The 56257-nt window shown below is 66.6% G+C and carries 56 protein-coding genes and 4 tRNA genes (1 of these 60 cut by a window edge); 44 read left to right on the top strand and 16 right to left on the bottom strand.

Going from position 1 to position 56257, the window contains the following annotated elements:
- The 3 genes in view from ACFWVD_RS16260 to ACFWVD_RS16250 are tightly spaced (each overlapping or abutting the next) and all read left to right on the top strand, a layout consistent with a single transcriptional unit that may run on beyond the window.
- Positions 1-788 carry the 3' portion of a glutamyl-tRNA reductase gene (locus ACFWVD_RS16260; protein ID WP_379243425.1) on the top strand. 685 nt of this gene lie to the left of the window's left edge, so only the last 788 of its 1473 coding nucleotides appear in the window; its start codon lies beyond the left edge, outside the window; it ends in the stop codon at positions 786-788.
- Positions 785-1816, top strand: coding sequence for a hydroxymethylbilane synthase (gene hemC / locus ACFWVD_RS16255; RefSeq protein ID WP_379243423.1), 1032 nt, complete (start codon positions 785-787; stop codon positions 1814-1816). The genes ACFWVD_RS16260 and hemC overlap by 4 nt, the downstream gene beginning before the upstream one ends.
- A complete protein-coding gene (locus ACFWVD_RS16250; RefSeq protein ID WP_379243421.1) occupies positions 1813-3387 on the top strand; it encodes a uroporphyrinogen-III synthase in 1575 nt (524 codons plus the stop codon). Before hemC ends, ACFWVD_RS16250 begins: the two co-directional genes overlap by 4 nt.
- Before the next feature lie 56 nt (positions 3388-3443).
- On the opposite strand, the gene ACFWVD_RS16245 is transcribed toward ACFWVD_RS16250, so the two are convergent.
- Positions 3444-3722 carry a hypothetical protein gene (locus tag ACFWVD_RS16245; protein ID WP_379243419.1) on the bottom strand — a complete coding sequence of 93 codons (279 nt, stop codon included), beginning with the start codon at positions 3720-3722 and terminating at the stop codon, positions 3444-3446.
- Between the two features lie 142 nt (positions 3723-3864).
- Between ACFWVD_RS16245 and hemB the strand changes: the two genes are divergently transcribed.
- From hemB to ACFWVD_RS16180, 13 genes are all read left to right on the top strand, one after another.
- Positions 3865-4842 (top strand): porphobilinogen synthase, encoded by a 978-nt coding sequence (gene hemB, locus ACFWVD_RS16240; protein WP_379243418.1) that lies wholly within the window; start codon positions 3865-3867, stop codon positions 4840-4842.
- Complete coding sequence (locus ACFWVD_RS16235) at positions 4839-5351, top strand: hypothetical protein (RefSeq protein ID WP_379243416.1); 513 nt, start codon at positions 4839-4841, stop codon at positions 5349-5351. The genes hemB and ACFWVD_RS16235 overlap by 4 nt, the downstream gene beginning before the upstream one ends.
- A gap of 200 nt (positions 5352-5551) precedes the next feature.
- Positions 5552-5827 (top strand): hypothetical protein, encoded by a 276-nt coding sequence (locus ACFWVD_RS16230; RefSeq protein WP_379243414.1) that lies wholly within the window; start codon positions 5552-5554, stop codon positions 5825-5827.
- Positions 5828-5961: 134 nt separating this feature from the next.
- A complete protein-coding gene (gene hemL / locus ACFWVD_RS16225; protein ID WP_379243929.1) occupies positions 5962-7290 on the top strand; it encodes a glutamate-1-semialdehyde 2,1-aminomutase in 1329 nt (442 codons plus the stop codon).
- A gap of 116 nt (positions 7291-7406) precedes the next feature.
- The gene (locus ACFWVD_RS16220; RefSeq protein ID WP_378943160.1) at positions 7407-8024 is read left to right on the top strand and encodes a histidine phosphatase family protein; all 618 of its coding nucleotides are present in this window, start codon (positions 7407-7409) and stop codon (positions 8022-8024) included.
- Positions 8021-8662 carry a TlpA disulfide reductase family protein gene (locus ACFWVD_RS16215; protein ID WP_379243412.1) on the top strand — a complete coding sequence of 214 codons (642 nt, stop codon included), beginning with the start codon at positions 8021-8023 and terminating at the stop codon, positions 8660-8662. Before ACFWVD_RS16220 ends, ACFWVD_RS16215 begins: the two co-directional genes overlap by 4 nt.
- The gene (locus ACFWVD_RS16210) at positions 8659-8889 is read left to right on the top strand and encodes a hypothetical protein (RefSeq protein WP_379243410.1); all 231 of its coding nucleotides are present in this window, start codon (positions 8659-8661) and stop codon (positions 8887-8889) included. The genes ACFWVD_RS16215 and ACFWVD_RS16210 overlap by 4 nt, the downstream gene beginning before the upstream one ends.
- Positions 8889-9698 carry a cytochrome c biogenesis CcdA family protein gene (locus ACFWVD_RS16205; protein ID WP_379243408.1) on the top strand — a complete coding sequence of 270 codons (810 nt, stop codon included), beginning with the start codon at positions 8889-8891 and terminating at the stop codon, positions 9696-9698. Before ACFWVD_RS16210 ends, ACFWVD_RS16205 begins: the two co-directional genes overlap by 1 nt.
- A complete protein-coding gene (locus ACFWVD_RS16200) occupies positions 9698-11326 on the top strand; it encodes a cytochrome c biogenesis protein ResB (protein ID WP_379243406.1) in 1629 nt (542 codons plus the stop codon). Before ACFWVD_RS16205 ends, ACFWVD_RS16200 begins: the two co-directional genes overlap by 1 nt.
- 31 nt (positions 11327-11357) lie before the next feature.
- Positions 11358-12311 carry a c-type cytochrome biogenesis protein CcsB gene (gene ccsB, locus ACFWVD_RS16195; protein ID WP_379243404.1) on the top strand — a complete coding sequence of 318 codons (954 nt, stop codon included), beginning with the start codon at positions 11358-11360 and terminating at the stop codon, positions 12309-12311.
- 105 nt (positions 12312-12416) lie between these two features.
- Complete coding sequence (locus ACFWVD_RS16190; RefSeq protein ID WP_379243402.1) at positions 12417-12689, top strand: hypothetical protein; 273 nt, start codon at positions 12417-12419, stop codon at positions 12687-12689.
- A gap of 41 nt (positions 12690-12730) precedes the next feature.
- Entirely contained in the window at positions 12731-13504 is a 774-nt protein-coding gene (locus ACFWVD_RS16185; protein WP_379243401.1) for an ATP-grasp domain-containing protein, read from the top strand.
- A 137-nt stretch (positions 13505-13641) separates the two neighbouring features.
- On the top strand, positions 13642-14055 hold the full coding sequence (locus tag ACFWVD_RS16180) for a DUF4189 domain-containing protein (protein WP_379243399.1): 414 nt from the start codon (positions 13642-13644) through the stop codon (positions 14053-14055).
- 47 nt (positions 14056-14102) lie between these two features.
- On the opposite strand, the gene ACFWVD_RS16175 is transcribed toward ACFWVD_RS16180, so the two are convergent.
- The 3 genes from ACFWVD_RS16175 to ACFWVD_RS16165 all read right to left on the bottom strand — a co-directional run bounded on the left by ACFWVD_RS16175 (position 14103) and on the right by ACFWVD_RS16165 (position 15348).
- Complete coding sequence (locus ACFWVD_RS16175) at positions 14103-14753, bottom strand: hypothetical protein (RefSeq protein WP_379243398.1); 651 nt, start codon at positions 14751-14753, stop codon at positions 14103-14105.
- 79 nt (positions 14754-14832) lie between these two features.
- Positions 14833-15024 (bottom strand): hypothetical protein, encoded by a 192-nt coding sequence (locus ACFWVD_RS16170; RefSeq protein WP_379243397.1) that lies wholly within the window; start codon positions 15022-15024, stop codon positions 14833-14835.
- A gap of 114 nt (positions 15025-15138) precedes the next feature.
- A complete protein-coding gene (locus ACFWVD_RS16165; protein ID WP_056814442.1) occupies positions 15139-15348 on the bottom strand; it encodes a BldC family transcriptional regulator in 210 nt (69 codons plus the stop codon).
- A gap of 175 nt (positions 15349-15523) precedes the next feature.
- Here ACFWVD_RS16165 and ACFWVD_RS16160 point away from each other — a divergent pair, with 175 nt between their 5' ends.
- From ACFWVD_RS16160 to ACFWVD_RS16140, 5 genes are all read left to right on the top strand, one after another.
- Positions 15524-15850 (top strand): DUF4229 domain-containing protein, encoded by a 327-nt coding sequence (locus ACFWVD_RS16160; protein WP_379243395.1) that lies wholly within the window; start codon positions 15524-15526, stop codon positions 15848-15850.
- Positions 15847-16932 (top strand): PLP-dependent cysteine synthase family protein, encoded by a 1086-nt coding sequence (locus ACFWVD_RS16155; RefSeq protein WP_379243393.1) that lies wholly within the window; start codon positions 15847-15849, stop codon positions 16930-16932. Before ACFWVD_RS16160 ends, ACFWVD_RS16155 begins: the two co-directional genes overlap by 4 nt.
- An 81-nt stretch (positions 16933-17013) precedes the next feature.
- Entirely contained in the window at positions 17014-17235 is a 222-nt protein-coding gene (locus tag ACFWVD_RS16150; protein ID WP_379243391.1) for a helix-turn-helix domain-containing protein, read from the top strand.
- A complete protein-coding gene (locus ACFWVD_RS16145; protein ID WP_379243389.1) occupies positions 17235-17810 on the top strand; it encodes a Clp protease N-terminal domain-containing protein in 576 nt (191 codons plus the stop codon). Before ACFWVD_RS16150 ends, ACFWVD_RS16145 begins: the two co-directional genes overlap by 1 nt.
- Positions 17811-17864: 54 nt before the next feature.
- Positions 17865-18260, top strand: a complete 396-nt coding sequence (locus ACFWVD_RS16140) for a phage holin family protein (RefSeq protein ID WP_379243387.1) — start codon at positions 17865-17867, stop codon at positions 18258-18260.
- Here ACFWVD_RS16140 and ACFWVD_RS16135 read toward each other — a convergent pair.
- The 4 genes from ACFWVD_RS16135 to ACFWVD_RS16120 all read right to left on the bottom strand — a co-directional run bounded on the left by ACFWVD_RS16135 (position 18257) and on the right by ACFWVD_RS16120 (position 22054).
- Entirely contained in the window at positions 18257-19126 is an 870-nt protein-coding gene (locus ACFWVD_RS16135; RefSeq protein ID WP_379243386.1) for a 1,4-dihydroxy-2-naphthoate polyprenyltransferase, read from the bottom strand. The genes ACFWVD_RS16140 and ACFWVD_RS16135 overlap by 4 nt on opposite strands.
- 46 nt (positions 19127-19172) lie before the next feature.
- On the bottom strand, positions 19173-19637 hold the full coding sequence (locus ACFWVD_RS16130) for an SRPBCC family protein (RefSeq protein WP_379243384.1): 465 nt from the start codon (positions 19635-19637) through the stop codon (positions 19173-19175).
- A gap of 40 nt (positions 19638-19677) precedes the next feature.
- Positions 19678-20799 carry an o-succinylbenzoate--CoA ligase gene (menE, locus tag ACFWVD_RS16125; protein ID WP_379243927.1) on the bottom strand — a complete coding sequence of 374 codons (1122 nt, stop codon included), beginning with the start codon at positions 20797-20799 and terminating at the stop codon, positions 19678-19680.
- A gap of 331 nt (positions 20800-21130) precedes the next feature.
- Positions 21131-22054: a 1,4-dihydroxy-2-naphthoyl-CoA synthase gene (locus ACFWVD_RS16120; RefSeq protein ID WP_379243382.1), complete on the bottom strand. Its 924-nt coding sequence runs from the start codon at positions 22052-22054 to the stop codon at positions 21131-21133.
- Positions 22055-22165: 111 nt separating this feature from the next.
- Here ACFWVD_RS16120 and ACFWVD_RS16115 point away from each other — a divergent pair, with 111 nt between their 5' ends.
- The 3 genes from ACFWVD_RS16115 to menD all read left to right on the top strand — a co-directional run bounded on the left by ACFWVD_RS16115 (position 22166) and on the right by menD (position 25354).
- Positions 22166-22612 carry a DUF6918 family protein gene (locus tag ACFWVD_RS16115; RefSeq protein ID WP_379243380.1) on the top strand — a complete coding sequence of 149 codons (447 nt, stop codon included), beginning with the start codon at positions 22166-22168 and terminating at the stop codon, positions 22610-22612.
- Positions 22613-23097: 485 nt separating this feature from the next.
- The gene (locus ACFWVD_RS16110) at positions 23098-23469 is read left to right on the top strand and encodes a hypothetical protein (protein ID WP_379243378.1); all 372 of its coding nucleotides are present in this window, start codon (positions 23098-23100) and stop codon (positions 23467-23469) included.
- A gap of 253 nt (positions 23470-23722) precedes the next feature.
- On the top strand, positions 23723-25354 hold the full coding sequence (gene menD / locus ACFWVD_RS16105) for a 2-succinyl-5-enolpyruvyl-6-hydroxy-3-cyclohexene-1-carboxylic-acid synthase (RefSeq protein WP_379243376.1): 1632 nt from the start codon (positions 23723-23725) through the stop codon (positions 25352-25354).
- A gap of 98 nt (positions 25355-25452) precedes the next feature.
- Here the strand turns inward: menD and ACFWVD_RS16100 are convergent, their stop codons facing one another.
- Complete coding sequence (locus tag ACFWVD_RS16100) at positions 25453-25704, bottom strand: hypothetical protein (protein ID WP_379243374.1); 252 nt, start codon at positions 25702-25704, stop codon at positions 25453-25455.
- Positions 25705-25970: 266 nt separating this feature from the next.
- Here ACFWVD_RS16100 and ACFWVD_RS16095 point away from each other — a divergent pair, with 266 nt between their 5' ends.
- Positions 25971-26561, top strand: coding sequence for a TIGR03086 family metal-binding protein (locus tag ACFWVD_RS16095; RefSeq protein WP_379243372.1), 591 nt, complete (start codon positions 25971-25973; stop codon positions 26559-26561).
- 82 nt (positions 26562-26643) lie between these two features.
- On the opposite strand, the gene ACFWVD_RS16090 is transcribed toward ACFWVD_RS16095, so the two are convergent.
- The gene (locus tag ACFWVD_RS16090; RefSeq protein WP_379243370.1) at positions 26644-27261 is read right to left on the bottom strand and encodes a TetR/AcrR family transcriptional regulator; all 618 of its coding nucleotides are present in this window, start codon (positions 27259-27261) and stop codon (positions 26644-26646) included.
- A gap of 82 nt (positions 27262-27343) precedes the next feature.
- Between ACFWVD_RS16090 and ACFWVD_RS16085 the strand changes: the two genes are divergently transcribed.
- Entirely contained in the window at positions 27344-28387 is a 1044-nt protein-coding gene (locus ACFWVD_RS16085) for an aldo/keto reductase (protein ID WP_379243368.1), read from the top strand.
- Positions 28388-28392: 5 nt separating this feature from the next.
- On the opposite strand, the gene ACFWVD_RS16080 is transcribed toward ACFWVD_RS16085, so the two are convergent.
- The 4 genes from ACFWVD_RS16080 to ACFWVD_RS16065 all read right to left on the bottom strand — a co-directional run bounded on the left by ACFWVD_RS16080 (position 28393) and on the right by ACFWVD_RS16065 (position 35367).
- Entirely contained in the window at positions 28393-32706 is a 4314-nt protein-coding gene (locus ACFWVD_RS16080) for a molybdopterin-dependent oxidoreductase (protein ID WP_379243366.1), read from the bottom strand.
- A gap of 207 nt (positions 32707-32913) precedes the next feature.
- Positions 32914-33627, bottom strand: a complete 714-nt coding sequence (locus ACFWVD_RS16075; protein ID WP_379243364.1) for a demethylmenaquinone methyltransferase — start codon at positions 33625-33627, stop codon at positions 32914-32916.
- A gap of 177 nt (positions 33628-33804) precedes the next feature.
- The gene (locus ACFWVD_RS16070) at positions 33805-34947 is read right to left on the bottom strand and encodes a glycosyltransferase family 4 protein (RefSeq protein WP_379243362.1); all 1143 of its coding nucleotides are present in this window, start codon (positions 34945-34947) and stop codon (positions 33805-33807) included.
- Between the two features lie 72 nt (positions 34948-35019).
- Positions 35020-35367, bottom strand: a complete 348-nt coding sequence (locus ACFWVD_RS16065; protein WP_379243925.1) for a DUF3592 domain-containing protein — start codon at positions 35365-35367, stop codon at positions 35020-35022.
- Positions 35368-35665: 298 nt separating this feature from the next.
- On the opposite strand from ACFWVD_RS16065, the gene ACFWVD_RS16060 reads away from it, so the two are divergent.
- A complete protein-coding gene (locus ACFWVD_RS16060) occupies positions 35666-36163 on the top strand; it encodes a DUF2505 domain-containing protein (RefSeq protein WP_379243360.1) in 498 nt (165 codons plus the stop codon).
- Positions 36164-36210: 47 nt separating this feature from the next.
- Here the strand turns inward: ACFWVD_RS16060 and ACFWVD_RS16055 are convergent, their stop codons facing one another.
- Positions 36211-37476 carry a geranylgeranyl reductase family protein gene (locus ACFWVD_RS16055; protein WP_379243359.1) on the bottom strand — a complete coding sequence of 422 codons (1266 nt, stop codon included), beginning with the start codon at positions 37474-37476 and terminating at the stop codon, positions 36211-36213.
- Positions 37477-37621: 145 nt separating this feature from the next.
- On the opposite strand from ACFWVD_RS16055, the gene ACFWVD_RS16050 reads away from it, so the two are divergent.
- Complete coding sequence (locus ACFWVD_RS16050) at positions 37622-38644, top strand: polyprenyl synthetase family protein (protein ID WP_379243357.1); 1023 nt, start codon at positions 37622-37624, stop codon at positions 38642-38644.
- Between the two features lie 40 nt (positions 38645-38684).
- On the top strand, positions 38685-39551 hold the full coding sequence (gene htpX / locus ACFWVD_RS16045) for a zinc metalloprotease HtpX (RefSeq protein ID WP_379243355.1): 867 nt from the start codon (positions 38685-38687) through the stop codon (positions 39549-39551).
- 18 nt (positions 39552-39569) lie between these two features.
- Here the strand turns inward: htpX and ACFWVD_RS16040 are convergent, their stop codons facing one another.
- Positions 39570-40061 (bottom strand): YajQ family cyclic di-GMP-binding protein, encoded by a 492-nt coding sequence (locus ACFWVD_RS16040; RefSeq protein ID WP_379243353.1) that lies wholly within the window; start codon positions 40059-40061, stop codon positions 39570-39572.
- Positions 40062-40236: 175 nt separating this feature from the next.
- Here ACFWVD_RS16040 and ACFWVD_RS16035 point away from each other — a divergent pair.
- From ACFWVD_RS16035 to ACFWVD_RS15965, 15 genes are all read left to right on the top strand, one after another.
- Positions 40237-40319 (top strand) — tRNA-Tyr (locus ACFWVD_RS16035).
- A 242-nt stretch (positions 40320-40561) separates the two neighbouring features.
- Positions 40562-40634: transfer RNA gene (locus tag ACFWVD_RS16030), tRNA-Thr, on the top strand.
- 59 nt (positions 40635-40693) lie between these two features.
- Positions 40694-40769: transfer RNA gene (locus ACFWVD_RS16025), tRNA-Met, on the top strand.
- Between the two features lie 36 nt (positions 40770-40805).
- Complete coding sequence (rpmG, locus tag ACFWVD_RS16020) at positions 40806-40976, top strand: 50S ribosomal protein L33 (protein ID WP_056814348.1); 171 nt, start codon at positions 40806-40808, stop codon at positions 40974-40976.
- A 162-nt stretch (positions 40977-41138) separates the two neighbouring features.
- A complete protein-coding gene (locus ACFWVD_RS16015; protein ID WP_379243923.1) occupies positions 41139-42209 on the top strand; it encodes a fused (3R)-hydroxyacyl-ACP dehydratase subunits HadA/HadB in 1071 nt (356 codons plus the stop codon).
- A 199-nt stretch (positions 42210-42408) separates the two neighbouring features.
- A tRNA-Trp gene (locus ACFWVD_RS16010) sits at positions 42409-42481 on the top strand.
- A 32-nt stretch (positions 42482-42513) separates the two neighbouring features.
- The gene (gene secE / locus ACFWVD_RS16005; protein ID WP_379243351.1) at positions 42514-42888 is read left to right on the top strand and encodes a preprotein translocase subunit SecE; all 375 of its coding nucleotides are present in this window, start codon (positions 42514-42516) and stop codon (positions 42886-42888) included.
- 112 nt (positions 42889-43000) lie between these two features.
- Positions 43001-43834 carry a transcription termination/antitermination protein NusG gene (nusG, locus tag ACFWVD_RS16000; protein ID WP_379243921.1) on the top strand — a complete coding sequence of 278 codons (834 nt, stop codon included), beginning with the start codon at positions 43001-43003 and terminating at the stop codon, positions 43832-43834.
- Between the two features lie 216 nt (positions 43835-44050).
- Positions 44051-44485, top strand: coding sequence for a 50S ribosomal protein L11 (rplK, locus tag ACFWVD_RS15995; protein ID WP_019049397.1), 435 nt, complete (start codon positions 44051-44053; stop codon positions 44483-44485).
- 79 nt (positions 44486-44564) lie between these two features.
- Positions 44565-45278 carry a 50S ribosomal protein L1 gene (gene rplA, locus ACFWVD_RS15990; RefSeq protein ID WP_379243349.1) on the top strand — a complete coding sequence of 238 codons (714 nt, stop codon included), beginning with the start codon at positions 44565-44567 and terminating at the stop codon, positions 45276-45278.
- A gap of 404 nt (positions 45279-45682) precedes the next feature.
- The gene (gene rplJ / locus ACFWVD_RS15985) at positions 45683-46246 is read left to right on the top strand and encodes a 50S ribosomal protein L10 (RefSeq protein ID WP_379243347.1); all 564 of its coding nucleotides are present in this window, start codon (positions 45683-45685) and stop codon (positions 46244-46246) included.
- Positions 46247-46308: 62 nt separating this feature from the next.
- Positions 46309-46689 carry a 50S ribosomal protein L7/L12 gene (gene rplL / locus ACFWVD_RS15980; RefSeq protein ID WP_379243345.1) on the top strand — a complete coding sequence of 127 codons (381 nt, stop codon included), beginning with the start codon at positions 46309-46311 and terminating at the stop codon, positions 46687-46689.
- 242 nt (positions 46690-46931) lie between these two features.
- Positions 46932-48014, top strand: coding sequence for an ABC transporter ATP-binding protein (locus ACFWVD_RS15975; RefSeq protein ID WP_379243343.1), 1083 nt, complete (start codon positions 46932-46934; stop codon positions 48012-48014).
- A 559-nt stretch (positions 48015-48573) separates the two neighbouring features.
- A complete protein-coding gene (locus ACFWVD_RS15970; protein ID WP_379243341.1) occupies positions 48574-52074 on the top strand; it encodes a DNA-directed RNA polymerase subunit beta in 3501 nt (1166 codons plus the stop codon).
- A 105-nt stretch (positions 52075-52179) separates the two neighbouring features.
- The gene (locus ACFWVD_RS15965; RefSeq protein ID WP_379243339.1) at positions 52180-56133 is read left to right on the top strand and encodes a DNA-directed RNA polymerase subunit beta'; all 3954 of its coding nucleotides are present in this window, start codon (positions 52180-52182) and stop codon (positions 56131-56133) included.
- Positions 56134-56257: the final 124 nt, after the last annotated feature.

Genomic DNA, 56257 nt, shown 5'->3' with positions numbered 1-56257 from the left:
TGCACGGTGTCGATGCCGAGGCGGTCGAGATGTCGCGGCTGACCGAGGCCATGGCGGGCACGGATGTCGTGATCACCTGTACCGGCGCGGTCGGGTCCGTGGTGACCCTGGCCGACACCCATCGTGCGCTCGCGGGTCGTGCGCGCACCGAGGCCGCCGAACGTCCGCTGGTCTTCTGCGATCTGGGTCTGCCCCGCGATGTGGAGCACGCCGTGGCCGGTCTGCCCGGCGTGGCCGTGATCGACATCGAGTCGCTGCAGCGCGATCCGGCCGCGGGTGCCGCGGCCGACGACACCGCGGCCGCGCGCCTGATCGTCGCCGACGAACTCGCCAAATACCTTGCCGGACAACGCATGGCCGAGGTCACCCCCACGGTGGCCGCGCTGCGTCAGCGGGCCGCCGATGTGGTGGAAGCCGAACTGCTGCGGCTGGATTCGCGCCTGCCCGACCTGGCCGACCCGGCGCGCGACGAGGTGGCACGCACCGTGCGCCGCGTGGTGGACAAGCTGCTGCACGCGCCGACCGTGCGCGTCAAACAGCTGGCGTCCACTCCCGGCGGTGACAGTTACGCCGAGGCGTTGCGTGAGCTGTTCGAACTCAAACCCGGTGCGGTGCAAGCGGTTGCCGCTCCGATGGAGGTCGCCGCGGGGGAGTCGGCGCTGGCCGACGACTTCACCACGGGACACTTCGGCGAGTCGCCCCAACGCTTGACCGAGTCGAGGCCCGATACCGGCAGCTTGCGAAACCACGCAGCGCCGTTCGGGCATGCGCAGGAGGAAACCGCATGACCACGACAGTGCAGGAAGAGGACACCGTGACCGCAGGCAGCACCAGTGCGCCGTGGCGGATCGGCACGCGCGGCAGTCTGCTCGCGCTGACACAGGCGGGCACCATCCGTGATGCGCTGATCGCGACGGGGCAGCCCGCCGAACTGGTGGTCATCAAGACACCCGGCGACCTGTCGTCGGATCCGGTGCAGAAGATCGGTGTCGGCGTGTTCACCTCCGCGCTGCGCGACGAGCTGGCCGCGGGCACCATCGATATCGCGGTGCACTCCTATAAAGACCTCCCCACCGCGCAGGACCCGCGCTTCACCATCGCCGCTGTGCCGCCGCGCGAGGACCCGCGCGACGCGCTGGTGGCTCGCGACGGACTGGTTCTCGGCGAACTGCCCGCCGGTGCCCGCGTGGGCACCTCGGCACCGCGCCGTGCGGCCCAGTTGCGAGCGCTGGGCCTCGGCCTGGAGATCGCACCCCTGCGCGGCAATATCGACACCCGCCTGCGCAAGGTCATCGACGGCGAACTCGATGCCATCGTGATCGCCCGCGCCGGCCTGTGCCGGATCGGGCGCACCGACGCGATCACCGAATCGCTCGAGCCGGTGCAGATGCTGCCCGCCCCCTCACAGGGTGCGCTGGCGGTCGAATGCCGCACTGACGACCCGCAATTGATCGAGGTACTCGCCGGTCTGGACGATGCCGCGACCAGAGCCGCGGTGCTCGCCGAGCGTTCGCTGCTGGGTGAGCTCGAGGCAGGCTGCACCGCACCGATCGGGGCATTGGCCGAGATCGTCGAGTCGATCGACGAGGACGGCCGGATCTTCGACGAACTCTCGCTGCGCGCGTGTGCCGCCGCGATCGACGGCTCCGACGTGTTGCGCGCCTCGATCGTCGGCGCACCGAGCGACGCGGCCGAACTGGGCCGCACGCTGGCGCGCGAACTGCTGGACCTGGGGGCTCGCGCATTGCTGAGCGTCACAGACGAACCGGCGCCCACCGACTTCACTAATTCCAGCCCGATGGAGAACAACCGATGAGCAGCAGCCGAGCGACCAAGAAGCAACCAGGGCGGATCCTTTTCGTCGGATCCGGCCCAGGCGACCCGGCCCTGCTGACAGTGCGCGCCCGTGAGGTGCTCGAGCGGGCGATGCTGGCGTTCACCGACCCCGACGTCGACAAGGGCGTGCTCGCCCTGATCGGTATCGCCCACGAGGTGGACGAGAACGGTGTGAGCCCGGTCGACGTGCGCCCGGCCCTGGGCGAACCGGCCGAGGTCGCCAAGACGCTGATCGCCGAGGCCCGCAACGGTCACGACGTGGTCCGCATCGTCACCGGCGACCCGCTGACCACCGATTCGGTGATCAGCGAGGTCAACGCCGTGACCCGTTCGCACATGGTGTTCGAGGTGCTGCCGGGCCTGCCCAACGGTTCCGCGGTGCCCAGCTACGCCGGCATCGCACTGGGCTCGGGGCACACCGAGGCCGACGTGCGCGGCGAGGTCGACTGGTCGGCGCTGGCCGCCGCCCCCGGCCCGCTGGTGTTGCACGCCACCTCCGGCCACCTGGCCGAGACCGCGAGCGCGCTGGTCGAACACGGCATGGCCCCGCAGACGCCGGTCGCGGTGACCGTGCGCGGCACCACCCGTCAGCAGCGCACCATCGAGGCCACGCTGGCGTCGTTGAACAACGCCGCGTCGGAACTGGTCGGCCCGCTGGTCGTGACCGTGGGCAAGGAAGTCGACAAGCGCGCCAAGATGTCGTGGTGGGAATCGCGTGCGCTGTACGGCTGGACCGTGCTGGTGCCGCGCACCAAGGATCAGGCCGGCGAGATGAGCGAGCGCCTGGTCACCCACGGCGCGATCCCGATCGAGGTGCCCACGATCGCGGTGGAGCCGCCGCGCAGCCCGGCCCAGATGGAACGGGCCGTGAAGGGCCTGGTCGACGGCCGCTACCAGTGGGTGGTGTTCACCTCCACCAACGCGGTGCGCGCGGTGTGGGAGAAGTTCGCCGAGTTCGGTCTGGACGCCCGCGCGTTCTCCGGGGTGAAGATCGCCTGCGTCGGTGAGGCCACCGCGGAGCGGGTGCGCTCGTTCGGCATCAACCCCGAGCTGGTGCCCAGCGGCGAGCAGTCCTCCGAGGGCCTGCTCGCGGACTTCCCGCCCTACGACGACGTGTTCGACCCGGTGAACCGGGTACTGCTGCCGCGCGCGGACATCGCCACCGAAACCCTGGCCGAGGGCCTGCGCGAGCGCGGCTGGGAGATCGACGACGTCACCGCGTACCGCACGGTGCGCGCCTCGCCGCCGCCCGCGGAGACCCGCGAGATGATCAAGACCGGCGGTTTCGACGCGGTGCTGTTCACCTCGTCCTCCACGGTGCGCAACCTGGTGGGTATCGCGGGCAAGCCGCATGCGCGCACCATCGTGGCCTGCATCGGCCCGAAGACCGCCGAGACCGCGATCGAGTTCGGCTTGCGCGTGGACGTGCAGCCCGAGTTCGCGCAGGTGGGTCCGCTGGTGGAGGCACTGGCCGAGCACGCGTCGCGCTTGCGCGCCGAGGGCCTGCTGCCCCCGCCGCGTAAGAAGAGCCGCCGCAGCAGCAGTCGCTAGTCGCCGCAGATACCCCGAAAGCCCGCCCGCAACGGCGGGCTTTCGGCGTATCGGGGTCATCGGCTATAGCGCAGCAAGGTGCGCACGAGTCGACAGGTGGCATCCGAGGGCGGTCGGATGTCGATCTTCTCGGCGGTGCGTCGAATCGTGTCGTTGGTGGCTTGATTGGGTAGGTACACACCGGAATCCAGCAGTGCGATGGTCAACCGCATGGCCTTGAGCCGGCGATTGTGCGCCACGTACCAGCGGCGCGGCCGGCCCGTAGGCAGGCGCTTCTTCTCGAGCGGCACGTATGGCGCGGTGATGAAAGTGGACTTGGTGGTGATGGCATTCATTCGGCGTCCTCCCGTCGCGTGTGGGTTCCGTCCCCCGTTCGGTTTCGACGAACCGAGCGGAACCCTCGAACACGCTTTCGATTATATCGAGGGGTACCGACAGGTTTCGGTGCGCGAGCGGCACAGGCGTATTCTGCGGGCTATGACCGCTTTCGACCGCCCGCGGCGGTTGCGCAGGACACCGGCCTTGCGTCGGCTCGTCGCCGAAACCACGTTGCAGCCGCGTCAGCTGGTGCTGCCGATGTTCGTGGCCGACGGGCTGGACGAGCCGCGCGAGATCAGCTCGATGCCGGGGGTGTACCAGCACTCGTTGGACTCGCTGCGCAAGGCCGCCGTGGAATCGGTGGCCGCGGGCGTCGGCGGGCTGATGCTGTTCGGGGTGCCGCTGCCAGAAGACAAGGATGCCACCGGAAGTCACGCCAGTGACCCGAACGGGATTCTCAATCGCGGCCTGCGCGCGCTGGCCGAAGAGGTCGGCGGCGCGACGGTCATCATGGCCGACACCTGCCTGGACGAGTTCACCGATCACGGCCACTGCGGCGTGCTCGGGCCCGACGGCACGGTCGACAACGACGCCACCCTGCACCGCTACGTCGAAATGGCGCTGTCGCAGGCCGACGCGGGCGCTGACCTGCTGGGCACCAGCGGCATGATGGACGGCCAGGTCGGCGCGATCCGGCGCGGGCTGGACGCGGTGGGCAGCACCGACACCGCCATCCTGGCCTACGCGGCCAAGTACGCCTCGGCCTTCTACGGCCCGTTCCGCGAGGCCGTCGGCTCGTCGCTGGTCGGCGATCGTCGTACCTACCAACAGGATCCGGCGAACCGCCGCGAGTCGATGCGCGAGCTCGAACTGGACCTGGCCGAGGGCGCCGACATCGTGATGGTGAAGCCCGCGATGTCGTACCTGGACATCCTGCGCGACGTCGCCGACCGTTCGACCGTTCCGGTCGCGGCCTATCAGATCTCGGGCGAGTACGCGATGATCACCGCCGCCGCCGACCGTGGCTGGATCGACCGTCGGGCTTCGATTCTGGAGTCGCTGATCGGCATCCGGCGGGCGGGCGCGGACATCGTGCTCACCTACTGGGCGACCGAGGCAGCACACTGGCTGTCGTGATCGTTCCACCGAACAAACCAGAAACCCTGCCCATGCCCGAAGACGTCGGCACCGCCCGCCAATTGTGGTGGGGTGTCGCGGGCCTCGGCGTTGTCTACATGGGCGCCGGAATCGCGACCATGACCGGCGAACGCGACGCGATGGCGAAGCAGTTCCTCGACGAGATCCACAAGTCCGATCCGGCCTTCCCCGCGTCGACCGTCGACCTGATTCTGACCGTGGCTTTCGTGCTGACCGCGCTGGTCGGGCTGGTGATGGCCGGGATCACCGTGCTGATCGCGCAGCAGTTGGGACGGGGCAAATCGTGGGCGCGCACGGTCCTCACGGTGGTCGCGGTCTGGCTGGCGATGGGCGCGTTCGCCACCATGTTCACCTTCTCCGCGGTCGCGGGTCCGGCGACGATCATCGCGGGCGGCACGGCGATCGTGCAGGGTGTGTTGGCCGCGGGCGCGGCGTACCTGTCGTACCGGCCGGATTCGACGAAGTACTTTCTGTCCCACCGAAAGTGACCCCACACAGTGTATGGTGAGGATTATCACACCCGGTGGGCGGAGGCAATGATGCGAGTGGTGATTCAACAACCACACAGCCTGCGACGCGACCTGCTCGGCATCGGGTTGATGGTGGTGCTCACCCTCGTGGTCATCGGGCTGATTCTGCTACCGCGCCTGGTCGGCTGATCCGCACCTGCCCTGGCAGGATCGCACGCATGAAACGCTGGATCGTGCTGTGGGAACTGGGTCTTGCGGTGCTCTTCTCGGTGTGTGCCGTGCTCAGTTGGCGTGCCGCGCGGCGCACGACCGAGTTCCCCGACACCGAAGACCATCCCGGCTTCGCGGCGGTGCGGTACGTCCCGCCGATGCTGTTGCTGGCGTGCGCGCTGGTGATCCTCAGCGGCATCCTGCTGATCGATATCGCCGCCAGGATCTACACCAGATCCGTGACGCGCCGCCCCGCTGCGACCGTCGACAGTTTCGTGGCGTAGTCGCAGGCCAACGGCCCTAGATCGAATTCTTTCGCGCACGGGGGCGGCGTGTCGGGCGTGTCGTCGGTGGGTCGCTGCGGTCTGGGTCACTGTGCTCCACCCTGTCGTCCGGCGAGCCGAGGCGAACTGAGACACTGGAATCCGTGAGTCCTACGCAGGTACCGGTTTCCGCCCAGCTCTTCCAGCGGGCAGCTTCGGTGATTCCGGGTGGTGTCAATTCCCCGGTTCGTGCGTTCAACTCGGTCGGCGGCACGCCCCGGTTCATCAAGTCCGCCAGCGGCTACACGCTCATCGACGCCGACGGCAACGACTACGTCGATCTGGTCTGCTCCTGGGGTCCGATGATCCTGGGTCACGCGCATCCCGCCGTCGTGGAGGCCGTGCAGACCGCCGCCACCAGCGGGCTGTCGTTCGGTGCCCCGACCGAGGCCGAGATCGAGCTCGCCGAGGCCATCGCCGCCCGTGTCGATCCGGTCGAACGGGTCCGTCTGGTGAACTCCGGCACCGAGGCCACCATGAGCGCGGTGCGCCTGGCCCGCGGTTTCACCGGTCGCTCCAAGATCATCAAGTTCTCCGGCTGCTACCACGGCCACGTCGACGCGTTGCTGGCCGACGCGGGCTCCGGCGTCGCGACACTGGGCCTGCCGACCTCGCCCGGCGTCACCGGCGCGCAAGCCGCCGACACCATCGTGCTGCCCTACAACGACCTCCCCGCCGTGGCCGCCGCCTTCGAAGCCCATCCCGGCCAGATCGCGTGCGTGATCACCGAAGCCGCCGCGGGCAATATGGGCGCGGTCGCCCCGCTGCCCGGTTTCAACGCGGGCCTGCGCGACCTCGCCCACGACAACGGCGCGTTGCTGATCATGGACGAGGTGATGACCGGTTTCCGCGTCAGCGCGTCGGGTTGGTACGGACTCGAAGGCGTCGCGGGCGACCTCTACACCTTCGGCAAGGTGATGAGCGGTGGCCTGCCCGCCGCCGCGTTCGGTGGTCGCGCCGAGATCATGAACAACCTCGCTCCGCTGGGCCCGGTCTATCAGGCGGGCACACTGTCCGGTAACCCTGTCGCCGTCGCGGCGGGCCTGGCGACGCTGCGCGCGGCCGACGCCGAGGTGTACGCGGCGCTGGATCGTAACGCCGATCGCCTCGGCTCGCTGTTCGCGAAGGCGCTGACCGAGGCGGGCGTGCAGCACCAAGTCCAGTTCGCAGGCAATATGGTGAGCGTGTTCTTCGCCGAGCAGCCGGTGACCGACTATGCAGGCGCCAAAGCGAGCCAGACCTGGCGCTACCCCGCCTTCTTCCACGCCCTGCTCGACGCGGGCGTGTACGCGCCGCCCAGCGCGTACGAGGCATGGTTCGTCTCCGCGGCACTCGACGAGGACGCGTTCGACCGTATCGCCGCCGCTCTGCCCGCCGCCGCCCTCGCGGCCGCGGCCGCAACCCCCGAAGGATCGCCAGCGTGAGCTCCGACCAGCCCGACGCAGAATTCGCCCCAGTTCCCACTGACAGCGACGAAGCGCCGCATCCCGCGCCTGCCGCCGCGCCGCCTGTTCTCGACGTCGATTCCGATGTCGAAACCATCGTGCATGTGCTGCGCCACGGCGAGGTGCACAACCCCAACGGCATCCTCTACGGCCGTCTGCCCGGCTTCAGCCTGTCGGTGGCCGGTCGCTCGCAGGCCGGTGCGGTCGCGCGTTCGCTGGCCGATCACGACATCGCGATGGTGATCGCCTCGCCGCTGCAGCGTGCCCAGGAGACCGCGGCGCCGATCGCGGCCGCGCACGACCTGATCGTGCGCACCGACGAGAACCTGATCGAAGCCGGCAATACCTTCGAGGGCCTGCGCGTGTCCGTCGGTGACGGTGCCCTGCGCAAGCCGCGGCACTGGTGGAAGCTGCGCGACCCGTTCACCCCGTCGTGGGGCGAGCCGTACTTGCAGATCGCCCACCGGATGCTCGCCGCGGTGAACAAGGCCCGCGTGGAAGCCGCCGGTCACGAGGTTGTTCTGGTCTCGCATCAGCTGCCCGTGTGGACGCTGCGTCGCTTCCTGCAGGGTCAGCGTCTGTGGCACGACCCGCGTAACCGTCAGTGCTCGCTCGCGTCGCTGACCTCGCTGGTCTATCACGGTGACACGCTGGTCGACATCGTCTATTCCGAGCCCGCGGGCGCGTCGGATCCGTCGGTTCACGGCGCATGACACGCTTCACCTCGTCGGGAACCGCCCGTGGCTATCTGCCGCGGGCGCTGACCGCCGTCCTTTCCGCCCTGCTGGTGATCGCTGCCGCGGCGGGGTGTTCGACGGGTACCGATGCGGTGGCGACCGGGGGCGGGACCTTCGAATTCGTCTCACCCGGTGGTAAAACGGAGATCTACTACGATCCGCCCGCCACTCGCGGGACGATCGGCACGCTGTCGGGGCCCGATCTGATGAACGAGGGAAAGACCCTTTCGGTCGACGATTTCCCGAACCAGATCGTGGTCGTGAACCTGTGGGGACAGTGGTGTGGCCCGTGCCGCGCCGAGTCGCCCGCCTTGGAAAAAGTCTTCGCGGCGACCAGAGATCAAGGCGTCGCGTTCCTGGGAATCAACGTGCGCGACTACCAGCGCGACAAAGCCCAGGACTTCGTAGTGGACAACAAGATCGAATACCCGTCCATCTACGACCCGTCGATGCGGACACTGCTCGCTCTCGGCGGAAACTTTCCCACCAGTGTCATCCCGACCACGTTGATCCTGGATCGTCAGCACCGGGTCGCCGCGGTCTTCCTTCGCTCGTTATTGGCCGAAGACCTTCAACCAGTAGTCGAGCGCATCGCCGCCGAGGAGAAACAGTGAGCAGCCGTCGTCGTCCAGGAAATCTGACCGCGTGTCGTCCCCGTCAGGGCGCGCGCCGAATGGGTGCGGGGTGGACGGTCGATGACCGTTGGGCCGGCATCGCGACCGTGCCGCGCAGTGTCGCCGGTGCCGGTCTGTTCGATTTCGGCCCCGCTGAAACAGCCGAAACCGAGCGTAAATTGTCGTTGCCGCGCGACGAGCAGCAGGATACGGACACCGACGAGTGATGCCGCTCGCCGCAGTCGGGGATTCCTTCCAGCAGACGGCGGCATCGGGTCCGCTTTTGCTGGCGCTGGGAGCCTGCCTGTTAGCGGGCCTGGTGTCGTTCGCTTCACCGTGTGTCGTGCCGCTGGTGCCCGGCTATCTGTCGTATCTGGCCGGTCTGGTCGGTGCCGAGGCGCCGCCTGCCACCAGTACTGCGGCCACGCTCACCGCGCAACGTCGTAGCGCGAAGCTGCGGGTCGCCGGTGCCGCCGGGCTGTTCGTGGCCGGGTTCACTGTCGTGTTCGTGCTGGCCACGGCCACTGTTTTCGGTGTCATCCAGACTCTCAATGTGAATCGGGAACTGCTGCAGCGCATCGGCGGTGTGGTGACGATCCTGATGGGTCTGGTGTTCATCGGTCTCGTCCCCGCCCTGCAACGCGACACGCGGATGGAGCCGCGCAGGCTCACCAGCATCGTCGGCGCGCCGCTGCTGGGTGGCGTGTTCGCGCTGGGCTGGACGCCGTGTCTCGGCCCGACGCTGTCGGGTGTGATGGCGGTATCCGCGGGCACCGAGGGCACCACCGCCGCGCGCGGGGTGACGTTGATCGTGGCCTACTGCCTCGGTCTCGGACTGCCTTTCATCGTGCTGGCCTTCGGGTCGGCCGGTGCGCTGCGCGGGGTCGGTTGGCTGCGGCGCAATTCGCGCACCATTCAAGTTGTTGGGGGTGTTCTGCTCGTTGCCGTCGGCATCGCGCTGGTCACGGGGGCATGGGATCAGTTCGTGGGCTGGGTGCGTGACGGGTTCGTCTCCGAGGTGACTCTTCCGATCTGATGACTGACACACTGACCACTGCGACCACCCCCACCCCGCCCGTCCGGCAATCGCTGCCGGGTCGAGCCTGGGCCCTGGTCCGGAATTCCTGGCGCGGGCTCACGAGCATGCGTACCGCTCTGGTGCTGCTGTTCCTGCTCGCGCTCGCCGCGATCCCCGGCGCGCTGCTGCCGCAACGCAGTCTCAACACGCAGAAGGTCGAGCAATACATCGCCGACCGGCCGACGCTGGGCCCGTGGATGGACCGGTTCGAACTGTTCGACGTGTTCGGCAGCTTCTGGTTCACCGCCATCTACGCGCTGCTGTTCATCTCGCTGGTGGGCTGCATCCTGCCGCGCTGCTGGGACCACTACCGCGCCCTGCGCACCCCGCCCGTGCCCGCGCCGCGCAATCTCGGCCGCCTGCCGCACCACGCCAGCGAGACCGACGATCGCACGCCCGACGAGGTGATCTCCGCCGCTCGAACCGCCCTTCGTGGCTGGCGCACCGAGGTTCGCCCCGGTCAGCGCGACGGTGAGCTGACGCTGTCGGCGGAGAAGGGGTACCTGCGCGAGTTCGGCAACCTGGTGTTCCACCTGTCGCTGGTGGGTCTGCTGGTCGCGATCGCACTGGGCAAGCTGCTCGGGTACGAGGGCAATGTCATCGTGATCGCCAACAACGGTCCCGGCTTCTGCACCACCTCGCCCGCGGTGTTCGACTCGTTCCGCGCGGGCAACACCAACGACGGCACCGGCATGACCCCGCTGTGCATCAAGGTCAAGGATTTCAAAGCCGACTACCTGCCCACCGGTCAGGCCGAGATGTTCCACTCCAACATCGAGTACCAGGCAGGCGCGGACCTCGCGACCGACACCTGGCGCAGTACCGAGCTGCGGGTGAACCATCCGTTGCGCGTCGCCGGTGACCGCGTCTACCTGCAGGGACACGGTTTCGCACCGACCTTCACGGTCACCTTCCCCAACGGTCAGACCCGCACCGAGACCATCCAGTGGCGGCCCGACGACGCCCAGACCTTCCTGTCCAGCGGTGTGCTGCGCATCGACCCGCCCGGCGGCATGTACGCCACCGACGAGGAACGCCGCCAGAACCAGATCGCCATCGAGGGCCTGTTCGCGCCGACCGCGATGTTCCACGGCAGCCTGCTCACCTCCTCGTTCCCGAAGATGGACGACCCGGCCGTCGCGGTGGACATCTACCGCGGCAACACCGGTCTGGACACCGGACGTTCGCAGTCGCTGTTCGCGCTGGATCCGGAGATGATCAAGCAGGGTCGGCTGACGAAGGAAGCACGGGTCAACCTGCGTCCGGGCGAGTCGACGTCGCTGCCCAACGGCACGAAGGTCACCTTCGACGGTGCGCAGGAATTCGTCAATCTGCAGGTCTCGCACGACCCCGCCCAGCAGTGGGTGCTGGTCAGCGCGCTGACGATGATGGCCGGGTTGCTGGTGTCGCTGCTGCTGAAACGGCGTCGGATCTGGATCCGGACGTACCCGGCGTCGGACACGGCAGGTACCGTGGATCAACGACGCACCGTAGTAGAAATGGGCGGTCTCGCCCGCAGCGACCAAGCCGGGTGGGGCGCCGAATTCGACCGACTACGGGCACGGCTGCTGGGAGCGGACAAGTGACGCGCGCATTCGACAGGGAGACGGAATCCTGATGCAGATCGACGAAACGCTGGCACGCTACAGCGACTTCGCCTTCATGTCGGCCATCGCCGTCTACACGCTGGCGACGGTCCTGCTGATCGTGCAGTACGCCTCGGCGCGCGCGAAGCAGGTCGTGGGCCGCGAGTCGGCAACCACCGACCCGTCCCTGCCCGGCCGGATCGCCGCGCCCGTCGAGAAGTCGCGCGCGGAACGCTTCGGCGACATGGCCTTCTCGGTGCTGTCGGTCGGCGCGGTCCTGCACATCACCTCGATCGTGCTGCGCGGTTTCGCTACCCACCGCTTCCCGCTGGGCAATATGTACGAGTTCACCACCATGGCCACCGCGGCCGCCGTGGTGATCGGCCTGATCTTCCTGCGCGACCAGCGCTACCGGTCCATGTGGGCGTTCCTGCTGGTCCCCGTGCTGATCCTGATGTTCCTGGCAGGCACCGTCCTCTACGCCGACGCCGCCCCCGTCGTCCCCGCCCTGCGCTCGTTCTGGCTCCCGATCCACGTCACCATCGTCAGCATCGGCAGCGGCGTCTTCCTGGTCTCCGGCGTAGCCAGCCTGCTCTACCTGTTCCGCATGCGCGAACCCGCAGGCGAAGAGTCCTCGAACCTGCTCGGCACCATCGCCCGCCGCCTCCCCGACGCCCGCACCCTCGACCAACTGGCCTACAAAACCACCATCATCGGCTTCCCCCTCTTCGGCGCAGGCGTCATCCTGGGCGCCATCTGGGCCGAAGCCGCCTGGGGCCGCTTCTGGGGCTGGGACCCCAAAGAAACCTGCTCCTTCATCGCCTGGGTCCTCTACGCCGCCTACCTCCACGCCCGAGCCACCTCCGGCTGGCGAGACACCAAGGCAGCCTGGATCAACATCGCCGGCTTCGTCGCGATGCTGTTCAACTTGTTCATCATCAACATGGTGATCAGCGGGTTGCACAGCTACGCCGGTCTGAACTGACCGTGCCCGTCTCGGCTTCGCTCCTGAGCCACGAGTCGAGCGTCGTGCAGCGGTCTGTAGGACAATTCGGTTGTGCCAACATTGCGGGGGACGGCCGTTCGGTGGGTGTGCGATGACAGCAGCGCCGGAGGCGTCATCGAGGTCCAATTCGCCGACGCCGACGGCGACGTACATTCCGTGATCGACAAGCTGCCGACCTTCTTTGGACCGGACGACGATGACATCTGGCCCGAGTCTCCCTACCCGATGCCATGCCGGATCGGCGTGGTCATCGTCGAAAACCTCGATGGCGGACGCACCGTAATCGACCTTCGTTGGTCGGAATCGACCAACGAAGAGGTTCGATTCATCGTGCCTAGCAACAACATTGCGGCGTGACAGGCAATCGAAGTCCTCGCCCGCGCGGGTAGCATCGCGCGGTGCGACCGCGTTGGCTGATTGATCTCCATGAGGACTTCCCTGGGTCTGCCGTTGTCGCGGCCGCACTCGACGATGCGCTGATCGTCGAGCCGCGTGACGTGATGATGGGACGCTGGCCGGTCGTCGAGGACGGCCGTGCGGTGGTCGGATACGGGACGATGCCCACGATGACGAACCTGCGTCGCGTGCCGCGACTCGGGGAAGCGGTGTTCGACGACTACGCCACGCTGCGCTGCTCGTCGTACTACCGATACGTATACGACTTCCTCGGACGCACCGCCGTGCTCGTGCCGTTCGCTGCGGTTCCAGGGCTTCCGCTGCGGCGCATGTTCGGGAGTGATCAGGTCTTCGTTCGCAGCGATACGAACTACAAGCTGTTTCCCGCGGGCGTGCATACCGTCGAGGAGTTGGGTCGGTGGGTCCAGATCTACGACAAGCATCGCGACGAGCTCGTTGTCGTGTCCGAGGTCGTGACCTTCGAACACGAGTACCGCTGCTTCTGCCGTAACGGCCGATTCTTCTGCGGAAGCTCGTATCCGCTCGAGCCATACCTCCCCGTCCCCGACCACGTCCGTACCTACGCAGAGGCCGTGGCGGCGCGCCTGCTCGCTCACGGAGCCTCGGTGATCACCGTCGATGTCGGCATCGGGCACGACGGCGACCTTCGACTTGTGGAAATCGGCGGTGTGAACAGTTGGGGAATCTACGGCTCGAACGTCGGCGACTTCATTGCCGCGATGGAGGCTGAGGTGCTCGCTCGCGCGGACGTGTGACGGAGGGAGACGACCGGTTGGCCGGGGGCTGGGCGCTGAAAATTATTCTGGGGCAACGGGATTGACGTGGCATGGGTCAACCGGCGATGATATTCGGTTCGGCTCGACGTGGGCCGGTTATCAGCTGGAGGATCCCGGTGGGGAAGAAGTTTTCGATGGTTTTGATGGTCGCCGGTGCGGTTTTCGCTGGGGGAGCGGGGCAGGCGGGGGCTGAGGCCGGTGATGATGGGCGGCTTTACGGGGTTTTGGTGATGGGGGCCGCTGATTCTTCGTACGTGGTGACGGCCGCGAATTACCCGAGCTGGGACGCGGCCGAGGAGGCGGCGCGCGAACTGTGTGAACGGCCGACCTGTGTGGTCGTCGCGCGTTTCGTCGACGAGTGTGTGTCGTTGGGGATGACCGAGCTGGACAGGAACGGGCGCAGCGGCGACTATCGCATCCGGATGGCACCGACTGCGCAGGAGGCGGAAGCTGCTGCGGTCGCGGCTGCCGGAAAGCTCGGCCCGGGTCGCGTTCACGCGAAGACTGTGTGCACCGCCAACGCGGGCTGAGATCTACGTCCGGATGCCCGCAAGGGCGCACCCGGACCCGCGGCTGGTCAGCAGTAGTAGCAGATCTTGTTCGCCGGCAGTTCTACGTGGCAGTTCAGGCAGACCGGTTTGCGGACCGGTTCGGGCTTGGGGACCGCGGTGCTGGTGCGGCGGGCGGCGGTGGAGCGTTTGACGGCTGCCTCGGCGGCTTCGGCGGTGGCCAGGTCCGCGGAGGTGGACTGACGGATGGCGGCGACCTTGGGGGGCAGGGTGGGCAGGCCGCCGTCGGCGGGGAGGTCGGTGGCGTAGTGCTGGTAGCACTGCCAGCGGGCGGCGGCGGCGTGCATTTCGAGGTCGTCGGGGATGGGCAGGCCCGCGAGTTCGAGGATGTAGCGGTAGCCGGTGCCCACCGTCTGGTTCTTGCGCACGCACAACGCGCTCAGCGGCGGTTCGTTGTTCTTGTGGCAGTGCTCGGCGACCTTGTCCAGCACGACGGGCAGCCAGTGCTGCCACTTCACCGCGGTCCGGATACCGGACTCTTCCTGGACCAGTTCGGCCAGTTCGGTGTTGACGATGAAGTTGTTGAAGCGGGTGGCGGTATCGGCCAGCACCTCGTGTGCGGCACGGGTCCATTCCGACCGTGCCTCGGTGAACGTCACGGCGCTGCCGTCGGCCGCGCGCCAAGTGGTCGGGACAGAACCCTGCTGCACATCAATCACCGGAATACGTTATCTACCCAGCTGTTTCGCCGCGCAACGGGGGTATGTGGGTCAACTCACGCGAACCGACATCGCGGGGCTATTCGGTGGGCCCGGAGTCGTCGCGGGGTTGTTTACCGAGGCGCCATAGAAATTCCGGGTCGTCGTCGGGACCCAATACCGGTCTGCGCGGCGGTGGCCCGGATTGCGGGCGGGGCTTTTGAGGGCCGAACGCCTTCCAGCACAACACCGCGATGGCCACGATCGCGATCAGTGCCAACAGGTACGTCACGTCGCTCACCTCCTGCTATCGAGGGTAGCCGTGTCCGCGCCGTGTGCACATGCGCAACGGGAGGGAAATTCTCGGCGAACGCGAGCCCGTGCTGGGCTCGCGCCTGCCGGTGAGTCAGCGCGGAGCTGCCTCGGTGGTGAGTGATCTGAGCAACTGCAGAACCTCGGACTCGCGGAATCGGCGATGTCCGCCCGGCGTGCGAAGCGAACCCAGTCGGCCCGCATGGGCCCACCGGGTGACGGTCTTGGGGTCTACGTGGAACATGGCGGCCACTTGGCCTGGTGTCAGCAGAGTGTCCTGAAGGCCGACGGTGATCGCAGTCATAGCTAACCTCTCCGTTCTCGACAGTTCCCTCATCAGTGGCGTCATCGTCGCACTGTGACCCCCATGTAGTCGAACCACCTACTGTTGGTAAAGGGGAAGTAATAGACAAAAGCCGCGAACGGGGCCGTATCAGAGGCGATCGTTGGCGCGCGCCAGCGCCAGTTACGCTGTTGTCGTGAGTGAAGCAACAGGTCAGCAGGGTTCTGGCGCCGGGAAGCGACTGGTACGCAATCTGGCGCTCTACACGCTGGCTCGGATCGGGCTGGTGGTGGTGATCGCCGCGCTGATCGTGGGCATCGCCAAGGTGATCGGCGTGGATGTGCCGATCATCGTCGCGGCGCTGTTCGCGTTGTTGGTGGCGATGCCGCTGTCGCTGACCTTGTTCAAGAAACTGCGCGTGAAGGTGAACGAGGACATCGCCGTGGTCGACGCGCGCCGCCGCCAGGACAAGGCGCAGCTGCGGGCTCGCCTGCGGGGTGACGACGACAGCACGTCGGCGTGAAGTACCTCGACCGCAGCGCCCCCCGTGACTGGGTCGACAATGCCGTGCGGCTGATCGACGCCGACACGCAGCGTTCCGCCGACACCCATCTACTGCGGTACCCACTGCCCGCCGACTGGCCGGTGCAGCTGTACCTCAAGGACGAGTCGACCCACATCACCGGCAGCCTGAAGCACCGGCTGGCGCGTTCGCTGTTCCTGTACGCGATCTGCAACGGCTGGGTCACCGAGGGTACGACGGTGGTCGAGGCGTCGTCGGGCTCCACGGCGGTGAGCGAGGCCTACTTCGCCAAGCTGCTCGGCTTGGATTTCGTGGCGGTGATGCCGGCGAGCACGTCGCCGCAGAAGGTCGCGCTGATCGAAGCGCAGGGTGGCCGTTGCCATTTCGTGGATCGACCGCCGGACATGTACACCGAAGCCAAGCGCCTGGCCGCGGAGTCGGGCGGGCATTTCATGGACCAGTTCACCCACGCCGAGCGGGCCACGGACTGGCGCGGCAACAACAACATCGCCGAGTCGATTTTCGATCAGCTGGCGCTGGAGAACCACCCGATCCCCGAGTGGATCGTGGTCGGCGCCGGAACCGGCGGCACCAGCGCGACGATCGGCCGCTACATCCGCTACCGCCGACACGCGACCCGCTTGGCCGTGGTCGACCCGGAACACTCGGCCTTCTACGGCGGCTACGAAACCGGCGACGCGGGCTACGAAACCGGAATGCCTTCGCGCATCGAAGGAATCGGCCGTCCCCGCGTGGAACCCTCGTTCGTCGGCCAGGTCGTCGACCGCATGATCGTGGTCCCCGACGCCGCCTCGATCGCCACCGCCCGCCACGCCAGCACCGCGCTGGGCCGTCGCGTCGGCGGATCGACCGGCACCAACCTGTGGGGCGCGTTCCACCTTGTCGCCGAACTGATGGCCGCGGGAAGAAGCGGCAGCGTGGTGACCCTGCTGTGCGACGGCGGCGACCGCTACGCGGGCACCTACTTCAACGACGACTGGGTAGCCGCCCAGAACATCGACCTGACCGGCCCGACTGTGATTCTGGACGAGTTCACCACCACCGGCCGCTGGAACGGCTGAACCCTCCCTTTCTGGACTGTTCGCGCTCAGCGATGTCAATTTTCGTTGACAACACGTCGGTCGTCAATCAAAATTGACACCATGACCGATGCGACAACACTCGCCTCAGCGGCAGGCAACCCCGATCCGGCCGTCGGACTTCGCGCGGTGCTCGCACTGCGCAGACTGGCCGACCGCCTCGAAACGATCCAGGTGGCCAACGCCAGAGCCAACGGCTGGTCCTGGCAGGCCATCGCCGAGGCGCTCGAGGTGAGCAAGCAAGCGGTCCATCAGAAACACACTCGGAAAGGTGGGACCCGCTGATGTTCGAGAAATTCAGTCGCGAGGCCAAGCTGGCGGTGGTGAACGCGCAAGCTGACGCCAAGGAACTGGGCGCGAAGCAGATCGGACCCGAACACGTGCTGCTCGGGGCGGTGTCCAACGCCGAACCCGACCTGCGAGCGGTGCTCGACGCACACGGCATCACCGTCGACGGTGTTCGCGCCGCGCTGGCCGCCCGCACGGGCGAACCGCCGCTGGGCGCCGACGACGCGGAAGCCCTGCGCTCGATCGGCATCGACCTTGACGCGGTGCGGGCCGGCGTCGCCGAGAATTTCGGACCGCGAGCCTGGGAGCAGGCGGAACCGGAAGCCGAACGTGGCGTGTTCGCCCGACTGCTCGGCTCCGGGCGCATCCCGTTCACCGGCCCGGCCAAGAAGACTCTGGAACTCGCGCTGCGGGAGGCGATCCACCGCAAGGATCGCGAGATCTGTTCGACCTACTTGGTGCTGGGAGTCCTGCGCGGAGCAGACCCGGCCAGTACCGACCTGCTCGGCGGGCGCGCGGCGGTCGCGGGTCTACGCACCGATCTCTACGCGATGCTCGACCGCGCCGCGTGAATTGCCCGCCGCAGACCCACCGCAATGTCCGTTTTCGGGCCTAGCATTGCCTGTATGCAACTAGCTATACGGTTGGTCATCAACGCCATAGCCATCTGGGCCGCGGTCGCGTGGATCGACAAGATCGATGTCATCGTGCCGGCCGAGTGGCAATCGGAGTGGGGTAACTGGGGTAAGGCCCTGGTCCTGCTCATCGTCGCGGTCGTGTTCACCGCGGTCAACGCTGTGATCAAGCCGATCGTGAAACTGCTGTCCCTGCCGTTCGTGATCCTCACGTTGGGCCTGTTCCTGCTGGTGGTGAACGCGGGGATGCTGTGGCTCACTGCCAAGATCACCGAGTTCACCGACTACGGCCTGCGCGTGGACGGCTTCTGGGCCGCGCTGTGGGGCGGTGTGATCATCATGTTGGTGAACTGGGTGCTCGGTATCCTGGTGCCCGACGGCGACTAGCCGAGTCCGACGGCCAGCGCACTCAGCGCTGACCACGCGAGCAACGCCAAGCCGGAATCGCGAAGGGCGGGAATCAGTTCCAGCCCGCCCTTCCCGGTGCGCACGGGGGCGTTGGCCCGGATCGCCAGCGGCAACGCGAGCAGTCCGGCCAGCGCCCACGGCGTGCGTGCCATCAGCGCGAGGCTGATCACGAACGGCGCCGCGAGCAGCACCATGTGCAGGGTGCGGGTGCGCGCGTCGCCGAGTTTCACCGCGAGGGTGACCTTCCCGGACTCGGTGTCGGTGGGGATGTCACGCAGGTTGTTGGCCACCAGCACCGCGCTGGAGAACGCGCCGACACCGATCGCGAGCAGCAGACCCACCCAGTCGACCCGCAGCGCCTGCACGTACTGGGTACCCAGCACCGCGATCAACCCGAAGAACACGAACACCGCGATCTCACCGAAACCGCTGTAGCCGTAGGGCTTACTGCCGCCGGTGTAGAACCAGGCACCCGCCAGGCACAGTGCCCCGATCAGCACCAACCACCAGGCCGTGGTCGCCGCCAACACCAGGCCCGCGACCGCACCGATCGCCAGGCTCGCGACGGCGGCGGTGCGAACGGCCGTGGGGGAGGCCAACTTCGAACCGACCAGCCGCAGTGGGCCAACGCGCACGTCATCGGTGCCGCGAATACCGTCGGAGTAGTCGTTGGCGTAGTTCACCCCGACGATCAGCGCCAGCGAAACCAGCAGTGCCAGTATCGCTTTCCACCACACGGCCCCGTCGATGGATGCGGCGGCACCGGTGCCCGCCAGTACCGGCGCGATCGCGTTGGGCAACGTCCGCGGTCGGGCGCCCTCGATCCATTCCGCTGCTGTAGCCATGGTTCGAAGCCTAATCCGATACCGCCACCACTGGCTCCTCGGTGCCTCAGGCCGGACTGGATTCGGCGATCGTCTTGAGCCGGGCCAGGCCCTTGTCGAAGTCCTTGCCGATGAAGTTGTCGATCGGAAAAACCTTGCCGAGCACGCCCATCAGACCGGAATGGGTGCCGGTCATCGTCCACGTCACCTCGGTGCCTCCCGCGGCGGGGGACAGGGTGAAGGTGACGAAATTGGTGGCCTTGAACGGCTTTTCGAAGGTGAGCTCCACCCCGATCTCCCGTTCGGCGTCGGCTTTGATCTCCATCACCCCCGCACCGGCTTTCCGGTTGCCACGCCAGGCGTAGCGGGCGCCGACACCGGATTCGGGGCCGGTGTAGGTGCGGGCGAGCTGCGGGTCGGATTCTTCCCAGGGCGACCACAGCCGCCACTGTCGGAAGTTGTCGATCAGTGCGTGGATGCGTGCCGGTTCGGCGGCGATGACGGTGCGCCGCGACACCTCGAAATTGCCCATGCGCGTGAGCCTATGCCGTGGGTACGACAATTCCGGGGAGCTACTGGGCCAGCAGCCTGCGCAGCGCCGCGCGATCGGGCTTCCCTGGTCCGCGCAACGGGATCTCGTCCAGCACGGCGAGTTCGCGCGGTGCCGCGATCGAGTCGAGTTCGGCCACCACGTGTGCGCGGATGTCGTCCAATGTCGGTGTCGCACCCGAGGCGGGCACGATCGCGACCGCGACCCGCTGACCCAGCCGTTCGTCGGGCAGGCCGAGCACGATGCATTCGCGGATGCCGGGATGGTTGGCCAGCACGGCTTCCACCACCTGCGGAATCACCAGCAGCCCACCGGTCATGATCGCCTCGTCGAGGCGACCGGTGATCGACAGCACGCCGTCGTCGAACGACCCCCCGTCCTCGGTGCGGAACCAGCCGGGTTCGGCGAAGGCCGGATGGTCGGGCAGGTTGCGGTAGCCGCGCGCGACCATCGCACCGCCCAGCACCACGCGACCGTCTTCGATCCGCACCCGCGTGCCTTCCAGCGGCACGCCCTCGTACACGCACCCGCCGCAGGTCTCGCTCATCCCGTAGGTCCGCACGACGGTGATGCCGGCGTCGCGCGCCCGGTCCAGGATGGGCGCGGGCGTGGCCGCACCGCCGACGAGCACACCGTCGAGTTCGGCCAGCGCCTTGGACGCGATCGGCGAATCCAGCGACTTGATCAGCTGGGTGGGCACCAGCGCGGTGTAGCGCCGCGGCCCGCGCATCGCGCTGACGGCACCGGCGAGCGCCTCGGGCAGGAACCCGCCCGACACGTCGAGCACCGTCGGGTCGGTCCCGGCCAGGATGCTGCGCAGCAACACCTGGATGCCGGCGATGTGATGGGTGGGCAGTGCCAGCAGCCAACTGCCCGGTCCGCCGAGTCGATCGTGGGTGGCGTTGCCGCTGGCCCGCAGGGCTTCCGCGCCCAGCAGCGCGCCCTTGGGGATGCCGGTGGTGCCCGAGGTCGTCACGACCAGCGAGACGTCGTCATCGATCGGGTCGCCGGGTTTGAGCGCGTCGGACAGTCGGCGTGCCTCGCGACGATCGGTGGTCGGGATCGGCAACCACGCAGGTCCGGTGCCGTCGAGGGCTTGGCGCAGGTGGGGCATCACTTCGCTGACCCCGGCACCGGTGGGCATCTGCAGCGTCCGCAGGGTTTTGCTCACGCCACAGCCTCGCCGGTGTTCGACCGCATCGTGTGCGGGCACAGGATCGCTTCGCTGCGCTGGCTCACGCCCACCACCTCCGGATACAGCTTGCGCGCCCTCACGGCTTCGATCGTGTCATGTGAACGGGAGGACCCGGCCAACGGGTCGGTTTGCCGGGGTGGGATATGCCAGACATAGCGACTGCGATTCAGTAGATGGACACAACTGGCACTGCGGTCCAAACGTCGGCGGTCGGGCGCTAGCTCGTTGTCATCGTGCTCGGCGCGGCCCGCATCGGCAAGTCGGCCGCGCCCCGCACGACTCAGAAATACCAGGGGTACGGCGTCCAGTCCGGCTTGCGCTTCTCCAGGAACGAGTCCCGGCCTTCGACCGCTTCGTCGGTCATGTACGCCATGCGGGTCGCCTCGCCCGCGAACAACTGCTGACCGACCAGACCGTCGTCGAGCAGGTTGAACGCGTACTTCAACATCCGCTGCGCCTGCGGCGATTTGCCGTTGATGTCGGCGGTCCACTCGAGCGCCACGTTCTCCAGTTCGTCGTGATCCACGACCTTGTTCACCGCACCCATCTGGTGCATCTCCTCGGCGGTGTAGGGCCTGCCGAGGAAGAAGATCTCGCGGGCGAACTTCTGACCCACCATCTTCGCCAGATACGCGCTGCCGTAACCACCGTCGAACGAGCCGACATCGGCGTCGGTCTGCTTGAACTTCGCGTGCTCGCGCGAGGCCAGCGTCAGGTCGCAGACCACGTGCAGGCTGTGTCCGCCACCGGCTGCCCAGCCGTTGACCAGCGCGATCACCACCTTGGGCATGAACCGGATCAGCCGCTGAACTTCCAGGATGTGCAACCGGCCCGCGCGGGCGGCGTCGACGGTGTCGGCGGTCTCGCCGTCGGCGTACTGGTAGCCGTTGCGCCCGCGAATGCGTTGGTCGCCACCGGAACAGAACGCCCAGCCGCCGTCCTTCTCACTGGGCCCGTTGCCGGTGAGCAGCACCGCGCCCACGTCGGGGGTCATCCGCGCGTGGTCCAGCGCGCGGTAGAGCTCGTCGACGGTGTGGGGGCGGAACGCGTTGCGCACTTCGGGCCGGTCGAACGCCACCCGCACCGTGCCCTGGTCGATATGCCGGTGATAGGTGATGTCGGTCAGGTCCTCGAACCCCGGAACGGTCTGCCACAGCTTCGGATCGAAAGTCACGACCACGATTATTGCCCTATGGTCCGACATCCCGGTACGAGGACGTAACACCGCAGCTCGAGCAGTCGCCGCGTGCGTGCAAGCCCCGATGCGTATAGTTGCGCCTGCTCGTACATCGAACCGATCCGGAGGAACCTGAAAGTGGTTGCAGCACTGTCTGAATCCCTGCTCGACGACGCCAAGCGTCCGGCTTTCCTTGCTGACGCCGTCGAGGTGCTCGACGCCGAGGTCTCGGACAAAGGTGGGGCGTCCGGCCTTGCGGTGAAGGGTGGCTACGCGGCGGTCAAGAAGATCAGCCCGACCATCGTTCCCGACGGTCTGGCGTCGCTGGCGCCGAAGCTGCTCGATCAGCTCCAGCCGTACTGGGCCGAGTTCACCACCTCCGGCACCGGCACCTTCGCCGATCTGCTGGCCGCGAAGTCCGATCAGGTCGCCGAGTCGCTGCTGGCCGTCACCGACGCCCGCGCCGAGTCGTCCACCCGGCCCGCACTGAAGAAGGTGTACTCGTCGATGCGTGGTTCGGCGAAGAAGCACGTGATCGAGGCGCTGCCGCGCGTGGGCGACCTGGTGCAGAAGCACGCGGGCTGACCGTTTCGCGTCACGGGGGCGAGTCGCAGGTTCGGGCTCGCCTCCGACCGTGAGTGGATGTTCTCCAGGCCGTACACCCGCTGGGTGTGCGGCCTGGAGTGCTTCCGGTCGCGAACCCGCTGTTCGGCGTGGGATCCGACGATGCCGTGCGTCACACGCGGGTAGTTAACATTGGTAACTTTTCGACGGGGGTATCCGGGGACGGTGCCCAGAGTTAGCCAGGGATATCGCCGGGTGATAGCCATGTTTCCTGATCGATTGTGCAGCCCGTCACTATCGCAGAATTAACGTGCAGAAAATATAGGGTTAGCACGATATTCATGGTGATAATCGACACGTGTAACGGATTAGCAACTGGGCTCAGGAATCGATTACCTTTCGGGTTGTCCGCAGATCGCAGCGAAAAGCGGATAGTCGTTCGGATCACCACATTGCATTCCGCCACATTGCAATTCAGCCCTGCGGCGGGCCTGGAAGGAACTCTCATGATTCGCAAGTCTCTCGTCGTCGCCGGTGCCATCGCGATCGCCGTGGCCGGCCCGGCCGCCGCTGCCAACGCGTTCGCCGGTTCTGCCGCTGGTTCGGCTGCCGCCGGTACCGGCTCCGCCGCTCTCGCCGCCGCTGGTGGCGGCACCGGTTCGGCCGCCCTCGGCGCCACCGCCGCCGGTGGCACCGGTTCCGCCGCCCTGGGCGCGGGCTCGGCTGCGCTGGGTGGCCTCGCCACCGGTTCGGCCGCCCTGTCCGACGGCGTCGGCATCCTCGACACCGGCAGCTCGGCTCTGAACAACATGACCGGCACCGGTGTCAATGTCATCGACATCCTGCTCGGCCTGAAGGACCTCAACGCTGCCGGCTGAATAAGCTAGGGCAGTAAGAGAATTCACAGCGGCGGCGAACTTCGGTTCGTCGCCGCTTTCTTTTGTTTTCGATCAAGATCAATTGCCAATTCAATTGCGGTGCAATTGCTGCTTCTTTGCGATCGAGTGAGTGAATCGATTCGATTGTGCCGCAGCGGATTATCGGTTCCGGCCCGGTTCGGTGCCGTGGGGTGTTCGGGCTAACAGGGGGCAGCAGCAGCGCGAGACCGCCAGGTCTGTCACGCTGGTAGTTGTGAATCCCTCAACAGCCCAGGCGCGAGTGGTCGTCGACGAGCTCGTGCGCGGCGGCGTCCGCGAGGTGGTGCTGTGCCCCGGATCGCGCAACGCCCCACTGGCCTTCGCGCTGCAGGCCGCCGATGTGGCCGGGGAACTACGTCTGCACATGCGCGTGGACGAGCGCACCGCGGGATTTCTCGCGATCGGCCTCGCGGTATCGTCGGGGCGGCCGGTGCCGGTCGTGATGACCTCGGGCACGGCGGTGGCGAACCTGGGTCCGGCTGTGCTGGAGGCCAATTACGCGCGGGTGCCGCTGATCGTCATCAGCGCGAACCGCCCGTACGAGATGCTGGGCACCGGCGCCAACCAGACCGTGGAACAGCTGGGACTTTTCGGCTCGCAGGTGCGCGCCACCATCAGCCTCGGGCTGGCCGAAGCCGAAGCGGGAGAAGCCGCCTACCCGCGTCAGAACAGCGTCTGGCGTTCGACCGTGTGCCGGGTGCTGGCCGCCGCGCGCGGCACCCGATCCGGCAACGCGGGACCGGTCCAGTTCGACATTCCCTTGCGTGAACCGCTGGTCCCCGAGCTGTCCGACGACCCGCTGCCCGCCGGTCGCGACGGCGAGCGGCCGTGGACGGCAACCCAATACGCCACCCTCGACGTGCCCCTCGACATCGATCTGACCCCCGACACCGTCGTCATCTCCGGTCACGGCGCACGCTTGCTGCCCGAACTGGCCGACCTGCCGACCGTGGCCGAGCCGACCGCGCCGATGCACGGTCCCGCCCTGCACCCGCTGGCGCTGGCCCTGCTGAAACCGACCCAGGCGATCATCACCGGCCGCCCGACCCTGCACCGGCAGGTCTCGCGGGTACTGGCCGACCCGAACGTCACGGTGTTCGCGCTCACCACCGGCCCGCGGTGGCCCGATGTCTCCGGCAATGTCGTGGGGACCGGCACCCGCGCGGTGACCAGCGGTTCTCCCGATCCGGCCTGGCTGGCGCGCTGCCGCGAACTGAACGAGCAGGCCGAATCGGTGGTGCGGGCGGAGCTGGCCACGCATCCGAAGGCGACCGGTCTGCACGTGGCGGACGTGGTCATGGCGGCGTTGCGTGACGGCGATCTGCTGCTGCTGGGCGCGTCGAATCCGGTGCGTGACGCCGCGCTGGTGTCGCATCCGCGTGCTGGAATCCGGGTGCTGTCCAACCGTGGTGTGGCCGGAATCGATGGCACGGTCTCCGGCGCGGTCGGCGCGGCGCTGGCGCATCCCGGTCGCACGGTGGCACTGATGGGCGACCTGACCTTCCTGCACGACGCGTCCGGCCTGCTGATCGGCCGCGGCGAACCACGGCCGGACAACCTCACGATCGTGGTCGCCAACGACGACGGCGGCGGCATCTTCGAACTGCTCGAACAGGGCGACCCGCAGTACGCGGGCGTGTTCGAGCGCGTGTTCGGCACCCCGCACGGCATGGACCTGGCCGCCCTGTGCGCCGCCTACCGCATCCCGCACCGCCAGGTCGACCCCGCGGAACTCGCGGTGGAACTGGCCGCTGACGCGCACGGGTTGCGGGTGCTCGAGGTCGCGACCGAACGATCCAGCCTGCGTGAACTGCACGCGAGCCTGCGGGCCAAGATCGCCGACTAGACCCGGCGAGGCGCACCCGCGGCGAGATCGCGCGTAACCCTTCGCGCTGGCTGGGCGCGCGAAATGGTGCAACGTGGGCGGGCTCCCCGCAGGGGGAGTCAGTCGGCGCTGCTCGCGACGATGAACCCGTCGCCGTCCTCGTCCATCGGGACCGGGATGGTCTGCTCGATCACGTCCGCCGGGTTGGCGGTGTCGGCGTCGCGGGCGATGTTGGCCGCCATCTCGTCGGTGTAGTCGGCGGCGTCGAAGTAGGCCGGATCATCGGGGTCGAGGAACGCGGACTGTTGCTGTTCGATGCGATCGGCCTCGGGGACCTCGTCCAGCGGGCGAGCGGTTTCGTACTCGATCATCGGTGCTCCTGTTCGTCGTCGTTACCTCGGACGGCGGTTGCCTCGGACGTACGTGACGCTGACGTGCTGTGTGTCGTTGACGTGCGGTGTGACGCTGACGTGCGGTGACGCTGACATGCTGTGTCGCTGACGTGCGGTGACGTTGATCGGCCCTGCGCTGTCCAGGGTGCGCCGATCTCGGGCGGTCGGCAACCCGCACCGATGATTTTCCGGCGGTGCCGTCGTCATCATGAGTGCAGCCGCCTGCCATCCGACGAGGAGTGCCCATGGAACCGCAATTCGACTTCGAACCCGCCGCCCGATCGCTGGCCGCGATCGTCGACGGCATATCCGACGACCAGCTCGCCGACTCGACCCCGTGTGGCGCGTCCACCGTGCGCGACGTGCTCGCCCACGTCGTCGGCCTGACCGAGGCGTTCCGGCAGGCCGCGACGAAGGAAGCAGTGGGCAACTCCGCGCCCCCGCCCGCTGGTGCCGACACCGCGCTGCCGAACGATTGGCGCACGCTGATTCCCGCGCAACTGGAAGCGCTGACGGCCGCATGGCGGGTGGGCGATGCGTGGGACGGTGACACCGAAGCGGGTGGCGTGCGGATGCCAGCTGCGGTGATGGCGATGGTCGCGCTCGACGAGATCGTCATCCACGGCTGGGATCTCGCCGTCGCCACCGGCCAGGACTTGCGCGTGGACCCCGCGGATTCGGCGATCCTGCTCGAGTTCCTGAGCGAGACCGATCCCGAGGGCACGCCCGGCTTGTTCGGCCCGATCGTCGACATCCCGTCCGACGCCCCGGTTTTCGAGCGTGTGCTCGGGCTGACGGGCCGCGACCCCGCCTGGCGTTCGTCAGCAGTGGCGTAGCCGTGCGGCGGCATAGCTGAGCGGTGACATGGCCGAGCAGCGGCGTGGCCGAGCAGCGGGGCATGGTCGAGCAGCGGGTTAGCTAGGCGCTGGTGACGAAGGCTCCGGCGATGGTTGCGATGGCGGCGGCTCTGGCCGAGCGGTCGGCGATGTCGCGATCGATCGGATCGCCGCTGGCCAGTAATCGGTAGTACATCGGCGCGGAGACCGCCGACAGCACCGCGCGCGGGTCGGTGCCCACCGGTGCCTCGCCGCGGACGATGGCGGCGTCGACGCAGGGTTCCCATTCGGCCAGGCGGGTGTTGTAGAAGCTGTGCAGGGCGGTGGCGGTGACATCGTCGCAGGTGGCGGCGGCGATGACGGCCCGGAACAGGTTGCTCTGGCGACCGTCGGCCAGTGTCTTCGCGACCAGTCGGGCATTGGCGGTGAGGTCGTCGAGCAGTGAGCCGGTGTCCGCGCGCGGCAGCGACTGGTCGGCCATGTCCACGAGCAGGTCGGCGACCAGGCCCGCGGGTGTGCGCCAGCGACGGTAGACGGTGGTCTTGCCGACCCCGGCCGCGGTGGCGACCTCGGTGAGGTCCAGATGCGCGAATCCACGGTCGGCCAGCAGATCGCCGGCCACTTCCAGCACCGATTCGCGCACGCGGGCGGTGCGTCCACCTGGGCGAATGGAGCCGGGCCAGGCGATGTCGTAGTCCATAACGGAACTCCTGTTTCATTTAGCGCGAATCGGGTGTACTGTCGGCCGTGTTAACGAAACTATAGACCCCTTAGGAGCTCTCATGGAATACCGGCGGCTCGGCGCATCAGGTCTTCTCGTTCCGGCACTCGGTTTCGGCGCAGGCACTTTCGGTGGCCGTGGGGCCCTGTTCAGCGCGTGGGGTGATACCGATGCCGCGCAGGCCAGGCGGTTGATCGACATCAGTCTGGAGGCCGGCGTCACCCTGTTCGACTCCGCGGATGTGTATTCCGACGGTGCGTCGGAGGAAGTACTGGGCGCGGCGATCAAAGGTAGGCGCGACCAGGTCCTGCTGTCCACGAAATCGGCCCTGCCCACCGGCCCCGGCCCGCACGAAGCGGGTTCGAGCCGGTCCAGGCTGATCCGTGCCGTCGACGCGTCGCTGCGACGTCTGGGCACCGACTATCTCGACCTGTTCCAACTACACGCCTTCGACGCGGGCACCCCGCTGGCGGAAACCCTCACGGCCCTGGACGATCTCGTGCGCGCGGGCAAGATCCGCTACCTCGGCGTCTCCAACTTCGCCGGGTGGGAACTGATGAAAACCCTGGCCACCGCCGAGTCGCTCGGACTGGAGAAGCCGGTGGCGCACCAGGTCTACTACTCGCTGGTCGGTCGCGACTACGAATGGGAACTGATGCCGTTGGGCGCAGATCAGGGCGTCGGGTCCATCATCTGGAGCCCGCTGGGCTGGGGCAGGCTCACCGGCAAAATCCGTCGTGGACAACCACTTCCGGCCGGCAGCAGGCTGCACGAGACCGCGCAGGCGGGCCCTCCTGTCGACGACGACAAGCTCTACGACATCGTCGATGTTCTCGACCGGATCGCCGCCGACACCGGCCTCAGCGTCGCGCAGATCTCGCTGAACTGGTTACTCACCCGTCCCACTGTCAGTTCGGTATTGATCGGGGCCCGCAACGAGGAACAGTTACGTCAGAACCTCGGTGCCGTGGGCTGGCAGCTCGACCCCGAACACGTGGCCGCCCTGGATGCCGCGAGCGCGACCACACCCCCGTACCCGTACTACCCGTATCACCGGCTGCCCGATTTCGCCCGGCTCAACCCGCCGGCGATCCGCGCGGCCTGATCGGGTCAGTACACGTCGCGCACGTACCGTTTCTCGGCCACGAGCTGCTTCTTGAAGGCCAGCGCGCCCGCCTCGTCCAGCTTTCCGTGGATCTGGGCGATCCGCAGCAGGGTGTCGTCGACATCCTTGGCCATCCGGGAGGCGTCGCCGCAGACGTAGAAGTGGCCGCCGTCGCGCAGCCACGACCACAGCTCGGCGCCGTGCTCGATCATCCGGTGCTGCACGTAGACCCGTTCGCGCTGGTCGCGGGAGAAGGCCAGGTCCAGGCGGGTGAGGAAGCCGGAGCGGAACATGTCTTCCAGTTCGCCGCGGTAGTAGAAGTTCTGGGCGGCGTGCTGGTCGCCGAAGAACAGCCAGTTGCGGCCGGTCGCCCCGATGGCCCGCCGTTCGTGCAGGAATCCGCGGAAGGGAGCGATGCCGGTACCCGGCCCCACCATGATCATCGGGGCGGTCGGGTCCAGCGGTGGGCGGAAGTGCGGGGCCCGCTGCAGGAAGATCGGCACCTCGGTGGTGCCCCGGTCGGCCAGGAACGTCGAGCACACCCCGCCGCGACGCGACGAAGTGCCCACCGGGTCGCCGTAGCGGACGACGCCGACCGTGAGCTGAACCTCGTCGGGGGTGGTCAGCGGGCTGGACGAGATCGAATACTGGCGTGGCTGCAGCTTTTTCAGTGCACCGAGCCAGTCCACGAGGTCGGTGCGCACCGGGAAGTCGCGCAGCACGTCGACGGCCTGGCGATCCCACAGGTAGGAGGCGAGCTCGTTGCGGTTGTCGCGGCGCAGCAGCTTGGCCAGCTGCGGGTGCGGGTTGCGTTCGCCGATGAAGCCCAGCAGATCCTGACTCACCTTGGTGATGTCGAAATGTGTGCGCAGGGCATCGGTGAGGGTGAGTTCGCGGTTGTCGAGTTCGATCACGCGTCGGCCGTCCAGGCCCGTGCAGGTCAGCCATTCCTCGACCAGTTCGGGGCAGTTGGCGGGCAGCACGCCCAGCGAGTCGCCGACTTCGTATCCGGCGTCGAGGTCGTGCAGGTCGAAACCGAAGCGCCGCACCTCTTTCGGTGAACCGGGGGCGCTCAGGATCTCGTTGCGCATCAGGGTGGCCAGGACCGGGGATTGGCGGGTGAACGGTGCGGCGGCGGCGCGCTGCACGCGGGGCTGGGTGGTGGCGAGGGGGCGGTCGAGCACGGTCGCTCCACCGCGGCCGGCGGGGGAAGGCAGCGGGCGGGCCGAACTCACATGGGAGACACCGTTATTGGCAGCACCAACTGGGAAGGAGTTGTTGGCACCACCGGCGAAACTGTCGCTTCGAGAAGGGCTGCCGGGCGATCCGTCGCGACCGGTCGGCAGAGGATCGCGACCCTGTGAACGGCCGCCCGATGAGTTGCCGTCATCGTGGGTGGTGATCGCGGCCAGGACATCGTCGAGCCACTGTTGCGCGGTGTCGTCGAAATCGGGCTCGCTGTCCACCCGCGGCAGCAGCCGCTTGGCACCACGCTCGGCGAACAGGGTGTCGAGTTTGCGGCCGTGCCCGCAGAAGTCGTCGTAGGAGGAGTCACCGAGGGCGAACACCGCGTAGCGCACCCCGTTGAGTCGAATGATGCTGTCTTCCAAGCGGGTCCAGAAGTCGGCACCGTTGTCGGGTGGGCCGCCGTCACCGAACGTGCTGGTCACGACGAGGACGTCACCGGTGATCGAGGTGAGTTCGCAGGAGTCCATATCCAGCAGTGACGGTGTGAGTCCGGCTTCGGTGAGCCGGGCGGCGACGGTGGCGGCCAGTTCCTCGGCGTTGCCGGTTTGGGAGGCCCACAGAACCGTGACCGGGTGGGGGATAGGGCTTTCGGGGGTGTCGGTGGCGGCACCGACATTGCGGGAGTACATGCCTGCCAGCAGTCCGTCGACCCACAGGCGGGATTGAGTGGACAGCGGCGCGCTCACCGGCAGCACCGGCTGACCGGTCACCGGCAGTGATTGCAGGGCGGCGAGGTAACCGCCGAGGTAGATACGTTCGGTCTCGCTGAGAGTGGGCGAGGCGCCGGCGTCCAGGCCGAGTACTCCGGCCAGCGGATGCTCGGCAGGCTGGTCGGCTTGCGCGGGGAGCTGCGACGGCTGCGCGGGAGCCTGTTCCGCGGTGGGTGCCGGGCCGACCCGGCGCAGTGCCACCGCGCAGGCCTTGAACTCCGGTTGCAGCGAGGCGGGATCCACCGCGTCGTTGGTGACCGCGTTGATCGTGAGGTATTCGCCCTGTTCGTCGTTCCAATGGAAGGGAGCAAAACAATCACCAGGTCGCACACGATCGCTGATGCGCACCGGCAGGACGGCACGGCCGCGGCGCGACGCGATCTCCAGTTGGTCGCCGGGCTCGAGGTCGAGGCGGCGCGCATCCTCGGGGTGCACTTCCACGAACGGTGCGCCGTTCAGCTTGGTCAGCTTGGCGACCTTGCCGGTCTTGGTCATGGTGTGCCACTGATGTTGCAGCCGACCGGTATTGAGCAGGAACGGGTAGTCGTCGTCGGGCAGTTCCGCGGCGGGCAGGTGCGGGCGGGGGAAGAACACCGCGCGCCTGCTCGGGGTGGCGAACGCCAGGCGCGGGGTGGTGCCGTCGGCCGCCACGTGCAGCGGCTGGTGGGTGCCGTCGTTGAGATAGCGGATCGGGTTGCGCGGGCTGTCGGCGTCGTTGCACGGCCACTGCATCGGCCCGTCGGCCAGGCGCTGGTAGCTCATGCCGCTGAGGTCGTAACCGGTGGCCGGATTGGTGAACTGCTGCAGTTCGGCGAAAACCTCGGCGCTGGAAGCGAAGTCGAAGCCGGGGAAACCCATGGCGGTCGCGACCTGGGCGATCAGCAGCCAGTCCGGTCGCGCTTCGCCGATCGGGTCGACCGACTGTTGCAGCAGGGTGACGGTGCGCTCGGAATTGACCATCACCGCATCGGCTTCGGCCCACAGTGTCGCGGGCAGCAGCAGATCGGCGTAGGCGTTGGTGGCGGTTTCGGTGTAAGCGTCCTGCACGATCACCAACTCGGCGGCCTCGAGCCCCGCGATCACGGTTTTGCGATTGGCCACGGTGGCAACGGGATTGGTGCAGATGATCCACGCGGCCTTGATCTCGCCGTCGGCCAAGCCGCGGAACATGTCGATCGTGCCGGGGCCCGCCTCGGTGCGCAGGGTGTCCGCGGGCAGGTCCCAGGCGGTTTCGACGAAGGTGCGGTCGGCGGGGGAGAGCAGGCTGCGCTGACCGGGCAGGCCGGGACCCATGTAGCCCATTTCGCGGCCGCCCATGGCGTTGGGTTGGCCGGTGAGGGAGAAGGGTCCGCTGCCGGGTCGGCAGATGGTGCCGGTGGCCAGGTGCAGGTTCACCAGGGCGTTGGTGTTCCAGGTGCCGTGGGTGGACTGGTTCAGGCCCATCGTCCACAGCGACATCCACTCGCCGGCCTGCGCGATCATCGTGGCGGCGGTGCGGATGTCGGCCTCGGCCAGGCCGGTCAGCTCGGCCACGCGCGCGGGTGGGTAGTCGGCGAGGAATTCGGGCATCGCGTCCCAACCCTCGGTGTGCTGCGCGATGAACTCCGTGTCGATCGCACCGTCGGCGACCAGCAGGTGCAACAGCCCGTTGAGCAGGGCGAGGTCGGTGCCGGGGGCGATCTGCAGGAACAGGTCGGCGCGGGCCGCGGTGTCGGTGCGGCGCGGGTCGACCACGATCAGCTTGGCGCCCGCCTTGAGCCGGTCGGCCATGCGCAGGTACAGGATCGGGTGGCAGTCGGCCATGTTCGCGCCGCTGACCAGGAACAGGTCGGCGTGCTCGAAGTCGTCGTACGAGCCGGGCGGCCCGTCCGAGCCCAGCGACTGCTTGTAGCCGGTGCCCGCGCTGGCCATGCACAGGCGCGAGTTGGCTTCGATGTGCTTGGTGCGCAGGTAGCCCTTGGCCAGCTTGGTGGCCAGGTACTGGGCCTCGAGCGACATCTGTCCGGAGACGTAGAGGGCGATCGCGTCGGGGCCGTGCTCGTCCAGGATCGCGCGCAGCCGGGCGGCGGTCTCGTGCACCGCCTCGTCGACCGGCAGCGGCGCCGGGGCCTGCCCGCGTTCAGGGCGGCGGTAGGCGGTGGCCATCCGGCCGGGCGCGGCCATCATCTCCGCGTGGGTGGCGCCCTTGGTGCACAGTCTGCCCGCGTTCGCCGGATGCAGCTTGTCGCCGCTGACCTTCGCGATCAACCGCGCGCCAGACTGATCAGTCTTTGTCTGGACGTTTATGCCGCAGCCGACGCCGCAATACGAGCACTGTGTACGCACAGTGTCCGTGTCGCGGCCGTCCGCTTCCCCTGTCATGACTCGATCATCCGCATTGGTCGTTGCGCTCGATTTACCGAACGTTATGTCCAGGTGACAATCGACCTCACACGTCAAAATTTCCACAGTGAGGTTGCGGCCCGAATATCACCCCTGATCAGGGCACATTCCGTCCGGTTGCCGCGCGGGAGTGGCCGGGCTGGGGTGACCGGTCTCACCCCGCCCTTCGCCGGGTTCGGCGGGTGTTCAGCCCAGTTTGTAGCCGCGGTGCAACGCCACCACGCCACCGGTGAGGTCGCGCCACTGCACCGAGTCCCAGCCGGCGTCGGCGATGCGGCGAGCCAGCCTGCGCTGATTGGGCCACGCCCGGATCGACTCGGCCAGGTACACGTACGCGTCCGGGTTGGAGCTCACCGCCTGCGCCACCCGCGGCAGCGCCTTCATCAGGTACTCCATGTACACGGTGCGGAAGGGACCGAACACCGGTGTGGAGAACTCACACACCACCACCCGTCCGCCCGGCTTGGTCACCCGCAACATCTCGCGCAGCGCCACATCGATATCGGCGACATTGCGCAGACCGAACGAGATGGTCACCGCGTCGAACGAATCGTCGGCGAACGGCAACGCCATGGCGTCGCCCGCCACCATCGGCACCTTGCGGAACCGGCCCGCTCCGAGCATGCCCTGGGAGAAGTCCGCGGCCACACACCAGGCACCGGATTTGCCCAGCTCCACGGTCGACACACCGGTCCCCGCGGCGAGGTCGAGCACTCGTTCGCCGGGTCGAAGGCCGAGCGCGCGTCGCGTCGCCCACCGCCAGTACCGATCCTGGCCACCGGAGATGACCGTGTTGGTGAGGTCGTAGCGCTTCGCCACACCGTCGAACATCGACGCGACCTCGTGGGGTTGCTTGTCCAGCGAAGCCCGAATCGGTTCCCGCTGCTCTGTTGTCGCCACACACCGAGCTTAGAGTTGTTCCGCCGCAATAGCGCGAGTGGGATTCACCACCAAGGGCGAGGACGCGGGACGCGCAGTGGTCGCAGTCGCACGAGCGCTGTGCCCGTGGCCGCAGCGAAGGCGAAGCGCGCGTGGCTGCGGCGAAGGCGAAGTGTGCGTGGCTGCAGCGGACTGCGACTAAGCGGTGCGCGGCAATCGCCGGCGCGTGCCGGTGACGTCGGCGTAGTGGCCCATCAGCTCGGTGCAGATCGCGGGCCAGGTGCGGTGCAGCACCGACTTTCGCGCCGCGGTCGCGAACCGGCCGCGCTGTCGGGCATCGCGCAGCGCGGACACGGCGCTGGGCAGCAGTTCGGCGAAACGGTCGACCGGCAGCAGAAAACCGTTGCGGCAGTGCGCGATCAGATCACGCGGGCCGCCGGCGTCGGGGCCGATCACCGGCACACCCGACGACAACGCCTCCTGCACGCCCTGGCAGAACGTCTCGTGCTCGCCGGGATGCACCATCACATCCAAGCTCGCGTAATGCGCGGCCAGTTCGCTGCCGCCCAGCTCACCGGTGAACACCGCGTCCGGCATCAGCTTGCGCAACCGCGCCCGCTCCGGGCCGTCGCCGACCACCACGAGCTGGATCGACGGGTCGCCGGCCAGCGCGGCCAACCGTTCCACGTGCTTTTCCGGCGCGAGCCTGCCCACGAACCCGACAACGAGCCGCTCGTCGGCTCCCAACCAGCTCGCGCGCAGTTCCTCACTGCGTGCGGTGGGGGTGAACCGGGCGATGTCCACGCCGCGACCCCAGCGGTGCACGCGCGGGATCCCGTGCTCGGCGAGATCGTGTGCGGCCGCCGACGACGGCGCCAGCGTGCGAGTGGCGCCCTCGTGGATACGCCGCGTCCACGCCCAGGCGGCCCGCGAGGCCAGCCCGAGGCCGTAGCTCTTGGCGAATCCGGCCACGTCGGTCTGGTACACCGCCACGGTCGGCAGATCCAACCGGGTCGCCGCCGCCAGCCCACCCGCGCCGAGCAGGAACGGCGAGGCCAGATGCACCACGTCGGGGTCGAAATCGGCGATGGCGGCGGTGATCCCCGGCTGTGGCAGCCCCACCGGCAGCGAACTGACCTTCGGCACCATCATCGCCGGTACGCGGTGCACCGGGAAGCGGCCGTGAAAACGCGGTGCGGGTGGGGCGCCGCGCAGGGAATCGGGCGCCACGATCATGGCGTCGTGACCGTGCTGGTCCAGGTGATCCAACACCCGCAGCACGGAGTTGACGACACCGTTCATGTTCGGCAGGAAAGACTCCGAGACGATGGCTACGCGCACCCTTCCAGGGTGACCGCCACACCGCGCGACACCCCCACGCCGACGTGAAGCCGGGGCGAACAGCAAACGAAGTTACGCCGCGCGCTGCTTGCGCCGCACCAACCACAGCACCGGAATCGCCAGCGCCCACGCCACGAAGATCACCGAGGCGGCCGGAATGATCGCCACCCGCGCATCGCGCCCCGCCACCCGGACCAGGTCGGGGTCGCGGGTGCTGTACTCGACATTGATGCGCTGGCCCACGGTCAGATTCGTCGGATACAGGATGCCGACCTTGGGGTTATGGGTCACGCTGTCGGGCGTCACATAGGTCACCGCCGACCGCAACCGCCCCGCGGACAGCACTTCACCCGAGGTCACGCCGCGATGCTGTTCGATCTCGTAATCGTTGCGCCAGGCCGCCAACACCAGCAGCACCATCAGCACACTGATCACCGCCGCGGCACCGATCACCCATGCCTGAACCCGCCGCAGGCGCTTACTCCGCCGCTCCAACAGGCTGGTTTCAGACACGCGCACCACCCTACCGGCTGTATTTTTGGCGGCTGGCGCCGCGGGTTTTCGGCCTATTAACCTCGATCTTCCCTCCCTCCGGGCACTCCTTCGTCGCACCCTCCGGTCAGTCCAGATCAAGGCGGCCGAAAACTACGGACTGCCTGTCGAGAACGACTACCTGCCATGTGGCAGTGACGAATTCGACTGCAATAGCATTCCCGCTATGTCCCGCAAATTCAGCTTCACCGTGCCCTACTCCGTCCCGGTCGAAGAGCTTCACCGGGCACTTGTCGACGACGCTGTCTGGCAGGCGCGTTTCGCCGCCGCCGAGACCGCGACCATCGAACTCTCCCATCCGAACGGCCCCGACTCGATCACCCTCCACATGACCGAAACCCCAGGTAAGGACAAGGTTCCCGGTCTCGTGCGGAAGGTGCTCAAAAGCGACCTGGTGCTCGAGCGCACCGACACCTGGCAGCCGCTGCAGGGCGAGACCGCCAAGGGCAGTTTCACCGGCAACACCACCGGCATCACCACCGAGATGGCGGGCACCTACGAACTGCGCCCCACCGCCGAAGGCAGCGAAATCGAGGTCGTCGGCACGGTCAAGGTGAAGGTCCCGCTGGTAGGCGGCGCGATCGAACCTTTGGCCGAGCAACTGCACCAGCGAGTGCTGAACAGCGAACGCAAGTTCATCGAGAACTGGTTCGCGAAGCTCTGACGGCTAACCGCCTCCTCGCGACTTCGAACCGGGTGCGGGGAGGCGCCTCAGCTGAAGGGCGGCAGCTCGTCGGCGCGCAAAGAGGCTCGGCCCGCCGCCCGCCAGGCGCGGGCGGTGAGGTCGAGGTCCTCATCGGTCACCAGATTGCCCATCACACGAACAGCGGTGCGCTGCAAGTACTTCGACCGCATCACCGGCGGCCCACCCAGCGGCACGAACTTCGGCGCCGTGGCCAGCCCCGCGAGCCTGCGCGCCACTGAGAACGTGCGCCCGTACTTCGCGCGCAGCAGCTGCGGCCACACCGTGCTCAAATCGGGTTCGTCGAGCAGGCTCTCGAGCATGTGCCCGCCTTCGAGGCCGTAGTCGATGCCTTCCCCGTTGAGCGGGTTCACGCAGCCTGCGGCGTCACCGACCAGCGCCCAGTTCACCCCGGCCACGTTCGAGACCGCGCCGCCCATGGGCAGCAGCGCCGAGGCCACCGCGCGCAGTTCGCCGTGTAGTTCCCATTCCTCGCGGCGCAGCCGGGTGTAGTGCTCGAGCAGCGGTTTGAGCGCGATGTGCGAGGGCCGCGCCTCGGTGGCCAGCGAGCCGACGCCGATGTTCACTTCGCCGTTGCCCAGCGGGAAGATCCAGCCGTAGCCGGGCACGAGCTCGTCGGCGGCGTTGCGCAGTTCCAGATGCGAGGAGATCCACTGGTCGTCGCTGCGCCCGGACTTGATGTAGGCGCGCGCGGCGGTGCCGTAGGCGTAGCGGCGATGCCAGGTGCGCCCCAACTGTTTTCCGATGGGGGAGCGCACGCCGTCGGCCACGACCAGCACCCGGCAGCGCACGGTGTGGGTGGTGTCGCCGATGCGCACGCTCACCCCGGTGACCCGTTCACCGTCGCGATGCACCTCGGTGACCTTGGCGCCGTCGACCATCCGCGCACCGGATTTGATCGCGGTCTCGCGCAGCTTGTCGTCGAGTTCGGTTCGGGGAACGGCACTTCCGTACGTCGGGAACGACCCGCCCGGCCACGGCAGCAACGCCTCGCGCCCGAATCCGGCCATCCGCAACCCGTGGTTCACCGTGTGCGCGCGCAACCATTCGCCCAGACCCAGATGTTCCAGCTCGGCGGTGGCGCGCGGGGTCAGGCCGTCGCCGCAGGTCTTGTCGCGCGGGAAAACCGCCGAATCCAGCAGCAGCACATCGCGTCCGGCGCGCGCGGCCCATGCCGCCGACGCCGAACCGGCAGGCCCGGCACCGACTACCAGCACCTCGACGGCGGCGGGCAGCGACGCATGGTCGGCGGGGAGCAGATCCGGTGAACCCATGGCTCAATACTGGCACTGTCGGCGGTTGTGCGAGAGTGTCGGGTACACCGGGAATTGTCACTGTGTGACGGGGTTCATCGGCCGAAGTGGCGGAACACGCTAGGTTGCTACCCGTCGGGGTCGGACGCATCGCTGGGAGAAGATAATGAGCACATCGGCTGTGAGCGACGAAAGCACCGTGGTTGCCGGGGTAGACCTCGTCGATCCCGCACTCGCCGTCACCGTGCGCGACGGACTGGCCGCGGTCGAGAAACTGCTCGTCGACGAACTCTCCGACGGCGAGGAATTCCTGCAGGAAGCCGCCCTGCACCTGGCACGGGCGGGCGGTAAGCGGTTCCGGCCGCTGTTCACCGTGCTCACCGGCCAGCTCGGACCCAATCCCACCGACCCGGCGCTGGTCACCGCGGGCACGGTCGTGGAACTGGTGCACCTGGCCACGCTGTATCACGACGACGTGATGGACGAGGCGACGCAGCGACGCGGTGCGGAGAGCGTGAACTCGCGCTGGGGCAACAGCATCGCGATCCTGGCGGGTGACTACCTGTTCGCCCACGCCTCGCGCCTGACGTCCACGCTGGGCCCCGACGCGGTGCGCATCATCGCGGAGACCTTCGCCGAGCTGGTCACCGGTCAGATGCGAGAAACCATGGGCGCCAAGCAAACCCAGGATCCCATCGAGCACTACCTGCGCGTGGTGTGGGAGAAGACCGGTTCGCTGATCGCCGCCGCCGGCCGTTTCGGTGGCACGTTCTCCGGCGCCGACGACGAGCACGTGGAACGACTGGCGCGCCTGGGCGACGCCGTCGGTACCGCGTTCCAGATCTCCGACGACATCATCGACATCTCGTCCTCGGCCGAACAGTCGGGCAAAACCCCCGGCACCGACCTGCGCGAAGGCGTGCACACCCTGCCGGTGCTGTACGCCCTGCGCGAGACCACCCCCGACGGCGACCGTCTGCGCACCCTGCTGGCCCGTCCGCTGGAAACCGACATCGAGGTGGACGAGGCGTTGGAACTGCTGCGCCGCTCACCGGGCATGGCGCTGGCCAAGGAAAAGCTCGCCGAGTACGCCGACCTGGCCGACACCGAACTGGCCGCCCTGCCGCCGGGCCCGGCCAACGACGCCCTCACCCGCCTGGTCCGCTACACGATCGAACGCGTGGGTTAGCCAGACGGAACTAACGGGCCCGGGTCGGCGTTGCTCATTCATGCCCAACGGGATGAAGACCTTCGCCTTGATGGTCGGCATGTCGGCGCTGATCGTCGCTATCGGGGCGATGTTTCGCAGCCCGACGATCCTGATCATCTCGATCGTGCTGGCCGTGGGCGTGAACGCCTACGCCTACTTCAACAGCGACAAGCTGGCGTTGAAGGCGATGCACGCGCAACCGGTGAGCGAACTGGAAGCGCCGGTGATGTACCGGATCGTGCGCGAACTCGCCACCGCGGCGCGTCAGCCGATGCCACGCCTGTACATCAGCCCCACCAGCGCCCCCAACGCGTTCGCGACCGGCCGCAATCCCCGGCACGCCGCGGTCTGCTGCACCAGCGGCATCCTGCAACTGCTCGACGAGCGGGAGTTGCGCGCGGTGCTGGGTCACGAGCTGTCGCACGTGTACAACCGCGACATCCTGATTTCGTCGGTGGCGGGCGCGATGGCCTCGATCATCACCGGACTCGCGAACATGGCGTTCTTCGCGAGCTCGTTCGGCAACCGTGACGGAAACGGCCCGAACGTCATCGGCGTGCTGCTTGTCTCACTGCTCGGTCCCATCGCCGCAGGTCTGATCAAGATGGCGGTGTCGCGATCGCGGGAATTCCAAGCCGATCAGTCCGGCGCCGAACTCACCGGCGACCCCCTCGCCCTGGCCTCGGCTCTGCGCAAGATCGAACGCGGCGTCCAGGCCGCCCCGCTCCCGCCGGACCCCAAGATCACCAGCGAATCGCACCTGATGATCGCCAACCCGTTCCGCGCCGGCGACCGCGTGGCCCGCTGGTATTCCACCCACCCCCCGATGGACGAACGCATCAAGCGCCTCGAAGATCTGGCCAGGGGCGACACCCACCTGCACTAGGCGCCGCCCGGCCACTACCTACCGGTAGTTGACGAACTGCAGCGCGATGCCGAAATCCTCGCCCTTGAGCAGCGAGATCACTTCCTGCAGATCGTCGCGCTTCTTGCTGCTGACCCGCAGCTCCTCGCCCTGGATCTGCGCCTTCACGCCCTTGGGGCCTTCGTCGCGGATCTTCTTGGAGATCTTCTTCGCCTTCTCGGTGTCGATGCCCTGCACCAGCGTGCCGGTGATCTTGAACACCTTGCCCGACGGCTGTGCCTCGCCCGCCTCGAAGGCCTTGAGCGAGATATCGCGACGGATCAACTTCTCCTTGAACACCTCCAGCGCCGCCTGCACCCGCTCCTCGGCGTTGGCGGTCAGCACGATCGCTTCCTCGCCCGACCACGCGATCGACGCGTCGGTGCCCTTGAAGTCGTAGCGCGAGTTCAGCTCCTTCTCCGCCTGATGCAGAGCGTTGTCGACCTCCTGACGATCGACCTTGCTCACGACGTCGAATGACGAATCAGCCACACTGCGCTCCTGTCCTGTGAAGGTCCGGCGAACTCCGGTGCCGGTAGAACCGGCCATCGAGACAGTTGTACCCGCATAGGGGGACAACCGGTGTTCGCAGGGGGTCTGTGCAGGCGTTTTGATAGTCCGGGCACCTACGTTGTAAGCTGCTGCACGCACCGGAAACGGCGCACACGGCAGATTGCCCGAGCGGCCAATGGGAGCGGACTGTAAATCCGTCGGCTTATGCCTACGTAGGTTCGAATCCTACATCTGCCACCTCGAACCCCGTCGATCATGAAGATCGGCGGGGTTCTTTGGTTTCCGGGGCTGTCCCGGTGTCGCACCGGGGTAGCCTCGACAGGACAGCTACGCCTCCACCGGGCTGAACCGCGCTGAAAACAGCCCGTGAGCTGCCGATTTGGTGCTCTAGGGTGGTAGTGTGTAATCTCGTTCAGGACGCCGGAGCACGGGGTCACGCTGAGCGGCTTGGCCGTACAGACTCTGTGCCACGTAGTCATGCCCCCTTAGCTCAGTCGGTAGAGCGTTTCCATGGTAAGGAAAAGGTCAACGGTTCGATTCCGTTAGGGGGCTCGCCGGATTGCCGGTGGTGAGCGGCTACCCGCGGCATCATCGGGATATTAGTCCGCCGTGGCGGTGTAGCTCAGTTGGTAGAGCAAACGACTCATAATCGTTGTGTCGCCGGTTCAAGTCCGGCCATCGCTACCAATTTCAACTCAGCCCAGACCGGAAAGAAGGCAAATCGTGGCCGCGAAGTCCACCGATGTCCGGCCCAAGATCACCTTGGCCTGCGACGAGTGCAAGCACCGCAACTACATCACCAAGAAGAACCGGCGTAACGACCCGGATCGCCTCGAGCTCAAGAAGTTCTGCCCCAACTGCGGAACTCACCGGGCGCACCGCGAGTCGCGCTAGTTTCTAGAACATCTGCCGAAGGCCGGACGAGAGTCCGGCCTTTGTGCTTTTTCCGGGAAATTCACCGGAAAGGCGAGGCGCATACATTACCCGGACGCGCCACGTTTTACACCGGTCGACTTCGGTGCTGTCTGACAAGCCAGTAAGGTCGGCGCTGTGACAGTGAACACCGGAACTCACGAAGCGGGCCCCGCCGCAGCTGCCGAATCGTTCGATCCCGCCGCCCACGCGGCCTCGATGGTCGGCCACCACTATCGCGTCGACGACTACTACGAGGTCGGCCGCGAGAAGGTGCGCGAATACGCCCGCGCCGTGCAGGACTACCACCCGGTGCACTGGGAAGAGGACATCGCGCGCGAATACGGCTACGACGGCCTGCTCGCCCCGCTCACCTTCATCTCCCTGGTCGGCATTCTCGCCCAGCGCCGACTGTTCGAAGAGATCGTCACCGGTTACGACCTGAGTCAGATCATGCAGACCGACCAGATCCTGGAATTCCATCGCCCGATCCGGGTGGGTGACCAGTTGACCTGTGATGTGTATCTACATTCGTTCCGTCAGGCTTTCGGCGGCGACATCATCGTGACCAAGAACATCGTCACCGACCAGGACGACGAACTGGTGCTCACCAGTTACACCACCCTGATCGGCCGCAGCGGCGGCGATATCGATCCCGCGATGTCCGACGCGGTGCGCAATGTGCTCATGCACGGCATCGGCGAGGACGAGCCCGACCACCACGCGCCCGCGCAGGTGCCGGCGATCACTCCCGATCCGATCACCATCGCGCCCGAACGCACCGTCAGCGCGCACGCGTTGTCGTTCGACAGTGTGTCGGTCGGCGACGAGCTGCCCGGGCGGGTGGCCCGCCTGACCCGCGGTGACCTGGTCAACTACGCCGGTGTGTCCGGTGACGCCAACCCGATCCACTGGAGCGACGAGGTCGTGCGGCTGGTCGGCCTGGACAATGTGGTCGCGCACGGGATGCTCACGATGGGTCTGGGCGGCGGGTTCGTGTCCTCCTGGCTGGGCGATCCCGGCAGCGTGTTGGATTACAGCGTCCGTTTCACCAGTCCGGTGTATGTCGGTTCCGACGTCCCGGCCGAGGTCGAGTACACCGGCAAGGTGAAATCGGTCGACCCGCAGACCCGCACCGCGGTCATCGCGATCACCGCGAAGTCGGCGGGCAGAAAGATCTTCGGCCGCGCGACAGCAACGGTTCAGTTGTCCTGACCTGGGGCCGGAATCCGTCCTGACCTGCGGCGGTGTCGCGGATTGGCGATAACCGCACGCCGTGACGTACACTCGGGACTCTGGGGTCACCGGCTGCTGCGCGCTGATCTTCGGTGTGGAGTTCTCTCCTCACGGAAGCGGCGCGTGTCTTGTGTGACACTAGGTGGTTGGACACCACAGCCTCGGCTGGTCCAACCGAAGGGGCGTAGCTCAATTGGCAGAGCAGCGGTCTCCAAAACCGCAGGTTGCAGGTTCAAGTCCTGTCGCCCCTGCCCTGAATGCCAGCGACGAACAAGGAGATGGCGTGAGCGACGAGCGGGATACTCGCGAAGACGGCGAGGAGACCCCCGCTGCCACTCGACCGAGTGGTAAGCGGTCCGCTCGACGTGTGCGTGCGTCGGATGCTCCGGCAGACACCGGAGCGGTGGCCACGCTCGATCGGCCGTCGTCGCGCAAGGCAGACAAGCCGGCCGCCAAGGCCAAGACGGGCAACCCGTTCAAGCGGTTGCTCGAGTTCCTGACACAGGTTGTCGCGGAACTGCGCAAGGTGATCTGGCCCAACCGGAAGCAGATGGTCACCTATACGGCCGTCGTTCTGGTGTTCGTGGTCTTCATGGTCGCGTTCATCGCCGGGATCGACGTAGCGTTCGTCAAGGGTGTCGACTGGCTGTTCGGCTGATCGCCGACACCCACGCCGGTAGCCGATCGCGGGCCGGAACGGCGGAGCGCGCCTCCGCGCACCCGACCCGGTCCAGAGGATGTACGTGACGACACAGGAAGCGAGTGCCTCAGTGAGCACCCCGGAGAACGACACCAACGACGAGTTCCCGGTTGACGACACGGTCGTGGCGGACATCGCCACCGACGAGGTCGAGGCCGCAGAGCTCGCCGATACCGACACCGCCGATGACGAGGCCGCTGTCGACGAGGTTGTCGTCGAAGAAGACGTGATCGAAGAAGTCGCCACCGAGGACGATCCCGAGGCCGACCCGATCGAGTCGATGAAGATCAAGCTGCGCCGTGTGCCCGGCGACTGGTATGTCGTGCACTCCTACGCCGGCTACGAGAACAAGGTCAAGACCAACCTCGAGACCCGCGTGCAGAACCTGGGCCTCGAGGACTACATCTTCCAGGTCGAGGTGCCCACCGAAGAGGTCACCGAGATCAAGAACGGCCAGAAGAAGAACGTCAACCGCAAGGTGCTGCCGGGCTACATCCTGGTCCGGATGGAACTGAACAACGAGTCGTGGGGCGCGGTGCGCAACACCCCCGGTGTCACCGGTTTCGTCGGCATGACCGGCGGTGGCCCCGGCGCCAAGCCGACCCCGCTGACCATCAACGAGGTCGTGAAGTTCCTGGTCCCGGCCGGTGCGCAGGCGCAGAAGAAGGCCGCCGCGGCCGCCGCCGGTGGTTCGGATTCGGGTAGCTCGGCGTCGGGCAAGCCCACCATCGAGGTCGACTTCGAGGTCGGCGAGTCGGTCACCGTCATGGACGGCCCGTTCGCCACGCTGCCCGCGTCGATCTCCGAGGTCAACGCCGAGCAGCAGAAGCTCAAGGTGCTGGTGTCGATCTTCGGTCGCGAGACCCCGGTGGAGCTGAACTTCACCCAGGTTTCCAAGATCTAGTTTTTCCCGCTTTCGCGAAACGGCACCGCTCACCGGCGGTGCCGTTTCGCGTTTGTGCTGGTCGCCACCCGATTGCCTAGTGGTCGACCGTGTCAAGTAGAGTGTGATAGTTCGTGCTCTGACTTCCCCGCAATACCTGTCGGGGACCGGTCGTGCGCGGATACGAGGCTTACGGCAACCGTAAGGAACCGAACCCCAGAAAGCCAAGGAAGAAAGATGCCCCCCAAGAAGAAGAAGCTCGCCGGGATCATCAAGCTGCAGATCCAGGCCGGCGCCGCTAACCCGGCTCCTCCGGTCGGCCCCGCGCTCGGTCAGCACGGCGTCAACATCATGGAGTTCTGCAAGGCGTACAACGCCGCGACCGAGTCGCAGCGTGGCAACGTCATCCCGGTCGAGATCTCGGTGTACGAGGACCGGACGTTCGACTTCAAGCTGAAGACCCCTCCTGCTGCTCGCCTGCTGCTCAAGGCCGCCGGTGTGCAGAAGGGCTCGGCTGAGCCGCACAAGACCAAGGTCGCCAAGGTCACCATGGACCAGGTCCGTGAGATCGCCAAGACCAAGGCCGAGGATCTCAACGCCACTGATCTCGATCAGGCCGCGAAGATCATCGCCGGTACCGCGCGTTCGATGGGTATCACCGTCGAAGGCTGAGCGTCTCGCTCACATGTGGGAGGGCCGGCCAGGCCCGACACAAACCACATCTGAAACCAGAACTTAAGGACAGAAAATCATGGCAAAACGAAGCAAGGCGTACCTCGCCGCTGCTGAGAAGGTCGATCGCGACGCCCTGTACTCCCCGCTGGCCGCTGCGCGCCTGGCGAAGGAGACCGCGACCACCAAGACCGACGCGACCGTCGAGGTCGCCGTTCGTCTCGGCGTGGATCCCCGCAAGGCCGACCAGATGGTCCGTGGCACCGTCAACCTGCCGCACGGCACCGGTAAGACTGCCCGCGTCATCGTGTTCGCCGCCGGCGAGAAGGCCTCCGAGGCCGAGGCCGCAGGCGCCGACGCCGTGGGCGCCGAGGACCTGATCGAGCGGATTCAGGGCGGCTGGCTCGACTTCGACGCCGCGATCGCCACCCCGGATCAGATGGCCAAGGTCGGCCGCATCGCGCGCGTCCTGGGCCCGCGTGGTCTGATGCCGAACCCGAAGACGGGCACGGTCACCAACGATGTGACCAAGGCCGTCAACGAGATCAAGGGCGGCAAGATCAACTTCCGCGTCGACAAGCAGGCCAACCTGCACTTCGTCATCGGCAAGGCCTCGTTCGACGAGGCCAAGCTGGTGGAGAACTACGGCGCCGCGCTGGACGAGATCCTGCGTGTGAAGCCGTCGACCGCCAAGGGTCGCTACGTCAAGAAGATCACGGTTTCGACGAACACCGGACCGGGCATCCCGGTGGACACGAACCGCACCCGCAACCTCCTGGACGAGGATGCGTGAGCTTCGGCTGACCAGCTCCTAGAGCATCCGTGAGGGCGGGAACGCGACAAGCGTTCCCGCCCTCACGGCGTTCAATGACCAACTTGCCCTTGATAATTCAGGGCAGCGGTACCCCGTTTTGGCAGATGGGGGTAGGTGTGCGTACACTGGTCAACGGTCATGCGAGATGTGCATACATCTTTCGAGGACCACCCCCATCGTTCTACCGAAGACCGTAGGTCGTCGATGCCGTTGATTCGGTATCGGTCGAAGGTCCAGCGACATTGCTGGCGACCCACGCAGGCAGAGCTGAGGCCGAAATTTATTTTGCGCCCCGGTACGCCTTGCGTCCGGGGCGTTCGTTTTGTCGCTGGCCCCTGATTCGGTAGTGCATCAACGAACCGACATCAGAGAGGAGGCGAAGTATGGCGAAGCCTGAAAAGGTCACCGCTGTCGCGGAGATCGCGGAGCAGTTCAAGAACTCCACGGCCACTGTTGTCACGGAATACCGTGGCCTGTCGGTCGGCAAGCTCACCGAGCTGCGTCGCGCGCTCGGCGCGGGCGCTACGTACTCCGTCGCCAAGAACACCCTGGTCAAGATCGCCGCTAGCGAAGCTGGCGTGGCGGGTCTGGACGAGCTGTTCGTCGGCCCGACCGCTATCACCTTCATCCAGGGTGAACCGGTCGACGCCGCCAAGGCGCTCAAGCAGTTCGCTAAGGACAACAAGGCCCTGGTCATCAAGGGCGGGTACATGGACGGCCGCGCGCTGTCCGTGTCCGAGGTCGAGCGTATCGCTGACCTCGACTCGCGCGAGGTGCTGCTGGCCAAGCTGGCCGGTGCGTTCAAGGCCAAGCCTTCGCAGGCTGCCGCGCTGTTCGCCGCTCCCGCTTCGCAGGTCGCCCGGCTCGCCCAGGCCCTGCTCGAGAAGCGCACGAGTGCCGAAGGCGCTCCTGCTGCCGAAGAAGCCCCCGCGGCTGACGCCGAATAAGACATCTATTACCCGCTTCGCGGTGCGTATGCGCTGCGAGGTACACCACGAAAGGAACCACCATGGCAAAGCTGAGCACCGAAGAACTGATCGGCGCCTTCAAGGAGCTGACCCTGCTCGAGCTCGCTGAGTTCGTCAAGGTCTTCGAGGACACCTTCGACGTCACCGCCGCCGCCCCCGTGGCCATCGCGCAGGCCGGCCCCGCCGCTGCCGAGGCCGCTGAGGAGCAGGACGAGTTCGACGTCATCCTCGAGGGTGCCGGCGACAAGAAGATCCAGGTCATCAAGGTGGTCCGTGAGATCGTCTCGGGCCTGGGCCTGAAGGAAGCCAAGGACCTGGTCGAGGGCGCCCCGAAGCCGATCCTGGAGAAGGTTGCCAAGGACGCGGCCGAGGCTGCCAAGGCCAAGCTCGAAGAGGCCGGCGCCAAGGTTTCCGTCAAGTAATTCGGAGCCCTCTTTTCGAGGTTTCTGCTTTGTGAACGGGCGGTCCCTTTCGGGCCGCCCGTTCGCTGTTTGTCCGGACATGCGACAGTGGTCCGGGCAGTATGAGCCGGGCTACGTTACTCTTCAGTCATGTAGGGGTGTGCCCCGTCTCACTGATGGGTTACAGTGACCGGACCCACAGAGTCAGCGCACCGCCGTGATGTGAGCGCGCGGGAACGCGGGTGGGGTGCTCGCAGGGATCAATGGAGGTAGCAGTGGGCGTCGAGGTCAGGACTGAGGGAGTCACCAAATCCTTCGGTTCACAGCGAATTTGGCAGGACGTGTCGATCACGCTCCCTTCGGGTGAGGTCAGTGCATTGCTCGGGCCTTCGGGTACGGGTAAGTCGGTGTTCCTGAAGTCGCTTATCGGTTTGCTCCGGCCCGAGCGTGGGTCGATCTTCATCGATGGCACCGATATCATGACGTGCTCCAACAAGGAGCTGTACGAGATCCGGAAACTGTTCGGTGTCCTTTTCCAGGACGGCGCGCTGTTCGGCTCGATGAATTTGTACGACAACATCGCGTTCCCGCTTCGTGAGCACACGAAGAAGACGGAATCGCAGATCCGCCAGGTCGTCATGGAGAAGCTCGAGCTGACCGGTCTGCTCGGCGCCGAGGGCAAGCTGCCCGGCGAGATCTCCGGCGGTATGCGCAAGCGCGCCGGTCTGGCCCGCGCGCTGGTGCTGGACCCGCAGATCATCCTCGTCGACGAGCCCGACTCGGGTCTGGACCCGGTGCGTACCTCGTACCTGGCGCAGCTGCTGCTCAACATCAACGCGCAGATCGACGCCACGATCCTGATCGTGACGCACAACATCAACCTGGCTCGTACCGTGCCCGACAACATCGGCATGTTGTTCCGCCGCAACCTGGTGATGTTCGGTCCCCGTGAGGTGCTGCTCACCAGCGAGGAGCCGGTGGTCAAGCAGTTCCTCAACGGTCGCATGATCGGCCCGATCGGTATGTCCGAGGAGAAGGACGAGGCGCAGATGGCGCGCGAGCAGGCGCTCGTGGACGCCGGTCACCATCACGGTGGCGCCGAGGAGATCGACGGCATCATCCCGCAGATGAAGGCCGAGCCCGGTATGCCGGCTCGCCAGGCGGTGTTCCGTCGGCAGGCGCGCGTGCGCGAGATCATCCACACGCTGCCGCACGCGGCGCAGGTGGCGATTCGCGAGTCGCTGGATTCCACCGACAACGACACCCAGGTGATGGCGGCCTACGGTGGCAGCGATCAGCCCACCGAGACCTTCAAGACCGTTCCGCACGGCCAGATCAACGGCTGAGCGACTTTCCCGTCCCAGCGCAGCCTCGGCCACCCGGCCGGGGCTGTTCTGCGTTACGGGGCGGAAAAAGGGTGTCTACCGGCAGGTCGAACGGTTGGCGAACTCGGCGTGTCGCGGGTAAAATGGCCGCGGTCGGGGGCGGGGGATGCTCACCGGCTCAGGCGATCTCGGTTCGTGAACGCACCTCCTCGCAACACTTGACGAGGCGCTTGCGAACCGTCACCCTATTCACAACGGCGATAGCTGTTGAGGGGCTTCCAGCACCTGCCACAGGGGCGAGCCAGCGCCCACTGCACCGACGCGGCCAGCGTCTCCGGGGCATCGGCGCGTTATCCGTGCGAGCGGTCACACGGATGGTATGTTGACACGCCCTTGCCAAGGGGTGTAAGTTTGGACGTTGCGCTGGCTGCCTCCTGTCCACACCTTGATTCGCACACGAAAGTTCCACCCTTCCGGTGTTACTTCCGCTGCTGCTTGTTCTGGTTTCGATCGGGTGCGTAACCAGCGGAACTCGTAGCAGACAAGCGACGGTCGCGGACCACCACGCGACGCGCGTGAGGTGCTGGAAGGACGCATCTTGGCAGTCTCCACCCAGACCAAGGCTGGTATCCCCGGAGCCCCGTTGAGGGTTTCGTTCGCGAAGATCCGTGAGCCCCTCGAGGTGCCCGGACTTCTCGACCTACAAACGGACTCGTTCGCCTGGCTGGTCGGTACACCCGACTGGCGTGAGAAGGCAGCCGCTCGCGGCGACGTCGGTCTCGCAGGCGGCCTCGAGGAGGTGCTCGAAGAGCTTTCGCCGATCGAGGACTTCTCCGGGTCCATGTCCCTGTCGTTCTCTGATCCGCGCTTCGAAGAGGTCAAGGCCTCCATCGATGAGTGCAAAGAGAAGGACATGACCTACGCGGCGCCGTTGTTCGTCACCGCGGAGTTCATCAACAACAACACCGGCGAGATCAAGAGCCAGACGGTGTTCATGGGCGATTTCCCCATGATGACCGACAAGGGCACCTTCATCATCAACGGCACCGAGCGTGTCGTCGTCTCTCAGCTGGTCCGTTCCCCTGGCGTCTACTTCGATCACAACATCGACAAGACGACCGAGAAGGACCTGCACAGCGTGCGCGTGATTCCGTCACGTGGCGCGTGGCTGGAGTTCGACGTCGACAAGCGCGACACCGTCGGCGTTCGTATCGACCGCAAGCGTCGTCAGCCGGTTACCGTGCTGCTCAAGGCGCTGGGCATGACCACCGAAGAGATCGTCGAGCGTTTCGGCTTCTCCGAGATCATGATGTCCACCCTCGAGAAGGACAGCACTCCCGGCCAGGACGAGGCGCTGCTCGATATCTACCGCAAGCTGCGTCCGGGCGAGCCGCCCACGAAGGAGTCCGCGCAGACTCTGCTGGAGAACCTGTTCTTCAAGGAGAAGCGCTACGACCTGGCTCGCGTCGGTCGTTACAAGATCAACAAGAAGCTCGGCATCAACCTCGACAAGCCGGTCACTTCCTCGGTTCTCACCAAGGAAGACATCGTCGACACCATCGAGTACCTGGTGCGTCTGCACGCCGGTGACCGCACGATGACCGCCCCCGGCGGTGAAGAGGTCCCCGTCGGCGTCGACGACATCGACCACTTCGGTAACCGTCGTCTGCGCACCGTCGGTGAGCTGATCCAGAACCAGATCCGCGTGGGCCTGTCCCGCATGGAGCGTGTGGTTCGCGAGCGGATGACGACTCAGGACGTCGAGGCGATCACGCCGCAGACCCTGATCAACATCCGCCCGGTCGTCGCGGCGATCAAGGAGTTCTTCGGAACTTCGCAGCTGTCGCAGTTCATGGACCAGAACAACCCGTTGTCGGGTCTGACCCACAAGCGCCGCCTGTCGGCACTCGGTCCGGGTGGTCTGTCCCGTGAGCGTGCCGGTCTGGAAGTTCGTGACGTCCACCCGTCGCACTACGGCCGCATGTGCCCGATCGAGACCCCGGAAGGCCCGAACATCGGCCTGATCGGTTCGCTGTCGGTGTACGCGCGGGTCAACCCGTTCGGTTTCATCGAGACTCCGTACCGCAAGGTTGTCGACGGCAAGGTCACCGACGAGGTCAAGTACCTGACCGCCGACGAGGAGGACCGGTACGTTCGCGCCCAGGCCAACTCGCCGGTCGACAACGAGGGCCACTTCCTCGAGGAAAAGGTCCTTGTTCGCCGTCTCGGTGAAGAGGTCGAGTTCGTGAGCCCGGCTCAGGTCGACTACATGGACATCTCGCCGCGCCAGATGGTGTCGGTCGCGACGGCCATGATCCCGTTCCTCGAGCACGACGATGCCAACCGTGCCCTCATGGGTGCGAACATGCAGCGTCAGGCGGTTCCGCTGATCCGTTCCGAGTCCCCGATCGTGGGCACCGGTATGGAGCTGCGTGCGGCCGTGGACGCCGGCGACGTCGTGATCAACGAGAAGCCCGGTGTCGTCGAAGAGGTCTCGGCCGATTACGTCACCGTGATGGCCGACGACGGCAGCCGCAAGTCGTACCGGATGCGCAAGTTCAACCGGTCGAACCAGGGCACCTGCTCGAACCAGCGTCCGATCGTGGACGAGGGCGATCGGGTGGAGAAGGGGCAGGTCCTCGCGGACGGCCCCTGCACCGAGAACGGTGAGATGGCGCTGGGCAAGAACTTGCTCGTCGCGATCATGCCGTGGGAAGGCCACAACTACGAGGACGCGATCATCCTGTCGCAGCGCCTCGTGGAAGAGGACGTTCTCACCTCGATCCACATCGAAGAGCACGAGATCGATGCTCGCGACACCAAGCTCGGTGCCGAGGAGATCACTCGGGATATCCCGAACGTGTCCGACGAGGTCCTGGCCGACCTCGACGAGCGCGGCATCATCCGCATCGGTGCCGAGGTGCGCGACGGCGACATCCTGGTCGGCAAGGTCACGCCCAAGGGCGAGACCGAGCTGACCCCGGAAGAGCGTCTGCTGCGTGCCATCTTCGGTGAGAAGGCGCGCGAAGTGCGCGACACCTCGCTGAAGGTGCCCCACGGTGAGTCCGGCAAGGTCATCGGCATTCGCGTGTTCTCGCGTGAAGACGACGACGATCTGCCTCCCGGTGTCAACGAACTGGTCCGCGTCTACGTGGCCCAGAAGCGCAAGATCCAGGACGGCGACAAGCTCGCCGGTCGCCACGGCAACAAGGGCGTCATCGGCAAGATCCTCCCCGTGGAGGACATGCCGTTCATGCCCGACGGCACGCCGGTCGACATCATCCTGAACACCCACGGTGTGCCCCGTCGTATGAACATCGGCCAGATCCTCGAGACCCATCTGGGTTGGATCGGTAAGGCCGGCTGGAACATCGACGTGGCCGCGGACGGCACTCGTCCCGAGTGGGCGGCCACGCTGCCCGAGGAGATGCTGGCGGCTCCGGCCGATTCCAACATCGCCACCCCGGTGTTCGACGGTGCCAAGGACAACGAGCTGACCGGTCTGCTCGGTTCGACCCTGCCCAACCGTGATGGTGAGCGGATGGTCAACGCCGACGGCAAGTCCACGCTGTTCGACGGTCGTTCGGGTGAGCCGTTCCCGTACCCGGTCGCGGTCGGTTACATGTACATCCTGAAGCTGCACCACCTGGTCGACGACAAGATCCACGCGCGTTCGACCGGTCCGTACTCGATGATCACGCAGCAGCCGCTGGGTGGTAAGGCGCAGTTCGGTGGTCAGCGATTCGGTGAGATGGAGTGCTGGGCCATGCAGGCCTACGGCGCGGCGTACACGCTGCAGGAACTCCTGACCATCAAGTCCGATGACGTGGTCGGCCGTGTGAAGGTCTACGAGGCCATCGTCAAGGGCGAGAACATTCCGGAGCCGGGCATTCCGGAGTCGTTCAAGGTGCTCCTCAAGGAACTCCAGTCGCTGTGCCTCAACGTCGAGGTGCTGTCTTCGGACGGCGCCGCGATCGAGATGGGCGGCGGCGAAGACGAGGATCTGGAGCGCGCCGCGGCGAACCTGGGCATCAACCTGTCCAGGAACGAAGCGGCAACCATCGACGATCTGGCGAACTAGGTGGTAGGCGGTGCGGTCGCTGTGGAAGCGACCGCACCGCGCACCGCGCTCGACTACTAGTGAACTTTTGCTCGAATTCGACCCGAATAGGGGAAAGGAAGTTACGTGCTAGACGTCAACTTCTTCGATGAACTCCGGATCGGCCTTGCCTCCGCCGACGACATCCGCCAGTGGTCCTACGGCGAGGTGAAGAAGCCGGAGACCATCAACTACCGCACGTTGAAGCCTGAGAAGGACGGCCTCTTCTGCGAGAAGATCTTCGGTCCCACCCGGGACTGGGAGTGCTACTGCGGCAAGTACAAGCGTGTCCGCTTCAAGGGCATCATCTGTGAGCGCTGTGGTGTCGAGGTAACTCGCGCCAAGGTGCGTCGCGAGCGGATGGGCCACATCGAACTGGCCGCTCCCGTTACTCACATCTGGTACTTCAAGGGCGTTCCGTCGCGCTTGGGTTACCTGCTCGACCTGGCGCCGAAGGATCTCGAGAAGATCATCTACTTCGCCGCCTACGTCATCGTCGGTGTCGACGAGGAGCTGCGTCACAACGAGCTCTCCACGCTCGAAGCCGAGATGGAGGTCGAGAAGAAGGCTGTCGCCGATCAGCGCGACGCCGACCTCGAGGCCCGCGCGCAGAAGCTCGAAGCCGATCTGGCCGAGCTGGAAGCCGAGGGCGCCAAGTCCGACGTGCGTCGCAAGGTCAAGGACGGCGGCGAGCGCGAAATGCGTCAGCTGCGCGACCGCTCGCAGCGTGAACTGGACCGTCTCGACGAGATCTGGACCACCTTCACCAAGCTGTCGGTTCAGCAGCTCATCGTCGACGAGGTGCTCTACCGCGAGCTCGTCGACCGTTACGGCGAGTACTTCACCGGCGCCATGGGTGCGGAGTCCATCCAGAAGCTGATGGAGAACTTCGACATCAACGCCGAGGCCGAGAAGCTGCGCGAGACCATTCGCAGCGGCAAGGGCCAGAAGAAGCTGCGTGCGCTGAAGCGTCTGAAGGTCGTCGCGGCCTTCCAGACCAACGGCAACTCGCCCATGGGCATGGTGCTGGATGCTGTCCCGGTGATCCCGCCGGAGCTGCGTCCGATGGTTCAGCTCGACGGTGGCCGTTTCGCCACCTCCGACCTGAACGACCTGTACCGCCGCGTGATCAACCGCAACAACCGCCTCAAGCGACTGATCGATCTGGGTGCGCCCGAGATCATCGTCAACAACGAGAAGCGGATGCTGCAGGAGTCGGTCGACGCCCTGTTCGACAACGGCCGTCGTGGCCGTCCGGTCACCGGACCGGGTAACCGCCCGCTGAAGTCGCTGAGCGATCTGCTCAAGGGCAAGCAGGGTCGTTTCCGTCAGAACCTGCTCGGCAAGCGCGTGGACTACTCGGGCCGTTCGGTCATCGTGGTCGGTCCGCAGCTCAAGCTGCACCAGTGTGGTCTGCCGAAGCTGATGGCGCTCGAGCTGTTCAAGCCGTTCGTCATGAAGCGTCTGGTCGATCTGAACCACGCGCAGAACATCAAGTCCGCCAAGCGGATGGTCGAGCGTCAGCGTGCCCAGGTGTGGGATGTCCTCGAAGAGGTCATCGCCGAGCACCCGGTGATGCTGAACCGCGCGCCCACCCTGCACCGCCTCGGCATCCAGGCCTTCGAGCCCCAGCTGGTCGAAGGCAAGGCCATCCAGCTGCACCCGCTCGTGTGTGAAGCGTTCAACGCCGACTTCGACGGTGACCAGATGGCCGTGCACCTTCCGCTGTCCGCGGAGGCGCAGGCCGAGGCACGCATCCTGATGCTGTCGTCGAACAACATCTTGTCCCCGGCGTCGGGTCGCCCCCTGGCGATGCCGCGTCTGGACATGGTGACGGGCCTGTTCTACCTGACTCGTCTCGACGAGAACGGTGCAGGCACCTACCGTCCGGCGACCAAGGACGAGCCCGAGTACGGCGTCTACTCCTCGCCCGCCGAGGCGCAGATGGCCGTGGATCGTGGCGAGCTGACCGTGCGGTCCACCATCAAGGTGCGACTGACCGAGCAGCGTCCGCCGCGTGACATCGAGAACGAACTGTTCCCCGATGGTTGGAAGCGTGGGCAGGCCTGGCTGGCCGAGACCACGCTGGGTCGCGTGATCTTCAACGAGCTGCTGCCCGCTGATTACGCGTTCATCAACGAGCCGATGCCGAAGAAGCGTCAGGCCACGATCATCAACGATCTCGCAGAGCGTTACCCGATGATCGTTGTCGCGCAGACCGTGGACAAGCTCAAGGACGCCGGCTTCTACTGGGCCACGCGTTCGGGTGTCACCGTCTCCATGACGGACGTGCTCGTTCCGCCGGAGAAGCCCGAGATCATGGAACGCTACGAGTCGATGGCGGACCTGATCGAGAAGAAGTACCAGCGTGGTGCGCTCGATCACGCCGAGCGCAACAACGCGCTGGTCAAGATCTGGCAGGAAGCCACCGAGGAAGTGGGCGCCGCGCTGCGCACCCACTACCCGCCGGACAACCCGATCATCACGATCGTCGACTCCGGCGCCACGGGTAACTTCACCCAGACTCGTACCCTCGCGGGTATGAAGGGCCTGGTGACGAACCCGAAGGGTGAGTTCATCCCGCGCCCGATCAAGTCCTCGTTCCGTGAGGGCCTGACCGTGCTCGAGTACTTCATCAACACCCACGGTGCTCGTAAGGGTCTGGCCGACACCGCGCTTCGTACCGCCGACTCGGGTTACCTGACCCGTCGTCTGGTGGACGTGTCGCAGGACGTCATCGTCCGCGAAGAGGACTGTGGCACCGAGCGTGGCATCGTGGTCCCGATCGCGGAGAAGCTGGCCGACGGCACGATCATCCGTGACGCGCACGTGGAAACCTCGACCTTCGCCCGTACGTTGGCGCAGGACGCGGTCGACGCCAAGGGCAACGTCATCGTGGCGAAGGGCGCCGACCTCGGCGACCCCGCGCTGGAGGCGCTGCTCGAGGCCGGTATCACCGAGGTGAAGGTCCGCTCCGTGCTGACCTGCACCACCGGCACCGGCGTCTGCGCCACCTGCTACGGCCGTTCGATGGCCACCGGCAAGCTGGTCGACATCGGCGAGGCCGTCGGCATCGTCGCGGCCCAGTCCATCGGTGAGCCCGGTACCCAGCTGACCATGCGTACCTTCCACCAGGGTGGCGTCGCAGGCGACGACATCACCGGTGGTCTGCCGCGTGTTCAGGAGCTCTTCGAGGCCCGTGTCCCCAAGGGCAAGGCGCCGATCGCGGAGGTCTCGGGTCGGGTGCGTCTCGAGGACGACGACCGCTTCTACAAGATCACGATCATCCCTGATGACGGGTCCGAGGAAGTCGTCTACGACAAGCTCTCGAAGCGTCAGCGTCTGCGGGTGTTCAAGCACGACGACGGCTCCGAGCGTCTGCTCACCGACGGTGACCACGTGGAGGTGGGTCAGCAGCTGCTCGAGGGCGCTGCCGATCCGCACGAGGTGCTGCGCGTGATGGGTCCCCGTCAGGTGCAGGTCCACCTGGTCCACGAGGTCCAGGAGGTCTACCGCTCGCAGGGTGTGTCGATCCACGACAAGCACATCGAGGTCATCGTTCGCCAGATGCTGCGTCGTGTGACGATCATCGATTCGGGTGCGACCGAGTTCCTGCCCGGTTCGCTCACCGAGCGTGCCGAGTTCGAGAACTCGAACCGTCGCGTGGTGGCCGAAGGCCGCGAGCCGGCCTCGGGCCGTCCCGTGCTGATGGGTATCACCAAGGCGTCGCTGGCCACCGACTCGTGGCTGTCGGCGGCCTCCTTCCAGGAGACCACCCGAGTGCTGACCGACGCGGCCATCAACTGCCGCTCCGACAAGCTGATCGGCCTGAAGGAAAACGTCATCATCGGTAAGCTCATCCCGGCCGGTACCGGTATCAACCGTTACCGCAACATCCAGGTGCAGCCCACCGAAGAAGCCCGCGCCGCGGCGTACGCAGTGCCGTCCTACGACGACACCTACTACTCCCCGGACAGCTTCGGCTCCTCCACCGGCGCAGCAGTGCCGCTGGACGACTACGGCTTCAGCGACTACCGCTAAGCAGTAGAAACGAACGCCCCGCTCCTTTCGGCGGGTTCACGCGGTCGTCGCAACACTCTCGATTGAGAGGTTGCGACGACCGTGTCGTTTTCAGAGGATCTGGACCAGTTCGGTGAGCAACTGA

The sequence above is a fragment of the Nocardia sp. NPDC058666 genome, assembly GCF_042714895.1.
In the GTDB taxonomy this organism is placed as follows: domain Bacteria; phylum Actinomycetota; class Actinomycetes; order Mycobacteriales; family Mycobacteriaceae; genus Nocardia.
This window is presented reverse-complemented; position numbering and strand designations above follow the sequence as displayed.

Bases quoted from the DNA above. Each gene is read 5' to 3' on its own strand.
- hemC (WP_379243423.1), top strand. From the start codon at position 785: ATGACCACGACAGTGCAGGAAGAGGACACCGTGACCGCAGGCAGCACC.
- ACFWVD_RS16250 (WP_379243421.1), top strand. From the start codon at position 1,813: ATGAGCAGCAGCCGAGCGACCAAGAAGCAACCAGGGCGGATCCTTTTC.
- ACFWVD_RS16245 (WP_379243419.1), bottom strand. From the start codon at position 3,722: ATGAATGCCATCACCACCAAGTCCACTTTCATCACCGCGCCATACGTG.
- hemB (WP_379243418.1), top strand. From the start codon at position 3,865: ATGACCGCTTTCGACCGCCCGCGGCGGTTGCGCAGGACACCGGCCTTG.
- ACFWVD_RS16230 (WP_379243414.1), top strand. From the start codon at position 5,552: ATGAAACGCTGGATCGTGCTGTGGGAACTGGGTCTTGCGGTGCTCTTC.
- ACFWVD_RS16215 (WP_379243412.1), top strand. From the start codon at position 8,021: ATGACACGCTTCACCTCGTCGGGAACCGCCCGTGGCTATCTGCCGCGG.
- ACFWVD_RS16205 (WP_379243408.1), top strand. From the start codon at position 8,889: ATGCCGCTCGCCGCAGTCGGGGATTCCTTCCAGCAGACGGCGGCATCG.
- ACFWVD_RS16200 (WP_379243406.1), top strand. From the start codon at position 9,698: ATGACTGACACACTGACCACTGCGACCACCCCCACCCCGCCCGTCCGG.
- ccsB (WP_379243404.1), top strand. From the start codon at position 11,358: ATGCAGATCGACGAAACGCTGGCACGCTACAGCGACTTCGCCTTCATG.
- ACFWVD_RS16165 (WP_056814442.1), bottom strand. From the start codon at position 15,348: ATGACTGCGATCACCGTCGGCCTTCAGGACACTCTGCTGACACCAGGC.
- ACFWVD_RS16150 (WP_379243391.1), top strand. From the start codon at position 17,014: ATGACCGATGCGACAACACTCGCCTCAGCGGCAGGCAACCCCGATCCG.
- ACFWVD_RS16145 (WP_379243389.1), top strand. From the start codon at position 17,235: ATGTTCGAGAAATTCAGTCGCGAGGCCAAGCTGGCGGTGGTGAACGCG.
- ACFWVD_RS16140 (WP_379243387.1), top strand. From the start codon at position 17,865: ATGCAACTAGCTATACGGTTGGTCATCAACGCCATAGCCATCTGGGCC.
- ACFWVD_RS16135 (WP_379243386.1), bottom strand. From the start codon at position 19,126: ATGGCTACAGCAGCGGAATGGATCGAGGGCGCCCGACCGCGGACGTTG.
- ACFWVD_RS16130 (WP_379243384.1), bottom strand. From the start codon at position 19,637: ATGGGCAATTTCGAGGTGTCGCGGCGCACCGTCATCGCCGCCGAACCG.
- menE (WP_379243927.1), bottom strand. From the start codon at position 20,799: ATGCCCACCGGTGCCGGGGTCAGCGAAGTGATGCCCCACCTGCGCCAA.
- ACFWVD_RS16120 (WP_379243382.1), bottom strand. From the start codon at position 22,054: ATGTCGGACCATAGGGCAATAATCGTGGTCGTGACTTTCGATCCGAAG.
- ACFWVD_RS16110 (WP_379243378.1), top strand. From the start codon at position 23,098: ATGATTCGCAAGTCTCTCGTCGTCGCCGGTGCCATCGCGATCGCCGTG.
- ACFWVD_RS16100 (WP_379243374.1), bottom strand. From the start codon at position 25,704: ATGATCGAGTACGAAACCGCTCGCCCGCTGGACGAGGTCCCCGAGGCC.
- ACFWVD_RS16095 (WP_379243372.1), top strand. From the start codon at position 25,971: ATGGAACCGCAATTCGACTTCGAACCCGCCGCCCGATCGCTGGCCGCG.
- ACFWVD_RS16090 (WP_379243370.1), bottom strand. From the start codon at position 27,261: ATGGACTACGACATCGCCTGGCCCGGCTCCATTCGCCCAGGTGGACGC.
- ACFWVD_RS16085 (WP_379243368.1), top strand. From the start codon at position 27,344: ATGGAATACCGGCGGCTCGGCGCATCAGGTCTTCTCGTTCCGGCACTC.
- ACFWVD_RS16080 (WP_379243366.1), bottom strand. From the start codon at position 32,706: ATGACAGGGGAAGCGGACGGCCGCGACACGGACACTGTGCGTACACAG.
- ACFWVD_RS16065 (WP_379243925.1), bottom strand. From the start codon at position 35,367: ATGGTGCTGCTGGTGTTGGCGGCCTGGCGCAACGATTACGAGATCGAA.
- ACFWVD_RS16060 (WP_379243360.1), top strand. From the start codon at position 35,666: ATGTCCCGCAAATTCAGCTTCACCGTGCCCTACTCCGTCCCGGTCGAA.
- ACFWVD_RS16055 (WP_379243359.1), bottom strand. From the start codon at position 37,476: ATGGGTTCACCGGATCTGCTCCCCGCCGACCATGCGTCGCTGCCCGCC.
- ACFWVD_RS16050 (WP_379243357.1), top strand. From the start codon at position 37,622: ATGAGCACATCGGCTGTGAGCGACGAAAGCACCGTGGTTGCCGGGGTA.
- htpX (WP_379243355.1), top strand. From the start codon at position 38,685: ATGCCCAACGGGATGAAGACCTTCGCCTTGATGGTCGGCATGTCGGCG.
- rplK (WP_019049397.1), top strand. From the start codon at position 44,051: ATGCCCCCCAAGAAGAAGAAGCTCGCCGGGATCATCAAGCTGCAGATC.
- rplA (WP_379243349.1), top strand. From the start codon at position 44,565: ATGGCAAAACGAAGCAAGGCGTACCTCGCCGCTGCTGAGAAGGTCGAT.
- rplJ (WP_379243347.1), top strand. From the start codon at position 45,683: ATGGCGAAGCCTGAAAAGGTCACCGCTGTCGCGGAGATCGCGGAGCAG.
- rplL (WP_379243345.1), top strand. From the start codon at position 46,309: ATGGCAAAGCTGAGCACCGAAGAACTGATCGGCGCCTTCAAGGAGCTG.
- ACFWVD_RS15975 (WP_379243343.1), top strand. From the start codon at position 46,932: ATGGAGGTAGCAGTGGGCGTCGAGGTCAGGACTGAGGGAGTCACCAAA.